The 54,715-nt window shown below is 67.9% G+C and carries 58 protein-coding genes and 1 pseudogene (2 of these 59 only partly in view); 16 read left to right on the top strand and 43 right to left on the bottom strand.

Features of this window, described 5'->3' with window-relative positions; all coding sequences use genetic code 11:
- Both AB4Y94_RS01415 and AB4Y94_RS01410 read right to left on the bottom strand, forming a co-directional pair.
- On the bottom strand, positions 1-29 hold the 5' end (the start) of the coding sequence (locus tag AB4Y94_RS01415; protein ID WP_441724014.1) for an ABC transporter substrate-binding protein. The gene continues 1,588 nt to the left of window position 1, outside the view; only the first 29 of its 1,617 coding nucleotides appear in the window; it begins with the start codon at positions 27-29; its stop codon lies beyond the left edge, outside the window.
- Entirely contained in the window at positions 26-1,237 is a 1,212-nt protein-coding gene (locus AB4Y94_RS01410) for a dipeptidase (protein WP_441724012.1), read from the bottom strand. Before AB4Y94_RS01410 ends, AB4Y94_RS01415 begins: the two co-directional genes overlap by 4 nt.
- Before the next feature lie 185 nt (positions 1,238-1,422).
- Between AB4Y94_RS01410 and AB4Y94_RS01405 the strand changes: the two genes are divergently transcribed.
- Positions 1,423-2,433, top strand: coding sequence for an ABC transporter ATP-binding protein (locus AB4Y94_RS01405; RefSeq protein WP_441724010.1), 1,011 nt, complete (start codon positions 1,423-1,425; stop codon positions 2,431-2,433).
- On the top strand, positions 2,417-3,487 hold the full coding sequence (locus AB4Y94_RS01400) for an ABC transporter ATP-binding protein (RefSeq protein WP_441724008.1): 1,071 nt from the start codon (positions 2,417-2,419) through the stop codon (positions 3,485-3,487). The genes AB4Y94_RS01405 and AB4Y94_RS01400 overlap by 17 nt, the downstream gene beginning before the upstream one ends.
- 192 nt (positions 3,488-3,679) lie before the next feature.
- On the opposite strand, the pseudogene rpsO (AB4Y94_RS01395) reads toward AB4Y94_RS01400, so the two are convergent.
- The 3 genes and pseudogenes from rpsO (AB4Y94_RS01395) to rpsO (AB4Y94_RS01385) form a co-directional block, all read right to left on the bottom strand.
- Positions 3,680-3,772 (bottom strand): annotated as a pseudogene (gene rpsO, locus AB4Y94_RS01395) (30S ribosomal protein S15); the annotation flags it as partial.
- Positions 3,773-3,940: 168 nt separating this feature from the next.
- Positions 3,941-4,354, bottom strand: a complete 414-nt coding sequence (locus AB4Y94_RS01390) for a VOC family protein (protein ID WP_441724006.1) — start codon at positions 4,352-4,354, stop codon at positions 3,941-3,943.
- Positions 4,355-4,489: 135 nt separating this feature from the next.
- Positions 4,490-4,759, bottom strand: coding sequence for a 30S ribosomal protein S15 (gene rpsO / locus AB4Y94_RS01385; protein ID WP_441724004.1), 270 nt, complete (start codon positions 4,757-4,759; stop codon positions 4,490-4,492).
- Positions 4,760-4,970: 211 nt separating this feature from the next.
- Between rpsO (AB4Y94_RS01385) and AB4Y94_RS01380 the strand changes: the two genes are divergently transcribed.
- Complete coding sequence (locus AB4Y94_RS01380; protein ID WP_441724002.1) at positions 4,971-5,936, top strand: plastocyanin/azurin family copper-binding protein; 966 nt, start codon at positions 4,971-4,973, stop codon at positions 5,934-5,936.
- A gap of 25 nt (positions 5,937-5,961) precedes the next feature.
- Here the strand turns inward: AB4Y94_RS01380 and AB4Y94_RS01375 are convergent, their stop codons facing one another.
- From AB4Y94_RS01375 to AB4Y94_RS01350, 6 genes are all read right to left on the bottom strand, one after another.
- Positions 5,962-6,633 carry a hypothetical protein gene (locus AB4Y94_RS01375; RefSeq protein WP_441724000.1) on the bottom strand — a complete coding sequence of 224 codons (672 nt, stop codon included), beginning with the start codon at positions 6,631-6,633 and terminating at the stop codon, positions 5,962-5,964.
- Between the two features lie 74 nt (positions 6,634-6,707).
- Positions 6,708-7,097, bottom strand: a complete 390-nt coding sequence (locus AB4Y94_RS01370) for a ChaB family protein (protein WP_441723998.1) — start codon at positions 7,095-7,097, stop codon at positions 6,708-6,710.
- 97 nt (positions 7,098-7,194) lie between these two features.
- On the bottom strand, positions 7,195-7,629 hold the full coding sequence (locus AB4Y94_RS01365; RefSeq protein WP_441723996.1) for an arsenate reductase ArsC: 435 nt from the start codon (positions 7,627-7,629) through the stop codon (positions 7,195-7,197).
- Positions 7,630-7,679: 50 nt separating this feature from the next.
- Positions 7,680-8,657, bottom strand: a complete 978-nt coding sequence (locus tag AB4Y94_RS01360; RefSeq protein ID WP_441723994.1) for a metalloregulator ArsR/SmtB family transcription factor — start codon at positions 8,655-8,657, stop codon at positions 7,680-7,682.
- A gap of 25 nt (positions 8,658-8,682) precedes the next feature.
- Complete coding sequence (locus tag AB4Y94_RS01355) at positions 8,683-10,269, bottom strand: FAD-dependent monooxygenase (protein WP_441723993.1); 1,587 nt, start codon at positions 10,267-10,269, stop codon at positions 8,683-8,685.
- A gap of 20 nt (positions 10,270-10,289) precedes the next feature.
- Positions 10,290-11,606, bottom strand: coding sequence for an FAD-dependent oxidoreductase (locus AB4Y94_RS01350; protein WP_441723991.1), 1,317 nt, complete (start codon positions 11,604-11,606; stop codon positions 10,290-10,292).
- Positions 11,607-11,696: 90 nt separating this feature from the next.
- Between AB4Y94_RS01350 and AB4Y94_RS01345 the strand changes: the two genes are divergently transcribed.
- Both AB4Y94_RS01345 and AB4Y94_RS01340 read left to right on the top strand, forming a co-directional pair.
- Complete coding sequence (locus AB4Y94_RS01345) at positions 11,697-12,047, top strand: metalloregulator ArsR/SmtB family transcription factor (RefSeq protein WP_441723989.1); 351 nt, start codon at positions 11,697-11,699, stop codon at positions 12,045-12,047.
- A 1-nt stretch (position 12,048) separates the two neighbouring features.
- A complete protein-coding gene (locus AB4Y94_RS01340; protein ID WP_441723987.1) occupies positions 12,049-12,780 on the top strand; it encodes a DUF998 domain-containing protein in 732 nt (243 codons plus the stop codon).
- Here AB4Y94_RS01340 and AB4Y94_RS01335 read toward each other — a convergent pair.
- The 8 genes from AB4Y94_RS01335 to AB4Y94_RS01300 form a co-directional block, all read right to left on the bottom strand.
- A complete protein-coding gene (locus AB4Y94_RS01335; protein WP_441723985.1) occupies positions 12,735-13,223 on the bottom strand; it encodes an SRPBCC family protein in 489 nt (162 codons plus the stop codon). The genes AB4Y94_RS01340 and AB4Y94_RS01335 overlap by 46 nt on opposite strands.
- A complete protein-coding gene (locus AB4Y94_RS01330) occupies positions 13,220-13,567 on the bottom strand; it encodes an ArsR/SmtB family transcription factor (RefSeq protein ID WP_441723983.1) in 348 nt (115 codons plus the stop codon). The genes AB4Y94_RS01335 and AB4Y94_RS01330 overlap by 4 nt, the downstream gene beginning before the upstream one ends.
- Positions 13,568-13,670: 103 nt before the next feature.
- Positions 13,671-14,666, bottom strand: a complete 996-nt coding sequence (dhaK, locus tag AB4Y94_RS01325) for a dihydroxyacetone kinase subunit DhaK (RefSeq protein WP_441723981.1) — start codon at positions 14,664-14,666, stop codon at positions 13,671-13,673.
- Positions 14,667-14,712: 46 nt separating this feature from the next.
- Positions 14,713-15,354: a dihydroxyacetone kinase subunit DhaL gene (gene dhaL / locus AB4Y94_RS01320; protein WP_441723979.1), complete on the bottom strand. Its 642-nt coding sequence runs from the start codon at positions 15,352-15,354 to the stop codon at positions 14,713-14,715.
- Entirely contained in the window at positions 15,351-16,175 is an 825-nt protein-coding gene (locus AB4Y94_RS01315; RefSeq protein ID WP_441723977.1) for an HAD-IA family hydrolase, read from the bottom strand. The genes dhaL and AB4Y94_RS01315 overlap by 4 nt, the downstream gene beginning before the upstream one ends.
- A gap of 3 nt (positions 16,176-16,178) precedes the next feature.
- A complete protein-coding gene (locus AB4Y94_RS01310; protein WP_441723975.1) occupies positions 16,179-17,036 on the bottom strand; it encodes a class II fructose-bisphosphate aldolase in 858 nt (285 codons plus the stop codon).
- Positions 17,037-17,096: 60 nt separating this feature from the next.
- Positions 17,097-17,549 carry a PaaI family thioesterase gene (locus tag AB4Y94_RS01305; RefSeq protein ID WP_441723973.1) on the bottom strand — a complete coding sequence of 151 codons (453 nt, stop codon included), beginning with the start codon at positions 17,547-17,549 and terminating at the stop codon, positions 17,097-17,099.
- Complete coding sequence (locus tag AB4Y94_RS01300) at positions 17,546-18,457, bottom strand: LLM class flavin-dependent oxidoreductase (RefSeq protein ID WP_441723971.1); 912 nt, start codon at positions 18,455-18,457, stop codon at positions 17,546-17,548. Before AB4Y94_RS01300 ends, AB4Y94_RS01305 begins: the two co-directional genes overlap by 4 nt.
- Before the next feature lie 300 nt (positions 18,458-18,757).
- Between AB4Y94_RS01300 and AB4Y94_RS01295 the strand changes: the two genes are divergently transcribed.
- Both AB4Y94_RS01295 and AB4Y94_RS01290 read left to right on the top strand, forming a co-directional pair.
- A complete protein-coding gene (locus AB4Y94_RS01295) occupies positions 18,758-19,888 on the top strand; it encodes a M4 family metallopeptidase (RefSeq protein WP_441723969.1) in 1,131 nt (376 codons plus the stop codon).
- 9 nt (positions 19,889-19,897) lie between these two features.
- The gene (locus tag AB4Y94_RS01290; RefSeq protein WP_441723967.1) at positions 19,898-20,167 is read left to right on the top strand and encodes a protealysin inhibitor emfourin; all 270 of its coding nucleotides are present in this window, start codon (positions 19,898-19,900) and stop codon (positions 20,165-20,167) included.
- 28 nt (positions 20,168-20,195) lie between these two features.
- Here the strand turns inward: AB4Y94_RS01290 and AB4Y94_RS01285 are convergent, their stop codons facing one another.
- The gene (locus tag AB4Y94_RS01285; RefSeq protein WP_441723965.1) at positions 20,196-21,245 is read right to left on the bottom strand and encodes an LLM class flavin-dependent oxidoreductase; all 1,050 of its coding nucleotides are present in this window, start codon (positions 21,243-21,245) and stop codon (positions 20,196-20,198) included.
- Between the two features lie 145 nt (positions 21,246-21,390).
- Here AB4Y94_RS01285 and AB4Y94_RS01280 point away from each other — a divergent pair, with 145 nt between their 5' ends.
- Positions 21,391-21,954, top strand: a complete 564-nt coding sequence (locus tag AB4Y94_RS01280) for an NADPH-dependent FMN reductase (protein ID WP_441723963.1) — start codon at positions 21,391-21,393, stop codon at positions 21,952-21,954.
- Between the two features lie 107 nt (positions 21,955-22,061).
- Positions 22,062-22,484 carry a pyridoxamine 5'-phosphate oxidase family protein gene (locus AB4Y94_RS01275; RefSeq protein ID WP_441723961.1) on the top strand — a complete coding sequence of 141 codons (423 nt, stop codon included), beginning with the start codon at positions 22,062-22,064 and terminating at the stop codon, positions 22,482-22,484.
- Here the strand turns inward: AB4Y94_RS01275 and AB4Y94_RS01270 are convergent.
- From AB4Y94_RS01270 to gdhA, 5 genes are all read right to left on the bottom strand, one after another.
- Positions 22,481-22,924, bottom strand: a complete 444-nt coding sequence (locus AB4Y94_RS01270) for a hypothetical protein (RefSeq protein ID WP_441724089.1) — start codon at positions 22,922-22,924, stop codon at positions 22,481-22,483. The genes AB4Y94_RS01275 and AB4Y94_RS01270 overlap by 4 nt on opposite strands.
- Before the next feature lie 143 nt (positions 22,925-23,067).
- On the bottom strand, positions 23,068-23,439 hold the full coding sequence (locus AB4Y94_RS01265) for an FKBP-type peptidyl-prolyl cis-trans isomerase (RefSeq protein WP_441723959.1): 372 nt from the start codon (positions 23,437-23,439) through the stop codon (positions 23,068-23,070).
- A 198-nt stretch (positions 23,440-23,637) separates the two neighbouring features.
- On the bottom strand, positions 23,638-24,828 hold the full coding sequence (locus AB4Y94_RS01260; protein WP_441723957.1) for a PrsW family intramembrane metalloprotease: 1,191 nt from the start codon (positions 24,826-24,828) through the stop codon (positions 23,638-23,640).
- Positions 24,829-24,970: 142 nt separating this feature from the next.
- Complete coding sequence (locus tag AB4Y94_RS01255) at positions 24,971-26,365, bottom strand: FAD-binding oxidoreductase (protein ID WP_441723955.1); 1,395 nt, start codon at positions 26,363-26,365, stop codon at positions 24,971-24,973.
- Between the two features lie 4 nt (positions 26,366-26,369).
- The gene (gene gdhA / locus AB4Y94_RS01250) at positions 26,370-27,731 is read right to left on the bottom strand and encodes an NADP-specific glutamate dehydrogenase (protein WP_441723953.1); all 1,362 of its coding nucleotides are present in this window, start codon (positions 27,729-27,731) and stop codon (positions 26,370-26,372) included.
- A 187-nt stretch (positions 27,732-27,918) separates the two neighbouring features.
- On the opposite strand from gdhA, the gene AB4Y94_RS01245 reads away from it, so the two are divergent.
- The 3 genes from AB4Y94_RS01245 to AB4Y94_RS01235 all read left to right on the top strand — a co-directional run bounded on the left by AB4Y94_RS01245 (position 27,919) and on the right by AB4Y94_RS01235 (position 31,258).
- On the top strand, positions 27,919-29,517 hold the full coding sequence (locus AB4Y94_RS01245) for an AlkA N-terminal domain-containing protein (RefSeq protein ID WP_441724087.1): 1,599 nt from the start codon (positions 27,919-27,921) through the stop codon (positions 29,515-29,517).
- 30 nt (positions 29,518-29,547) lie between these two features.
- Positions 29,548-30,423: a fumarylacetoacetate hydrolase family protein gene (locus tag AB4Y94_RS01240; protein ID WP_441723951.1), complete on the top strand. Its 876-nt coding sequence runs from the start codon at positions 29,548-29,550 to the stop codon at positions 30,421-30,423.
- Between the two features lie 61 nt (positions 30,424-30,484).
- A complete protein-coding gene (locus AB4Y94_RS01235) occupies positions 30,485-31,258 on the top strand; it encodes a glycosyltransferase family 2 protein (protein WP_441723949.1) in 774 nt (257 codons plus the stop codon).
- 43 nt (positions 31,259-31,301) lie between these two features.
- On the opposite strand, the gene AB4Y94_RS01230 is transcribed toward AB4Y94_RS01235, so the two are convergent.
- The 5 genes from AB4Y94_RS01230 to AB4Y94_RS01210 all read right to left on the bottom strand — a co-directional run bounded on the left by AB4Y94_RS01230 (position 31,302) and on the right by AB4Y94_RS01210 (position 37,567).
- Positions 31,302-32,213, bottom strand: coding sequence for an alpha/beta fold hydrolase (locus AB4Y94_RS01230; protein WP_441723947.1), 912 nt, complete (start codon positions 32,211-32,213; stop codon positions 31,302-31,304).
- A gap of 55 nt (positions 32,214-32,268) precedes the next feature.
- Positions 32,269-33,714 (bottom strand): aspartate ammonia-lyase, encoded by a 1,446-nt coding sequence (locus AB4Y94_RS01225; protein ID WP_441724085.1) that lies wholly within the window; start codon positions 33,712-33,714, stop codon positions 32,269-32,271.
- Between the two features lie 257 nt (positions 33,715-33,971).
- Positions 33,972-34,304, bottom strand: coding sequence for a hypothetical protein (locus tag AB4Y94_RS01220; protein ID WP_441723945.1), 333 nt, complete (start codon positions 34,302-34,304; stop codon positions 33,972-33,974).
- Positions 34,305-34,414: 110 nt separating this feature from the next.
- Positions 34,415-35,845 carry an NCS2 family permease gene (locus AB4Y94_RS01215; RefSeq protein ID WP_441723943.1) on the bottom strand — a complete coding sequence of 477 codons (1,431 nt, stop codon included), beginning with the start codon at positions 35,843-35,845 and terminating at the stop codon, positions 34,415-34,417.
- A gap of 138 nt (positions 35,846-35,983) precedes the next feature.
- The gene (locus tag AB4Y94_RS01210; protein ID WP_441723942.1) at positions 35,984-37,567 is read right to left on the bottom strand and encodes a carboxylesterase/lipase family protein; all 1,584 of its coding nucleotides are present in this window, start codon (positions 37,565-37,567) and stop codon (positions 35,984-35,986) included.
- A 106-nt stretch (positions 37,568-37,673) separates the two neighbouring features.
- Between AB4Y94_RS01210 and AB4Y94_RS01205 the strand changes: the two genes are divergently transcribed.
- A complete protein-coding gene (locus tag AB4Y94_RS01205; protein WP_441723941.1) occupies positions 37,674-38,951 on the top strand; it encodes a uracil-xanthine permease family protein in 1,278 nt (425 codons plus the stop codon).
- A 75-nt stretch (positions 38,952-39,026) separates the two neighbouring features.
- Here AB4Y94_RS01205 and AB4Y94_RS01200 read toward each other — a convergent pair whose 3' ends face one another.
- From AB4Y94_RS01200 to AB4Y94_RS01190, 3 genes are all read right to left on the bottom strand, one after another.
- Positions 39,027-39,362 (bottom strand): peptidase, encoded by a 336-nt coding sequence (locus AB4Y94_RS01200; protein WP_441723940.1) that lies wholly within the window; start codon positions 39,360-39,362, stop codon positions 39,027-39,029.
- A complete protein-coding gene (locus tag AB4Y94_RS01195; protein ID WP_441723939.1) occupies positions 39,359-40,552 on the bottom strand; it encodes an anion permease in 1,194 nt (397 codons plus the stop codon). The genes AB4Y94_RS01200 and AB4Y94_RS01195 overlap by 4 nt, the downstream gene beginning before the upstream one ends.
- 135 nt (positions 40,553-40,687) lie before the next feature.
- Positions 40,688-41,161 carry an 8-oxo-dGTP diphosphatase gene (locus AB4Y94_RS01190; RefSeq protein WP_441723938.1) on the bottom strand — a complete coding sequence of 158 codons (474 nt, stop codon included), beginning with the start codon at positions 41,159-41,161 and terminating at the stop codon, positions 40,688-40,690.
- A gap of 57 nt (positions 41,162-41,218) precedes the next feature.
- Here AB4Y94_RS01190 and AB4Y94_RS01185 point away from each other — a divergent pair, with 57 nt between their 5' ends.
- Positions 41,219-41,473, top strand: coding sequence for a mycoredoxin (locus AB4Y94_RS01185; RefSeq protein WP_441723937.1), 255 nt, complete (start codon positions 41,219-41,221; stop codon positions 41,471-41,473).
- Here the strand turns inward: AB4Y94_RS01185 and AB4Y94_RS01180 are convergent.
- The 5 genes from AB4Y94_RS01180 to AB4Y94_RS01160 form a co-directional block, all read right to left on the bottom strand.
- Positions 41,470-41,748 carry a hypothetical protein gene (locus tag AB4Y94_RS01180; protein ID WP_441723936.1) on the bottom strand — a complete coding sequence of 93 codons (279 nt, stop codon included), beginning with the start codon at positions 41,746-41,748 and terminating at the stop codon, positions 41,470-41,472. The genes AB4Y94_RS01185 and AB4Y94_RS01180 overlap by 4 nt on opposite strands.
- Before the next feature lie 99 nt (positions 41,749-41,847).
- Positions 41,848-42,876 (bottom strand): 6-phosphofructokinase, encoded by a 1,029-nt coding sequence (locus AB4Y94_RS01175; RefSeq protein ID WP_441723934.1) that lies wholly within the window; start codon positions 42,874-42,876, stop codon positions 41,848-41,850.
- 117 nt (positions 42,877-42,993) lie between these two features.
- Complete coding sequence (locus AB4Y94_RS01170) at positions 42,994-45,183, bottom strand: DEAD/DEAH box helicase (RefSeq protein WP_441723932.1); 2,190 nt, start codon at positions 45,181-45,183, stop codon at positions 42,994-42,996.
- A gap of 207 nt (positions 45,184-45,390) precedes the next feature.
- Positions 45,391-45,759: a DUF6804 family protein gene (locus AB4Y94_RS01165; RefSeq protein ID WP_441723931.1), complete on the bottom strand. Its 369-nt coding sequence runs from the start codon at positions 45,757-45,759 to the stop codon at positions 45,391-45,393.
- Complete coding sequence (locus AB4Y94_RS01160) at positions 45,759-47,681, bottom strand: DUF2207 family protein (RefSeq protein WP_441723929.1); 1,923 nt, start codon at positions 47,679-47,681, stop codon at positions 45,759-45,761. Before AB4Y94_RS01160 ends, AB4Y94_RS01165 begins: the two co-directional genes overlap by 1 nt.
- 189 nt (positions 47,682-47,870) lie before the next feature.
- On the opposite strand from AB4Y94_RS01160, the gene AB4Y94_RS01155 reads away from it, so the two are divergent.
- Together AB4Y94_RS01155 and AB4Y94_RS01150 are read left to right on the top strand one after the other, a co-directional pair.
- The gene (locus tag AB4Y94_RS01155) at positions 47,871-50,075 is read left to right on the top strand and encodes a heavy metal translocating P-type ATPase (protein WP_441723928.1); all 2,205 of its coding nucleotides are present in this window, start codon (positions 47,871-47,873) and stop codon (positions 50,073-50,075) included.
- Positions 50,068-50,373, top strand: coding sequence for a metal-sensitive transcriptional regulator (locus tag AB4Y94_RS01150; protein WP_441723926.1), 306 nt, complete (start codon positions 50,068-50,070; stop codon positions 50,371-50,373). Before AB4Y94_RS01155 ends, AB4Y94_RS01150 begins: the two co-directional genes overlap by 8 nt.
- A 15-nt stretch (positions 50,374-50,388) precedes the next feature.
- On the opposite strand, the gene AB4Y94_RS01145 is transcribed toward AB4Y94_RS01150, so the two are convergent.
- From AB4Y94_RS01145 to AB4Y94_RS01125, 5 genes are all read right to left on the bottom strand, one after another.
- Positions 50,389-50,949, bottom strand: coding sequence for a GDSL-type esterase/lipase family protein (locus tag AB4Y94_RS01145; protein ID WP_441723924.1), 561 nt, complete (start codon positions 50,947-50,949; stop codon positions 50,389-50,391).
- A 75-nt stretch (positions 50,950-51,024) separates the two neighbouring features.
- Complete coding sequence (locus AB4Y94_RS01140; RefSeq protein WP_441723922.1) at positions 51,025-51,924, bottom strand: glycerophosphodiester phosphodiesterase; 900 nt, start codon at positions 51,922-51,924, stop codon at positions 51,025-51,027.
- Positions 51,925-52,001: 77 nt separating this feature from the next.
- Positions 52,002-53,561: an SDR family oxidoreductase gene (locus AB4Y94_RS01135; RefSeq protein ID WP_441723920.1), complete on the bottom strand. Its 1,560-nt coding sequence runs from the start codon at positions 53,559-53,561 to the stop codon at positions 52,002-52,004.
- A gap of 169 nt (positions 53,562-53,730) precedes the next feature.
- Positions 53,731-54,594, bottom strand: a complete 864-nt coding sequence (locus AB4Y94_RS01130) for an aldehyde dehydrogenase family protein (RefSeq protein WP_441723918.1) — start codon at positions 54,592-54,594, stop codon at positions 53,731-53,733.
- Positions 54,591-54,715 carry the 3' portion of an aldehyde dehydrogenase family protein gene (locus tag AB4Y94_RS01125; protein WP_441723916.1) on the bottom strand. 1,444 nt of this gene lie beyond the right edge of the window, so 125 of the gene's 1,569 nt are visible here — the last part of the coding sequence; its start codon lies beyond the right edge, outside the window; the stop codon is at positions 54,591-54,593. The genes AB4Y94_RS01130 and AB4Y94_RS01125 overlap by 4 nt, the downstream gene beginning before the upstream one ends.

Here is a 54,715-nt window from a genome sequence, read left to right as displayed (position 1 = left end):
GCGGCGATGATCAGACTGCGTTTTCTCATGAAACCCAAACCTCCTCAAGGACCCGCAGGGTGTTGCCGCCGACGACGGCGCGGATGTCGTCGTCGGAGTAATTGTGCTTGACCAGCCAGCCGATGATGTTGAAGAACGCCTCACCGGGGTTTTCGACTCCGTCGACGTAGGGCACCTTCTGGAACTCGACCTGGCCGTGCGCCTGGCCGAGGGACAGGTTCGACGAGAACGCGTCGTGCAGACCGACGTGGTCGCCGAAGAGGGTGTCAGGGCCGAAGCTCACGTGCTCCAGGCCGACCAGGTCGACGCAGTACTGGAAGTGGTCCATGAAGGATTCAAGCGAGTGGAGCGGATGCTGCGGCGAAAGGGTGGTGTGCGGGGCTGCTTCGATGCCGATAACACCGCCGCGCTTGGCGCACTCGATGATCGTTTCATCTGTCTTCATGCGGTTGGTCGGCCAGAGCCCGCGTGCGCCCGCGTGGGTGATGAACACCGGCTTCGTCGATGCGGCTATCACGTCAAGGCAGGTCTGGTCACCGCTGTGTGAGATGTCGATTGCGATGCCGAGCTTGTTCATTCGAGCCACGGCGCGCTCGCCGAAGTAGGTCAGTCCGCCGTCGCCACGCTCCTTGAGCCCGCCGCCGAGGGTGTTGGCCTCCGAGTATGCGATGCCCATCTGGCGAACACCGAAGCCGTAGAGCACGTCGAGCCGGTCGACCTCGTTTTCGATCATCGTTGACGCCTCAAGTGCGAAGATGTGGGCGATGCGGCCCGTCTCCTTGGCGAGGTTGATGTCTGCGATCGACTCCGCCTTCATCACGAAGTCCTGGTGCGCAAGGTCGGCCATGCGCACGCCGAGGTCGAACAGCACGTCCTGGTACTTCCACCCGGCGTCGCTCGAGATGCAGCAGGTGCCGTCCATGCCGTTGTCGAAGACAGCGGTGAGGCCAGAACCGGCCAGGCCCTCGTAAGCCGTTGGTTCGCGTCCCTGACGGATGTGATCGCGTAGCTGCGTCATGTCCTCGGGGAAGACCTGCACGTGCTCGTGTAGCGAGATGACGGTCTCCTCCGTGAGGAGCTTCGTGGTGCGCGCCTCTTCATCGGCGCTGAGGTCGAGGCCCGCGTAGGCGGGCACGCGGCCTACCTGCTTGGCGTAGGTGAACTCCTTATAGTCCTTACCGGCCTCGAGATAGTCGTATGCGGTGTATCCGGTGTAGCGCTCTGCGGGTTCCAGCACGTGTTGCCTCCATAGTCGTCGTGCACGCTCTGTCGCGTGCCGGCCGTCCGCCTGTGACGCACCCCGGCACCTGAGCAGCCAATCTGGTATATATCCGGCATATATGTCAATATGAATGAAGAAATTCGGCAAAAAAGTAATCCACTTGAAACATATCGGTGAACTTTCGATGCGAGGATGGAACCGTGGAACCAAAACTCACGACTCCGGGCACGAGCGCCCTCCGCGTTCGGGACTTGAACGTCACCTTCACGGGCGGCGGGCGCGAGGTGCGCGCGGTGCAAAACATCGACCTGGACGTTGCGCGTGGGGAGTTCGTGGCCCTCCTCGGCGAGTCGGGGTCGGGCAAGTCCGTCACGGCGAGGGCGGTCATGGGCTTGACCGATGAGCACACCAGGGTGGAGGTGAGCGAACTCGTCGTCGCCGGTGTAGACCTCAAACACCTCGATGACGAGGCCCGTCGGCTGCTCCGCGGCGACCGGATGAGTCTCGTGCTCCAGGACGCGCTCTCGGCCCTCAATCCGGTGATGACCATCGGCAGGCAAATCGGCGAGCTCTTCCGCGTGCATCGTGGAGCCACCGCAAAGCAAGCCAGGGCGAGCGCGATCGAACTGCTCGCACTGGTCGGTATCCCCTCCCCCACGTCGCGGGTCGACGATTACCCGCACCAGTTCTCCGGCGGCATGCGGCAGCGGATCCTCATTGCCATGGCGATCGCCCTCGAGCCGGAGATGCTCATCGCAGACGAGCCGACCACGGCGCTCGACGTCACCGTGCAGGCGCAGATCCTCGATCTCCTCGGGAACCTGCGCGGCCAACTCGGGATGGGCATCCTGCTGATCACCCACGACCTCGGCGTGGTCATGGAGGTGGCCGACCGGCTGGCCGTCATGTACGCGGGCCGTCTCGTGGAGCGTGGTGACACCGATACCGTGCTTAACCGGCCAGCGCACCCGTACACCGAGGCGTTGCTGCGATCCATCCCCCAGGCGGCCGGCCGCGGCGAACGCCTGCTGACGATCCCGGGGTCGCCGCCCAGTCCGGCCCAGACACCGCCGGGATGCCCCTTCAACCCACGCTGCCGCCTGGCGATCGACCTCTGCCGCAGCGTGCGCCCGCCGCTGGTCGAAGTCACCCCCGACCGTGACGCCGCCTGCCACCGATCAGAGGAGTTGCTGAGTGAATCCGCTGCTTGACACCGCCGTCGACCACTCCCCTGTCTCGGATCGCCGCCTCGTTCTTGAGGCGACGGACCTCCGCCGCACCTTCACGAGCGGGTCGCGGTTGCACCCGGTACGCGTCTCGGCGGTCGACGGAGTGAGCCTCGGACTTCACGCCGGCGAGACCCTCGGGGTCGTCGGTGAGTCTGGCTGCGGCAAGTCGACGCTCGCCAGGATGCTCGTGGGACTCGAGCGACCTGATGGCGGGAGCCTCCGCTATCACGGCGTCGACGTCACCCGCGGACGTCGTCGCGACCGCCGAGAACTGCGCCGCGGCGTCCAGATGATCTTCCAGGACCCGTACACCTCGCTTGATCCACGCATGAGCGTCGGCGACATCATCGCGGAACCAATGGCCGCCACTCGCACCGGCAATTCGGCCAGCCGGCGCGAGCGAGTCGCCGAACTGCTCGGCCTCGTCGGGCTCGCCCCCGACATGATGAGCCGGTATCCGCACCAGTTCTCCGGTGGCCAGCGCCAGCGGATCGGGATCGCCCGTGCTCTGGCTCTTGACCCCGAGGTGCTCGTGTGCGATGAGGCCGTGTCAGCGCTCGACGTGTCGGTGCAGGCCCAGGTGGTGAACCTGCTCGGCGACCTCCAGAAAAGATTGGGCGTCGCCATCCTGTTCATCGCCCACGACCTCTCCGTGGTGCACCACATCGCCGACCGAGTGGCAGTCATGTATCTGGGGCGGGTCGCCGAGATCGGCGACACCGACACCATCTACAACGCTCCGTCGCATCCGTACACCCAGGCACTACTCTCGGCCACTCCGGCTCGCACCAGGGCGGACCGTGGGCGCCTGGCACGACGGAGGATCCTCGGCGGGGAACCGCCGTCACCGGTCAACCCGCCCAGTGGCTGCCGGTTCAATCCGCGCTGCTGGATGGCTACGGACGAGTGCCGAACGATTGTGCCCCCATTGCGTATGCTTCCGCGGGCGGATGAGGCCCACGGAAGCCGCCACGTGTCATGCCACCACGCCGAAGAGGCGCTGGTCCAGGCTGTTGTTGAGCGGTCGGGGGTCTAAGACACACCACGACCAGCCGGGCGCCATACGCCAGCTGAACGCGTCGAAAACGGACCGCGGATTGAACCCCGTGGAGCCCGCCCGGCGGTGATGACGGGTCTCGACAAGCTCGACCACCGGTTGTCGAGCCTGTCGAGACACAGAACGGGGCGCCACCTCGAAACGTGACGACCCGTTCGGAAGAAGTTCGCGTTATCGACGAAAACCGAGGCGCTCGATCAGCGAGCGGTAACGGTTGACGTCCACGTCCGACAGGTAGCCGAGCAGACGGTGACGCTGGCCCATCGGCACGAACATGCCGATGTTGGCGATGAACTCGACCCGGCCGTCAGTGACCCAGTCTGCGGCGTCATGCCGGGAGAAGAAAGCGAGCGCACGCAGCAGCCAGCCGTTGTTCGAGTTGTCGAGCGGCTGCCGCCCGAGCGTGAGGTCGACGGTCGCACACGTCGGGGATCAGCCGACGTCGGTGGCGGTGATTCCGTCGGGATGACTGGGGGGCCACTCGACCAATTCGATGCGGTAACCGTCAGGATCCTTCAGCCACGACGTCTGCGGTCCATCGGGGCCGCCGGGGCGTTCCGGGGGCGCCGGTGTGAGGCCGGATTGTGACAACTCCCGGATGATGGAGGCCAGGGAATCCACCTGGACGACGAGGTGGCTGAATCCGGAGCCGACGTCCACCACTCCATCGGCCGGCCGGTAGGCCAACTCAAGTGTGACGACAGCCTCCCCCGGGAACTTGAGCATGGTGAGGGTGGTGCCGCCTCCGATGTCCACGCGGCCGACCTCGACATACCCCAGCGCAGTGTAGAACTCGAGTGAGGTCACGAGATCGGAGACGCGGAACGCGACATGGAGGGTCTTCACGGGACCGACGCCAGACCGGTGATCGATGTCATAGCTTCCGTCCTACCACCCGGTGTGCGGTCACACTATAACGCCGGCACAAACAGAACGGGCCGCCACCTCGAAAGGTGACGACCCGTTTGTAAGAAGTTCGCGTTATCGACGAAGGCCGAGGCGCTCGATCAGCGAGCGGTAGCGGTTGATGTCCACGTCCGACAGGTAACCGAGCAGACGGCGACGCTGACCAACCAGCAGAAGCAGGCCACGACGTGAGTGGTGGTCGTGCTTGTGCTCTTTGAGGTGCTCGGTGAGGTCCTTGATGCGCTGCGTGAGCATCGCGATCTGGACCTCGGGGGATCCGGTGTCACCTGGGTGGGTAGCGTACTCTTCGATGATCGCCTTCTTAGCATTAGCTTCGAGTGCCATAGATGGAATCCCCTTATCTCTCATTGCGCGGTGCCCGGGGCAGGATGCCTGAGCTCTCTTAGTCCGCGGCCGTTGGACGGCAACCTGAAGAGTTTAGCAGACCCAAGGGACGGCACGGCGACCGGCTGATAGTTCTTCCCCTTGACACCTGAGCAATTCTCAGCTATCACGGTAGCGGGGCGGCCGCAGGTGATCGGAAAGGAACCTTCGCATGAGTCAGCAGATAGAACAGCGGCGTCGAGCCGCGGGAAGGTCGTCGATGGTGATTGTCGCGCTGGCGGCACTGGTCGTGCCGCTCTCGCTCGGCACCGGCGCCTTCGCGAGCACCCCCGCCGGCACGCAAACCTTTACCGTGCAGGTCGGGTCTGAATCGCGGGACCAGGCCATCCAAAGCATGGCGTTCCTCCCGTCTGAGGTATTCGTCAATGCCGGCGACACCGTGAGTTGGGCGGCGAATTCGGCCGAGATCCACACCGTGACACTCCTGGCCGCCGGGCAGACATTGGAGTCAACCCAGCCGTTCGACCCGACGAATCCCCTCGAGGCGTTGCCCCAGGGCGGGCCCGTCTATGACGGCAGCTCGTACTACAACTCGGGCGTCATGACGAACGTCACCGACAGCGGGTTCCCGGCTGTCACCCACTACAACCTGACCTTCCCCGCGGCCGGCGACTACACCTACTACTGCCTGGTCCATGGGATGGCAATGAAGGGCGTCGTGCATGTGCGTGCTGCGGGCACGCCGTACCCGTTCACCCAGGCTCAGTACGACCGGCAGTCCCAGGCAACCGAGCGCGCGCTTCTCGTGAAGGGGTACCTGCTGGCCGGGAAGACGATCACCCAGGCCAGCCGGCGCGTCGTGATCGCCGGGGCAGACAACGGCACTGTCATGGTGATGCGGTTCGTCAGTCCGATCACGGTGGTGCGGGTCGGTGAAACCGTGAGGTTCGTCAACAACGGAATGGGCGCGCCGCACACCGTCACGTTCGGGCAGGAAGGCAATCCGTTCGTTCCGATCGGCACGCCGGCCAACTACACCGGCGGGCAGCTCAATTCGGGCATCATGCCGCCGCAGTCGAGCTTCAGCGTCACGTTCAACCGAACCGGAACGTTCAAGTACATCTGCGCCCTGCACGACTACATGGGCATGGTGGGCAAGGTGATCGTCGTCGGATGACGGATGCCGCGCGCCTGTAACGCCGTCAACCGCGGTCGTGCTCGTGCTGGTGCTGGTGCTGGTGCTGGTACTGGTACTGGTGCACGAGTTTCGCAAGGTCCTTCTGCAGCTGGCGGGTTCGCTTGTGCTGCTTACGCGGCGAGTCGTCCTGGTCCCCCGCGTCCATACCGGATGCCCCCGTGTAGACCGGCCACTCCCGGTCGAGCCGGGCGGTGATGGCGCCGGCGATGTCGCCCCAGGCGTCGTCCCTGGCGCGTTCGATGAACCCGGCAAGGTAGTCCGGGTCATCCTCCATCGCACGCAGCCGCTCGGCGACGGTCGTGTGCACGCGGTGCCGTCGCAGCAGGTTGGCGGTATCGCTCTCCCGGTAGTCGTGCTGGTGCTGTCCGACGCCCTGCCGGCCCGTGGCCATCCGGCGTTCCTCCTCGGCCAGGCGCGCTGACTCGTCCGACTCGACCGCTTGTTCCTCGAGCACCGCGCGGGCCGCATCCGTGTAGCGCGCCGCGTCATAGGGCGCGGGATCGGTGAGCGTCCCGATCACGATCTGGTTCTTCAGTGCCATCCGCCCGGCGAACTGGGCGAGCATCATGCCCTCGGAAACCTGGTCCCGAAGGGCCGCCGGTTCCGGGTCGGGGAGCAGGGTGTAGTCGAATGGCTCAGGTGGCGCGGCGTTCCGCTTCTTCCACGTGAACTTCATCTACTGCCCGCCTTCTGCTCCACCTCACACACTACCGAACGCGGGAAAGGACCTCGGGCTCGCAACGGGAGCGGTCAGCCCTCGCGCGCCTTCCGAGTCTCGCGATCGTTGGCTTTCTGGATTGCCTCCACCAGCTCGTCCTTGGACATCGACGAACGCCCCGGAACCTCGAGTCGCCGGGCGATGGAATAAAGGTGCTGCTTGGAGGCATTGGCGTCAACTCCCCCGGCGGTGCCAGCCCCGCGACGCGTGGCGCCGGCATCCGATGGACCCCATTGATCCTTCGCCTCCCAGTGGTCCCCCACCTTCTCGTACTCGTGCTTCAAGGCCGCGAAGGCGGTGCGATGGGCGCGTTCGCCCTCCCCGTAGCTTGTGACCGCAGAATCGTGCGCCTTCGACCACAACGCCTGCGCGTGCTCGGGCGAGCGTTTGATGGTGTCGGGCATTTCCTCTGAGGCGGGCATTGCTCTCCCTGTCGTCTGCAGGATTCACGTGGGTGTCGGTGTGTCGATGGCAACGTTACGCCCGCCGAATCCCGAACGACAGGTGCGATAGTCCTGCCTAGGCGGCCGACGGAAGGATTTCGGCGAGCAGCTTCTGGATCCGCGCCTTGATCTCGTCGCGAATCGGGCGCACGGCCTCGATGCCCTGGCCGGCCGGGTCGTCGAGCTCCCAGTCCTCGTACCGCTTGCCGGGGAAGATCGGGCACACGTCGCCGCATCCCATGGTGATCACCACATCGGACTCCTTCACGGCATCCGTGGTGAGGATCTTGGGAACATTTCCCGCGATGTCGATGCCGTCCTCGGCCATGGCCTGGATCGCAACCGGATTGATCTGGCTCTTCGGCTCGGAGCCGGCGGAGAGTACGTCAACGCCGCCGTCGGACAGAGCGGTAAGGTAGCCCGCGGCCATTTGGGAACGCCCGGCGTTGTGCACGCAGACGAAGAGGACGGTGGGCTTGACGGTCGACGCATTCCCTCTGGTACCGGACATACCCAAAGCATAGACGATGGTCTATCGAAGGGAACCGGGAACGGTGCGGCTCACCGAGCGGTCGGGCTGGAACCCCGGATTTCATCGAGCAGCCCTCGCACCCGGTCGGCGATGTCGTCGCGGACCGCGCGGATACCCTCCACCGGCAGGCCCACCGGATCAGCCAGATCCCAGTCGAGGTAGCGGCGGCCGGGGTAGACCGGGCACGCGTCGCCGCAGCCCATGGTGATCACATAGTCGGCGGCTCGGACCACCTCGTCAGTGAGCGGTTTGGGGTATTCGCCCGCGAGGGGGATGCCGACCTCATCGAGTGCACTGATCACGAGGGGATTCACCAGCGCCGCCGGCTCCGACCCTGCGGTCCGCACTCGTACACTGTCCCCGGCAAGAGAACGGAGGATGGCGGAGGCCATCTGCGATCGGCCCGCGTTCTGCACGCAGACGAAGAGCACTTCGGGGGTGTGCCCGATGATCAGGTTCTCGACGCTGGCGGTGGCACGGAGCCTGTCACCGGCGAACCGGCTGGTGAGAGATGGAAGAAACCGGGGCACCCCCGCGCGCCTGGACAACAAGGCGTAACTCTCGCGCACATAACGCGCGATGGTTTCGGATGAGAACACGCCGCGGAAGCGCACGGCGAGGTCATCGGTGATCCGATCCAGGACCGCGGGCGTCAGCGACTCGGCATCCGTTGGGCCGCCCCCGCGCAGGACTTCGGCGACCTCGGCCTGGCGCGCCGGCGCGACGGAGTACCAGGCCACGCGGCCGTCTGGCCGGCGTTCGAGGAGCCCCTGCTCGACAAGCACGCGCATATGGTGGCTCACCGTCGGCTGACGCAGCCCGACCGCGTCCGCCAGCTGCCCGACCAGTGCACGCCCGCCCGGGCTGCCGACCACCAGACCCAGCAATTGCAGCCGAGTGGGATCCGCCATCGCTTTCAGCGCCCTGGCCATGCCCTCGGCAGCATCACGGTCGACGGACTCCGGCGCGGCGAACGACCCGCCTGCGTCACCACTCGTCGAGGCCATGAGCGTGAGTCGAATCGGAGGCCGATTACAACGATTCGAGGTACGCCCGCACGCCACTGAGGTCGGCGCCCCGGGCACGGTAGCCGATGTACCCGTCGGGTCGCACCAGGAATTGGGCGGTGTCTGCCGGGCGGAGCCCCATCCTCCGGAGCGCCTGCTGCGTGGGGTCGACCCAGACGCCAGGCCCTCCGGCGGAACTGAGCCGGATGACCTGGACCAGGGCCGGCCGGGGGCCGCCAAGCTCCACGTGTTCGGGCCACTCCCCGGCGGGCCCGCAGCACAGCAGACAGAATCCGCTCGGCAGCGATCGGTGGAGTGTGGTGGCGTGACCGTTGACGGTTATCGCGGAGTCGGGAAGACGATCACCGGCGCGCGCCCGACGTCCCAGTCGAGGCCGCCCCTCAACGGACAGCGGACTCTTCCGGTATCCGATGCCCAGCTGGGAGACGACGAGGAAACCGATCCGCCGAAGCAGGCGGATCCGCAGGGCCATCGGAACCACCACCGCCGCCGCCCGCGGTCTGAACCATCGGAACAGCGGGTTTCGAGACGTCGCCACGCGGAAGGCCCGGTCTGTCATCCGAAGGACCGAGCGGGCCACCGGCAGGCGTTCAGACTGGTAGCTGTCGAGGACCGTCTCACCAGCGAGGCCCTGGCACACCAGTGCGAGTTTCCACCCGAGGTTGACGGCATCCTGAATGCCGGTATTCATCCCCTGCGCGCCGGCCGGACTGTGGATATGCGCGGCATCCCCGGCGAGGAAGACGGGTCCGGCACGGAAGCTCTCGGCCCGCCGGCTGTGCACGGTGAAGTTGGTGAGCCACACCGGATCCCGCAGCACGACGGGATCGGTGGTGTACCGGCCGACGATGGCCTGCACCGCTTCGAGGGTCGGCGCTTCCGTCGCCGCGGTCGGTGAGGCCATGACCAGCATCCGCCAGGTAGCCGGCGAACCGAGCGGAAAGAAGAACATCATTCCGTCGGCGGCCAGGTACACATGCACCCGCCCGGTTTCCAGGGCGTCGGCCTCGAGGTCCGCGATGACGAAGCTTTGGGGAAATGCGGTGCCCGGGAAGCGGATGCCGCTGCTGTGACGGACCGCGCTGTGCGCCCCGTCGCAGCCGACCACGTACCGCGACCGGATCACAACTTCGCCCGCGGCCGTGTCCAGTGTCGATGTCACGGCGCCGGCGTCGTGGGCAAGAGTGCGGAACTCGACGCCCCGTTCGACCGGCGTGCCGGCCTGGGCAAGCCGATCGGCCAGGATCCGCTCCGTTTTGGCCTGCGACAGGAACAGGAGGTAGGGGAAGGAGGTTTCGTCGAACCCCTCGTCGAAGAGTGGGATCTCGGCCGTGCTGTTCGCAAAGTGCATCAGGAGAACGGTCGCCGCGTCACCCTGGGCGGCAAGCTCAGCTCCCAGGCCGAGAGGGGTCAGGACCTCGAGGGTGCGTGCCTGGATGGCCAGCGCCCGTGACTCGTGCACCGCGTCCGTCGCCCGGTCGACAATGCGAAAGCCAACACCGAGAGCACGCAATTGGGCCGCCAGGGCGAGACCGGTCGGCCCGGCACCGACGATCAGAACGTCCACGGTCGACTCGTCGAGACCCGCCATGCACCCACCCTAGACCGGCCTCATCGGCAGCAGCCCGACGCGCCGTCTCCGCCGGTCGAGCAGACCCCGGTGGCGGGGAGAACGAGCTGCACCCGACGCGCCGCCGCGGCGTTCCCGGCAAGTTCGTCGGCGATGGATCGCACCTGTTCGTACCCGGTTGCCAGCAGAAACGTGGGAGCGCGACCGTAGCTCTTCATGCCGGCGCTGAAGAAGTTCCGTTCCGGGTGGGCGAGTTCGGCGACTCCGTGGGGCGGGACGGTACCGCAGCTATGGAGGTTCGGGTCGATCAAAGGGGCGAGGGTGGCGGGTGCCTCGACGATGTCGTCGAGCCCGAGTCGGATCTCGCGCAGCATGTCGAGGTCGGGGCGGAATCCGGTGGCGTTCACAACGACGTCCGCCCGCACATGCGCGAGGCCGCCCCGTCGGTTTCCGATGATGTCGACGCCGTCACGATCGCGTTCCAGGGCGACGATCTCGAATTCGTCGACCCGGGTGATGGCACCGGCGTCGACGAGTTCCCGCACCGTCAGACCGATCGACGCCCGCGCCTGCAGCTCGTCGTCTGTGGAACCCAGGACGCGGACGGCCGCCGGGTTGCGGATGATCCACGTGACGCTCGTGCCCGGTTCCTCCCGCGCCAGACGCGCGAGGTTGATGAGGGTGTTGGCGGCGGAGTGACCGGCGCCGACGACCGCCGTGTGCTTTCCGGCGAATCGTTCGCGGTCGACTCCGAGCACGTCGGGCAGTGCGTGACTGATATGGTCCGCGACTGTCTCGAAACCGATCGGGTCGAGGCCGTTTGAGGCCAGGCCGTTCGGGTTCAGGTAGGTGCCAGACGCATCGATGACGGCGGCCGCGGGCAGGTCTGTCACGCTCCCGTCGGCGGCGCGCAGCCGGAGGACGAAGGGCCGGGAACCGCGGCCGGCCGTGCGGGTTCGGTCCATTCCCTGCCGACTGACCGCGATCACGGTGGTCCCGGCGTGGGTCCGGGTCGCGATGGCCTCAAGGGCCGCCAGCGGCGCGAGATACCGTTCGATCAACTCGCTGCCCGTCGGGAGGGTCGTGTCGTCGGGCGACGCCCAACCCGTCGCGGCCAGGAGCCGCTGGGCTGCGGGGTCCACGAGGTGCTTCCACGGCGAAAACAACCGGGTATGTCCCCAGGCCGCCACGCTGCTGGCGATGGTGACTCCCGCCTCGAGGAGGACGAAGTCGATTCCGCGCTCATGGAGCTGGGACGCGGCGGCGAGACCGATCGGCCCCGCCCCGATGATCGCCACCGGCAATGGGCCGGAAAAAGGGCTGCGGATCGCGGGTGCGGTGAGGTCGATGAGCGTCAATGCCGTGTTCTCCTTAAATATCGATGAGTGTCGATGAACAGAGTATGGTGATTACATCGACAACTGTCAATATTCAATTAGGCTGGGAGCATGTCCGCTCCCACGCTCCTTCCGCTGACCGATGTGACGGGCTGCTGCGCTCCGCTGACCCGGCATCCGCTCGATGCAGCGCAGGCCGTGGACCTCTCTCACAGGTTGAAGGCCATCGCGGATCCCGCCCGGCTCCGGCTGCTCTCGATCGTGGCCGCCTCCGAGGGCCAGGAAGCCTGTGTGTGCGACCTGACGGAGCCGATCGGGCTCAGCCAGCCGACCGTGTCACACCATTTGAAAGTGCTCACCGACGCGGGCTTCCTCAGCCGGTCGAAGCGAGGCACCTGGGCGTACTACGCGCTGGTGCCCGGGGCACTGGACTCCCTCGCCTCCGTGCTGGTCACGGCGTGACGTGCACCCCCCATCACGCCGCGCGCTGATCGGCGCCTGGGCACAGGTCGGTGTGCTGCAGTTCTTTCTCGCGGAGACGATCGCCATCGCCGCCTGGGCCGGTTCGGCGCCGTACAGCCGTCGGCTGAACTACATCAGCGACCTCGGCGCCCTGCACTGCGGCGTCTACAACGGACGAGACGTGTGCTCGCCCCTGCACCTGGTCATGAACCTGTCGTTCGTTCTCCACGGCGTCGGGATGCTCGTGGGAGCGATCCTGGTGGGCACTGTCGTCTTACGGGTTGCGGCGAAACCGGTGTCGAGTGCCGCCGGTGCGCATCCGTTGTGGGTCATTCTCAGTCGCGTTCTCATCGCGCTCTCGGGGATCGGCATCATGGCCGTCGGGCTGGTGCCGGAGGACCTGCGTTCGCCGGTGCACTTCATCGGCGCCCTGCTGTTCTTCGTCGCCGGCGGCCTCTCACTGCTGGCTATCGCGTGGAGCTGGCGCACGGTGAGTCGAGTCAGCTGGGCCGCCTTCGCCTGCGGCGCAGTGTCCCTGACGGCGACGGTGATATTCCAGTTCGGCTCCGGCTTTGAGCCCGGCACGGTGGAGCGGTTCATGGCATATCCGATCACGATCGGCCTGGCGATCGTCGGCCTCGCCGTGGCCCGCGGGGTGCGGCGCGCTCGCACCCCGCGGACGTCGGTTCAGCGCGCCGGTATCGAGGCAAGCAACTCGTCGAGGCGCTCGTAGCCCTCCGTCAGCCCGTCCCCCATGCCCATGGCGACGATGCCGTCCCGGTCTTCAACCGACTGGTAGACCGAGCGACTGGAGACGCGGGTGCGCCCGCCCAGGTCCTCGAAGTTGGCGGCGTCCAGGCTGATGTGACCGGGGTACCCGTCGAACTCGAAGGTCTGAACGATGCTCCGCTCCGGGTCCACGGTGTGGAAGACGCCGCGGAAGCCGAAGCCATTTCCCTCGGCGTCGCGGTGGGTGTATGAGTACGCCCCGCCGGTACGGGCGTCATATTCGTGCAGCTCCATCTTCAGGTCGCGCGGGCCGAGCCACTGGGAAACCAGGTCCGGATCGGTGTAGGCACGGAAGACGTCCGCGACGGGAGCGTCGAACTCTCGCACGATATCGACGAACGGCACGCCAGGCTGAGCGGTGAGCGTGACGGGGTTATGGGTGGTCATTTCTCTCCTGCTTTCATGGTTTCGAGCACGGCGTCGAGGCGGCGGAATTGTCGTTCGGCGACGAGCCGGTAGGTGTCGATCCATGCGGTGAGGGCTTCGAGCGCGGCCGGGTCGAGATGGCAGGGCCGTCGCTGGCCGTCGCGGGTCCGGGTGATGAGCCCGGCCGCCTCCAGCACCTGGATGTGCTTGGAGACGCCCTGCTTGGTCATGGCGAACGGCTCGGCGAGTTCGTTCACGGTGGCCGGACCGCGCGACAGCCGCGCCACCAGCTGCCGACGGACAGGGTCCGCCAGGGCCAGAAACGCGCGGTCGAGCCGTGCGTCCTGGTCTGGCGTCTCGCGCATAATCAACCTTTTTGTTTATCAACCTTTTGGTTGGTTACATCAGGATACGAACCCTTCGGCTCGGCGTCAAGGGGCGGCAGCGATCCCGACGACAGAAACGTCGTCAGAAGATGCGCACGGCCACCTCGGCCGGCGCGGCCAGCAGCCGCTCGATTTCGTCGTCGAGCTTGACGAGGGTGAGCGAGGCGCCCGCCATGTCGAGCGACGTGCAGTATTCGCCCACGTAGCTGCGACCGACGGTGATGCCGCGCTCGGCCAGCTGCTGGTGGGCGCGCCCGTAGAGAATATACAGCTCACTGATCGGAGTGCCGCCGAGTCCGTTGATCATCAGGGCCACCCGGTCCCCCGACTGGTAGGGCAGGTCGCTCACCACGGATTCAAGCAGTTCGTCGACGATCTCATCGGCGCTGGCGAGCTTGGCACGGCGCCGCCCCGGTTCGCCGTGGATGCCGACGCCCATCTCCATCTCGTCGTCGCCGAGCTCGAACAACGGCGACCCTTTCGCCGGCGGGGTGCAGGACGTCAGCGCCATGCCCATGGTGCGGGTGACGCCGTTGACCTTCTCGCCGATGCGGATGACCTCGTCGAGGTCGGCCCCCTCTTCCGCGGCCGCGCCGACTGCTTTCATGACGAAGAAGTTGCCGGCGACGCCTCGGCGGCCGACCGTGTAGGTGGAGTCCTTCACCGCAACATCGTCGTCGATGAAGAGTGTCTTGACCTTGACCCCGTCAGCTTCGCTGAGCTCCTGGGCCATTTCGAAGGCCATCTTGTCCCCGGTGTAGTTGTTCACCAGGAGCAGCACCCCCTTGGGCGACGCGACCAGTTTGGTGGTCTCGTAGACGTAGTCCATGGGCGGAGCAGCGAACACGTCCCCCGGACAGGCGGCGTCCAGCATGCCCCTTCCGACGACCATCACGTGGGCCGGTTCATGACCGGACCCGGAGCCCTGCACGATGGAGACCTTGTCGGGGTTCGGGGCGTCGGAGCGCATGATCAAGTTGTATGCGGGCACGTATTTCAGGCTGTCGGGATTCGCGAGGGCGATTCCGGTGAGCATCTCGGGAACGTACTGCTTCGGGTCGTTGACGAACTTTTTCATTTTCTTCAGCTCCATTGCCTTCGGTTCGGGTTGCGAGGAGTCTCTTTCAGGTGCGTGCCGACCATGCGGCGCTGAGGCGTTCAAGGATGACGGCCACGGCGACCGCCCCCGGGTCTGGTGAGCCGATGCTGCGCTCACCGGTGTAGCTGGCGCGACCGCGCTTGGCGATCATGCTCGTTGTGGCGTCTGCCCTGTCCCGGGCGACCACGGCCATCCGCTTGACGGCGGTGGCGGCGTCCGCGCCGTTGCCGACCTCTTCGGCGAGGGCGTCGATCGCCGGCACGATCGCGTCGAGCAGCGTCTTGTCGCCGAGGTCGGCGTTTCCCCTCTTCATGATCCCCTCCGCGGCGGCCCGTAGCATGGCAACGGCGTCCTCGCCGGTGACCCGCTCCTTGTCCCGGATCGCCGTGGATGCCCGCAGGAACGCGGTGCCCCAGATCGGCCCGGAGGTTCCTCCGATCCGGCCGGAGATGACCATTGCCACCTTCTGCAGGAACGTGGACGGGCTGCTGCGGTCGAAATCGTCCCAGTCCTGCAGCACGATCTCGAAACCGCGGGCGAGGGAATAACCGAAGTCGCCGTCGCCGACGACCGCGTCCAGGTCGCCGAACTCCTTCTCGTTGTCCACCGCGGTCTGCGCGATGCTGTGCACGACGAATTCGAGGTCGGCCAGGCTGGACTCGGTCATCGGTTCTCCTCCGTATCGGCTCGCGTGGCGCTGGCCGGGCGGCCGGGCAACGGCCGGGCGAGGATCGCGTTCAAGTCGTCGAGGCGCACGAAGCCAGGCACCGGCAGCGACAGTGGGTTCGAGAGCACCGTGACCGGCGACTCCCCCGGGTCGCCCAGGGATGACACCACCAGCGAAGCGCCGCCGAAGTCCTCCTCGGCGGTGTAACTGCTCACGGTCACCAGCGTGCGGAGGCCCGCGGCGAGCGCCGCCCGCAGCCCGTTCTCGCTGTCCTCGATCACGATCGCGTCGCCGGCGTCGCGGCCCAGCTCCCGCAGGGCGTGCAGGTAGATATCGGGCGCCGGCTTCTTCTTCGGCACGATGTCCCCCGCGAACACACTGAACTGCTGCGCGAGTTCGTCGCCCACGGCATGCTCGAGAACGGCGCGAACGGATGCCTCCGCCGACGTCGACGCGACGGCCAGCGTCCAGCCCGCCGCCGCAGCATCCGTTGCAATCCGCAGGATTCCGGGCCGCGCGGGCATCACCCCGGCCGCCACTTCCTCGGTATAGATCTGGGTCTTGCGCCGGTGCCACTCTGCGACGCTCTCAGACCACGCGTCCGGGTCGTCCGGAAGCCCGATTTCTGCCGCCAGTTCGGCGGTGAGTATGCTCGCCATCCTCTCCTTGCCGCCGCCGATCTTCACTTTCTCGGCATAGTCGGCGTCGCTCCAGTGCACCGGAACGGCGAACTCGCGGAAGGTCTGGTTGAACGCGGGCAGGTGCCCGTCGCGTTCGGTGTCAGCCAGCACCCCGTCACAGTCGAAGATGAGCGCCGGCATCGGTCAGGCCTTTCCCGCGCTGCCGAACTGCTCGGCCAGGGCGCGCGTCATGGCGACGATGTCGCTCCGCACCTGCGTGAACAGCGATGGCGGATCCCACTTGTCCCTAACCTCCGCGTCTTTCAGGAAGGCAAGGTTCGACTTCATGTAGGTGATCTTGAGTGCGGTGGAGATGTTCACCTTGGCGCAGCCCCTGGCGATCAGGTCGGCGAACTGGGCATCGGTCAGGCCGCTGCCGCCGTGCAGCGCGATCGGGATCGGATGCGCGTCGACGATGTCGGTCACCCGCTGGAAGTCCAGCACCGGCTCGCGCTTGTACACGCCGTGGGCGTTGCCGATCGCCGGTGCGAACACGTCGACGCCGGTGGCCTCGATGAACCGCAGCGACACCTCGAGGGTCTGCCTTGCCGCCTCCTCGTGCGAGCCGAGGCCGTCTTCGACCCCGGTGATCGCTTCGATCTCGCCCTCGACATGCGCCCCGAACTGCCTCGCCTGGGCGACCACCTCGATGGTCTGCCGCTGGTTCTCCTCCACCGGAAGAACGGATGCGTCGAACAGGACCGAATTCCAACCGCGTTCCAGGCACTCGGTGATCACGTCGCGGTCAGGGCAGTGGTCGAGGTGCAGCGCGACCGGTACGTCGATTCCCGCGGTCATCGACTCCCACATCGCGAACAACACCTTCGACCCGATCGACTTCACGGTCTTCACCGAGGTCTGCACGATCACCGGCGAGCGCGCCTCGACGGCGCCGGCCAGTACGGCCTCGAGTGTCAGGTCGTTGACGATGTTGATCGCCGGCACACCGTAGCGTTCCGCGAAGGCACGGTCGACGATGTCTTTGAGAGTGGAAACAGCCACGGTGCTCACCTCCCCATTCAGGGGTCATCCTAGGGGCAAGGCGTCACCGTCGACAATGGGTCAGCGTTCGAAGATGAGCAGGGTGGACGTGGCCGTGGCGTACACCCGACCCGCTGCATCCGTCAGAGTCGCCTGGGCGAATGCGGCGCGGCGACCGAACGAGACCAGCGTCGCTTCGGCCCGCATCAGCCCGGTCCCCGACGTGATCGCCCGGTGGTACGACACCTTGAGCTCGAGTGTGGTGTAGCCCTGGGTGGCGCCGAGCCGGGAATGCGCCGCGCACCCGCAGGCGCTGTCGAGCAGGGTGGCCGCGTACCCGCCGTGCACCGAACCGATCGGGTTGTAGGCGTGCGGACCGGGCGTGCCCTCGAAGACCGCACGCCCGGCATCCGCTTCGACGAGGGTGAAGTCGAGGGACTCGGCAATGCCCGGGCGCCGCCCCGACGCGATGAGGGCGCGGAGCTGCTCCAGACCGGCCAGACCAGGGCCGACCTCGTCGATGAGCGAGGTCATCGTTCAGCCCCGGGCAGTCGGGCGCCCACCTGCTCGAGCACTGACTCTCGGCCGGCGTACACGCCGTCTGCGCGCGGCCAGTGGCTGATCACATCGGTGAAGCCCAGTTCGGCCGCACGCCCGACCGCGTCATCGAATGCGTCGATGCTCTGCAACGAGTACGAGCCGCCGCTGTCGAGTGAGAGATAGCGATCGATCGAGGCCGGCTCGCGCCCCGAAGCGGATGCCGCGTCGTCCAGCCGGCCGGCCAGCGAACGGACCGCGCTCCACCATTCTTCGCCGACTGCGCCGTCCTTCCCCGTGGTCACCCAGCCTGCCCCGAACTCGGTGACGAGGCGGAGGCCCTTCGGACCGTTCGCCGCGATGACGAAGGGCACCCGCGGCTGTTGCACCGGCTTCCCCACCATCCGGGCGCCGGCCGCGCTGAACCAGGAGCCGGTGAAGCTGATGCCGTTGCTGAGGGCGGGTTCGCCGGCTTCGCCCGGCGGTTCATGGCGGAGGAGCACGTCGAGTCCGGCCACGAACTCGGCGAAGCGCTCGTGGCGCTGCGCCGGAGAGTACTCAGCGTGGCCCAGCACGAACGCGTCGAAGCCGGTACCGCCGGACCCGATGCCCAACAGGAAGCGGCCGTTCGCGATGTCGTCGACGGTCGCGACCTCCTTGGCGAACGGCACCGGATGCCGGAAGTTCGGTGTGGAGACGAAGGTTCCGAGCCCGATCCGCGAGGTGACCATCGCCGCGGCGGTCAGCGTGGGCACCGTCGCGTGCCAGGGCTGGTCGGCGAGGGTTCGCCAGGACAAGTGGTCATAGGTCCAGGCATGATCGAAGCCGAGTTCCTCGGCCGATCGCCATCGGCGGCTGGCTTCAGGCCACGAGTCCTGCGGAAGAATGGTGATCCCGTATCTCATGGGCTGATGTTACGCCCGGGCCGATCGGGACCGCCGTCGCAGGCCGGCGACGAGGGGGTGCTTCGTCCCTGGGCGCAACCCGAATGCGCGTCAGGGACGAAGCCGGGTTTCGGTGTCTCCTTCGTCTCCCTAGAAGGCAGAGGAGGCATCGCGCCCGCGGCTGAAACGCTCTGTGAGCGCCGCCGTATACAAATCATACGCGAAAATGTCACCCGCAGGTCTACCCCTGGACGGGGGACACGCCCTGTTCAACCCGCCAATGTCTACTCCGATGTCAGTGCCCGGTGGCAGACTCTGGATATGGCAGGCACAACGAACACCGACGTCCGCTCCTCCGCCGACGCATTCCCATGCTGCGGGATCGTTCCGCCCTACATCCTGGTGCGTCTCGCGCGCCTGGATGATCCCCGGTTCGCCGCCGCGGCGGAGGCCGCCCGGCACTCGCTGCTCCGCGACACGCCCATCCGTGGCCTGCGCGAGTCAGCGCATCCGTCGCCGGACCGCCCCTCGGCCAGGGCGAAGAAGGCCGCCGCACCCGGAACTCCCGAGCGGAGCATCTCCGATGCCGGTGGCACCGAAACCGTGCCCGGTCGCCTGGTCCGCGCCGAGGGCAAACCTCCGGTCGCCGACCCTGCCGTCAACGAGGCGTACGACGGCCTCGGCGACACTTATGACCTGTTCTGGGCTGAATTCGAACGTGATTCGATCGACGGGCGGGGCATGCCGATGGACGCCACCGTGCACTACGGGAAGACCTACGACAACGCGTTCTGGGACAGCGCACGGATGGTCTTCGGTGACGGCGACGGGCAGATCTTCAACCGGTTCACGATCTCGCTCACCGTGATCGGACACGAGCTGACCCACGGCGTCACCCAGTTCACCGCGAACCTCACCTACCAGGGCCAGTCCGGCGCGCTCAACGAGTCCGTCTCCGATGTCTTCGGCTCGCTCGTGGAACAACGGGCGAAGGGCCAGAGCACGGCCGAGGCGAGCTGGCTGATCGGCGAAGGGCTGTTCACCGACCAGGTGCAGGGCGCCGCGCTCCGCTCGCTGAAGGCGCCGGGAACGGCGTACAACGACGACGTTCTCGGGAAGGACCCGCAACCGGACAGCATGTCCGGATATGTGGAGACCGAGGATGACAATGGCGGCGTGCACCTGAACTCCGGCATCCCGAACCGCGCCTTCTACCTGGTGGCCGACGCGCTCGGGGGCAATGCGTGGGACGCACCGGGCCGTATCTGGTACCAGACCCTCACCGGTGGGTCCCTGGCCGCAGACGTGGACTTCGCCGGGTTCGCCGATGCCACGGCGGCTTCCGCGGCGAGCCTGTTCGGCACGGGTTCCGCCGAACACACGGCAGTCACGAAGGCATGGGCCACGGTCGGCGTCACGGGCGGTGTCGCCAGCGAGGCTGCCACGGGGTAGCATCACGACATGAAGGTCATCGTCTCGCGGAGCGGTGGCATCGCCGGAATCCGCATCACCTGGGAAGTCCAGGTCGATGAGCAGCCCGACGCGTTCCAGTGGATGCAGTTCCTCCAGCAGCTGCCGTGGGATGACGTCGGCGACACCGAGCCGAAGCCGGATCGCTTCGTCTACCGCATCCGCTGCGCGCCGCACGAGGTGGTACTCGGCGAACCAGAGGTGTCCGGACCCTGGCGCGAACTGGTCGACCGGGTGAAAGCGGTCAATGAGGGCCGCTAGCGCTGCCGCGCCGCAGGCCTGACCCGGATCAGCCGAGGAGCTGCTCCGCCAGGAGTTCGATCGCGCGGACCCGGCCGGGCGCACTGGGTGGTGCGTCGGTCGTGTGCGCGGAGGCGCCGGGAACCACCATCACCTCGTCGACGTCGACGGCGTCGGCGAGGGCGCGAATGCGGGACGCCGCATCCGCTGGGGTGCCGATGACCCAGCGCTCGATCATGCCGCGAACCAGCTGGTCCTGCGCGGGAGTGAGCTCGGTCGCCGCCGCTTCCTCGACCGTTGCCAGCGGCAGCATGGGTTGCCCGGTGCGGAGCCTGGCCATGCTGTGGAGTTGCGGAAGCGCCAGGGCGTGCGCCTCCTCGGCGGTCTCCGCGACCGATACGTTGAGCGTGAGGAACGTGCGCGGGGCGGGGCCGGCGTCGGACGGTTTGAAATTCGTGCGGTACCGCTCGAGCGCGTGGTTGGTGCTGTCGCCGGAGAAATGGTGGGCGAAGACATAGGGCAGGCCGAGTTTCGCGGCCAAATTCGCCGAGTAGTCGCTCGAACCCAGCAGCCACAGTTCAGCCGTGCTGGCAGCGCGCGGGGTGGCGTGCAGCCCGTACTCCTGGCCGGAGGTGAGTCGCAGTGCGGCACCGTCGGGGTGCAGCAGCGCTGCAATGTCCTGCACGTTGTTCGGGAAGGCGTCGACCTCGCTGACGGCCCCGCTGGACCGCAGGAAAGAGGTGATCACCGGGTCGCTGCCCGGTGCCCGGCCGATCCCGAGGTCGATGCGGCCGGGGAACGCGGCTTCAAGGATCGCGAACTGCTCGGCGACCACGAGCGGCGAGTGGTTGGGGAGCATCACGCCGCCTGACCCGACACGGATCCGGCCGGTGCTCGCCGCGAGGATTCCGATCAGCACCGGCGGGTTCGTCGACGCCACCGACGCCATGTTGTGGTGCTCGGCCACCCAGTAGCGCCGGTAGCCGAGCTCGTCCGCCCGCTTCGCCAGGGCAACGGATGCCGCGACCGCGTCTGCCGACGTCTGGTTGCTGCGGACGGGAATGAGGTCGAGCACGGAAAGGGCGAGTGGCGTAGTCATCCCTGGGGGCAACGGCGATCCGCGCGGGGGTATTCCGTCCAACCGGGAATAGGCGGACGTATCCATGCGTTTGCATCTATATCGTGGCGTGATTGTCACGATCGCGTTTCACCGCGTTACCGCAGGCATCAAGAAGAGGAACTCTATGACGTACAAGGTCGGGTATTTCGTTGGCAGCCAGGCAGCCAACTCCATCAACCGCAAGCTGGCCAAGGCGCTCGTGCGCGTCGCCCCGGGCAACCTCGAGCTCATCGAGATCGGGTACTCGGAGCTGCCGGCATACGACTACGAGCTCGATGGGGCATACCCCGCTGTCGCCCAGGCGCTCAAGAACGACATCGCCGCCATCGACGCCGTACTCTTCGTCACCCCCGAGTACAACCGCTCGATCCCGGGTGCGTTGAAGAACGCAATCGACTGGGCGAGTCGCCCCTGGGGAACCAACTCCTTCAACGAAAAGCCTGCCGCGACGATCGGAACCTCCCCCGGCGGCCTGTCCTCGGCCGTGGGACAGCAACACCTGAAGAACATCCTCGACTTCCTCAACGCGCCGTCGATGGGGCAGCCGGAGGGCTACATCCAGTTCTCCGAGGGCCTGATCACCGACGATGGCGAAGTGACGAACGAAGGAACCGCCGAGTTCCTCACCAGCTTCATGGCGGCCTTCGCCGCACACATCGAGCGCAACCTGGGCGCGGCAGCCGCGTAGGCATACCCGGCGCAGCCTTCATCCGGACACCCCGGCAGCAGTGTGCTGCCGGGGTGTTCCGTGTTCCGAAGGCTGGCCCTCACGGCGGCGAAGTGGGACCATGATGGATGGACTACGACGCGAACGCGATTGAAATCCTCAATGAGGAGCAATGCTGGGAGCTGCTGCTCTCCGCCAGTCTGGGCCGGATCGCGGTGAGCGTCGGCGGGAGACCGGACATCTTCCCGGTGAACTTCGTCGCCGTCGATCGCCGGCTGGTCTTCCGCACCGCTGAGGGTACGAAGCTGCTTGAGCTCACGGTCAACAGCAACGTGGCCGTGGAGACCGACGGCGTGGGGCGCGACGAGGCGTGGAGCGTCGTGGCGAAAGGAACCGCACGCATCCTCGAGAAACGGTCGGAGATCGACGCCGCCGACGAGCTTCCGCTGCGCCCTTTGATCCCGACACTCAAGTACATCTACGTCGAGGTCACCCCCCAGGAGGTCAGCGGCCGGCGCTTCCCCCTCGGGCCGGAACCAAGCCGGTACTAGTCTTCGTCAGTGCTCAGTTGCGGTGCGGGTGCGGGCGCCGCCGAGTGTTCGATGAGTGCCAGGAGCGCCATGGCGTACGCGTCAGCAGGGTCATTCGCGCAGAAGTAGTCGTCGAGCCCGGCGATCTCCGCATCGACCCGGTAGCCGGCCCCTTCCCGCCAGAGCCCGCGGAACGTGCCGCGCAGCAGCTCGCGGAGCTGGTCCTCCCGGGGCAACCAGAGCGCATCCTCCAGGGCGAGGGAGTCGAGCGCCCATTCCGTGGTGCCATTGAAGCCGAGGATGGTGCCGGTGTCGAATTCGTGCGGCTCAATGGTCATGTCGCTGACCGTGAACAGGTCGCCCTCCAGGTCAGGGCGGTCGATTCGGAAGAAGTCACCCGAGACCGGCTTCCAGCGGAGGCCGGCGGTCTGCAGCGCACGAGCCAGTTCGGTGGAGATCATCACTCATTATCCCCACCTGCGGCCGTGATGGAACAGGGGCCGCGGGATTCGCGAGGTGACGCCACCGCGCACGACGGCGTGGCCAGGAACACGGGGAGCCGGTCCCGGGCCACGCCGCGGGTGGTGCGGGTGCGAGTCGCGCGTTAGCTCACGCCGAGCAGGTCGATCACGAAGATGAGCGTCTTGCCGGAAAGGCGGTGGCCGGACCCGGCCGGGCCGTACGCCTGGTGCGGCGGCACGACGAGCTTGCGGCGACCGCCGACCTTCATTCCGGGAATGCCGACCTGCCAGCCGGCGATCAGGGAGCCGAGCGGGAAGTTGATCGACTGGCCGCGGTTCCATGAGGAGTCGAATTCCTCGCCGGTGTCGTACTCGACCCCGAGGTAGTGCACGTCAACCGTCGCGCCCTTGGTTGCCTCAGCGCCGTCGCCCACGACGATGTCGGTGATTTCCAGGTCCTCGGGCGCGGGGCCCTCGGGAAAATCGAGTTCTGGCTTTGCATTCAGATCAGTCATCCCCCTATCCAACCGGAATAAGTGCTCGAGTGCACATTCAGGAATCCTCTTGCACTATCAGCGTCCGCGGTGCAGTCTTAATGACAGATGAACTCGTTGACCCGCGGAGAGTTGTAGACAGTGTCACACCACCGGGCAACGAGTTCTCCTTGTGTCCGGCGCCGGCATCCAGCGGATGTGCCGGTCAGCCGTGCCCGTTCAGCCCAGTACGGCGGCGCGGTCCGCGAGAACGCGTCCGAGCAGCGCCGATTCATCGGCGCGGCTGACCTGGCGCGCTGACCCGTTGACCAGGCGGTTCCGCGCGAAGGCGAGGCGGGTGGCATCCGTGATGAACCGGCGCATCGCCGCCCGTGTGGCTGGCGGCTGCTTGGCCGCCCACGCCCGCGCCTGACGCCGACCTGCCGGGGTGGCGAGCATGGCGACTTCGGCCGGTGTGAACCAGCCCGCTGCGGCATAGTCGCCGAGGCGCTGGCCGGTGACCCGCACTTCCTGGCGGCGGAGCAGGACCACCACCACGATCGCGGCGATGAACAGTGGCACCTGCACCAGCAGGTAGTAGGCGATCAGCGACGTGTCGGCGGCGAACAGCGTGAACGCCCCGTTCCACAGCGCGTGCAGCAGGACCGCGGGCACCAGGCCGGCCAGGTAGTAGCCGATCGCCCCGATCGGGCCGGTGCGCCCGGCGGCGAGTCCCAGGGCGAGGCCGGTGCAGGCCGTGAACATCACGTGGGCGAACGGCGAGAACAGGCCGCGGACCACGAATGTCAGTCCCAGCGAGCCGAAACCGCCCTCGGCCAGCGCCACCCCGAAGTACTGGATGTTCTCCGTGAACGCGAAGCCGGCCGCGATGGTGGCGGCGAACACGACTCCGTCGACCGGGCCGTCGAAATGCTTGCGCATGCCCCAGAACAACAGCAGGATGCCGAAGCCCTTCGCGCTCTCCTCGACGATCGGCGCCTGCACGACGGCGGCGAGGAAGTCATTCCTGCCTGCGCCATCCTGGCCGGGTGCGCCCCCGGTGGCGGCGAGAATAGCCAGTTGCACGCCCAGGTCGAAGAGCAGGGCGGTCACGATGGCGACGCCGGCACCCCAAAGGAACGCGAACCAGAGTGCGGGGCGCGGCTCCGGGTCCCACCGGTCGATCCAGCGCACCGCCCACAGCACGGCGGCCAACGGGATCAGGGCGAACGCGAGGCTCAACAGCAGGCCGCCGGTTCCGAGGAACGACGCCAGGTACACGAACACCACCAGCAGGGCGATACCCCCGATGAGGATCCCGGCGATCGCGAGCACGATCGGGCCGGCGCGGGACTGTCGCACCTCCCCGGTCCAGACCGGTTGTACCGGATGGGGCGCGGGGTGCAGATAGTGCCCGCCGTTGTCACTCATGCTCACAGGTTACCCACCCTCCCTCCCCCCTCCGCGAAAACGCACTTGTTGGGGTTATCCGAGCCTCATAAACCCAACAAGTGCGTTTTCGCGGAACGGGGGCAGGGGGAGGGGGGAGGGGGCAGGGGGCCGGGGCGCAGGGTCAGGAGGCGAACATGACGCCGGGGTTCAGGATGCCGTGGGGGTCGAAGACCGCCTTCAGCTGCCGTTGCAGGTCGAAGCTGGTCTCGCCGAGCTCCTCGGCCAGCCAGCGGCGCTTGAGCACGCCCACCCCGTGCTCGCCGGTGAGCGTGCCGCCGAGCGCGAGCGCGGCCCGGAACAGTTCGTCGGCGGCCACCCACACCGCCTCCGGCACGATCGGCGCGTCGACCGCGCGATCCGCGTCGACCGGGATCACGAAGTTGGGGTGCAGGTTGCCGTCGCCGGCGTGCGCGACGGTCGGGATCGGGATCCCGGTACGCACGCTGATCGCGGTGATCGCGTCGAACATCTCCGCCATCCGCGAGCGTGGCACCGAGACGTCCTCGATCAGCACCTCGCCGCGCGCCGCGAGCGCCGGGTGGAACGCCCGCCGGATCGCGAGCAGCCGCTCCCCCGACGCGGCATCCGCGGACACCTGCACGTCGCCGCCGGCGGCACGCAGCACAGCGACGGATGCCTCGGCCTCGGCGGCCGCGGCCGGCCCGTCGGTCTGCAGCAACAGGAATGACCCTCCCCGGAGAGGCAGGCCCGCTGTGCCCTCCGGGCCGAGGTAGTCGGCGATGATGGCCAGCGACGGTTCGTCGATCAGCTCCATCACCGCAGGACGGAGCTTCGCCGCGGTGATCGCGGCGGACGCGGCGGCAGCGGATGCGACATCCGCGAACACCGCGCCGATCGTGACCACGTCGCCCGGCGTGACGGCCCGGGCGCGCACGGTGGCCTCGACGATCACGCCGAGGGTTCCCTCCGACCCGGTGAGGAGCGCGGTGAGGTCGTAGCCGGTGACCCCTTTCACGGTCCGGTGGCCGGTCTCGAGCAGGCGGCCGTCGGCGAGCACGACTTTGAGCCCGAGCACCGCTTCACGGGTCACCCCATACTTCGCGCACAACAGCCCGCCGGCGTTGGTGGCGATGTTCCCGCCGACGGATGAGATGGCCTTGCTGGCCGGGTCTGGCGCGAACCACAGTCCATACGCGGCGAGCGCGTCGTTCAGATCCTGGTTGATGAGGCCGGGTTCGACGACGGCGAGTTCGTCCTCTGGCCGAATCTCGAGGATGCGGTTCATGCCGGCCAGGCTGAGCACGATCGTCCCCTCGCTTCCGCAGGCTCCCCCGGCGAGGCCGGTGCCGGCTCCCCGCGTGACCACCGGGGTGCGGGTGTCGCTCGCGATGCGAAGCGTCGCCTGCACCTGCTCGACCGTGGTGGCGTGCACGATCGCCAGCGGCATCCCGTCGGCGACCCAGCCCGACTTGTCGATTCGGCTTGCCGACAGCTCGGCCCGGTCGGTGCTGACCGCATCGCCGAGCTCATCCGTGAGGCGAGAGAGTGTGCTCATGGCGCTAGATGACACCCTGCGCCAGCATCGCGTCGGCAACGCGGGTGAATCCGGAGATGTTCGCACCCAGCACATAGTTCCCCGGCTCGCCGTACTCGTCCGCCGTCGTGGCGCAGGACTCGTGGATACCGACCATGATCTCGGCCAGCCGGGCCTCCGTGTGTTCGAAGCTCCACGAGTCGCGCGACGCGTTCTGCTGCATCTCCAGCGCCGACGTGGCGACGCCGCCGGCGTTGGCCGCCTTGCCCGGTGCGAACAGAACGGATGCCTCGGTGAAGACGCGAACCGCGTCCGGGGTGCACGGCATGTTCGCACCCTCGGCGACGGCGCGGACGCCGTTGGCGGCGAGGATGACGGCATCCGCTTCGTTCAACTCATTCTGCGTCGCGCACGGCAGCGCAACGTCGATGCGGGTTTCAGCGGCCAGCGACCAGATGTTGCCGCCGGCGCGGTACTCGGCGGAGCCGCCGCGCAATTCGGCGTACTCGGAGAGGCGTCCCCGGCGCACCTCCTTCACGTCCTGGAGCAGGGCGAGGTCGATTCCGTCCGGGTCGTAGACGACCCCGGACGAGTCGGAGCAGGCGACGACGGTTCCGCCGAGCTGGTGCACCTTCTCGATCGCGTAGATTGCGACGTTGCCGGAACCGGAGACCAACACCCGGGCCCCGTCGAAGCTTGCGTCGCGGGTGGCGAGCATCTGCTCGGTGAAGAACACGGCGCCGTAGCCGGTCGCCTCGGTGCGGGCGCGCGACCCGCCCCAGCCGACGCCCTTGCCGGTGAGCACGCCGGATTCGAACCGGTTGGTGATGCGCTTGTACTGGCCGAAGAGGTAGCCGATCTCGCGGCCGCCGACGCCCATATCGCCGGCAGGCACGTCGCGGTACTCGCCGATGTGGCGGTACAGCTCGGTCATGAACGACTGGCAGAAGCGCATCACCTCGCCCTCCGACTTGCCCTTGGGGTCGAAATCGCTGCCGCCCTTGCCGCCGCCGATCGGCATGCCCGTGAGCGCGTTCTTGAACGTCTGCTCGAAGCCGAGGAATTTCACGGTGCCGAGCGTCACCGACGGGTGGAAGCGCAGGCCGCCCTTGTACGGGCCGAGGGCGGAGTTGAACTCGACCCGGAAACCGCGGTTGATCTGCACCCGGTTGGCGTCGTCCATCCACGGCACCCGGAAGATGATCTGCCGCTCCGGTTCGCACAAACGGCGCAACACCGAACCCTCCGCGTACTGCGGGTGCCGGTCCACGACGCGGCCCAGCGATTCGAACACCTCACGGGCAGCCTGGTGGAATTCCGTCTCCCCCGCGTTCCGCTGCAGGATCTCATCGAAAATGGGCTGGATGGAGGCGTCAAGATCGGTCATGTATCGGCTCTTCCTCAAAAGTCATGAAGTTCCACCTTACAACTCCGGTGATGTCCGATTTCCGCTACCGGACTGCATCGGCTCGTGACAGGCTGAGGGGGTGACCTCCACACCCGCCCACACCGTGACCGCGCCGCCGCGCCGCGCGGATCTCTCCGACCCTGCCTTCGCCCAGCGCTACCTGGCGATGTCGTCCAGGGATGCCCGCTTCGACGGCCAGTTCATCACTGGTGTGCACTCCACCGGCATCTACTGCCGGCCGAGTTGCCCGGCGGCCACACCGAAGCCGGCGAACGTGTCGTTCTACCTCACCGCTGCCGCGGCGCATGAGGCCGGCCTGCGGGCCTGCAAGCGGTGCCTGCCCGACGCCGTTCCCGGGTCGCCGGAGTGGAACATCCGAGATGATCTCGCAGCCCGGGCGATGCGGCTGATCGGCGACGGGACGGTGGAGCGGGAGGGCGTCCCAGGGCTCGCGCGTCGCCTCGGTTACACGCCGCGCCATCTCACCCGCGTGCTGGTCTCCGAACTCGGCGCGGGCCCGCTCGCCCTGGCCAGGGCCCATCGGGCCCAGACGGCACGGATGCTGCTGGTCAACACGGAGCTGCCGGTTGCGGATGTGGCGTTCGCGGCGGGATTCGGCAGCGTGCGCCAGTTCAACGACACGATCGCCGCCGTGTACGAGCGCACTCCGTCCGAGCTGCGGCACACCGTCCGGCGCGCTCCCTCCCCTTCGCCCTCGCCCACCTCGCCCGCCCCCGCTTCCGATTCGTTGCACGAGTGCGGGCACATTGCCGGGTCGGCGAGCCGTGGGCGGCACTTTGCCCGCACGGGCGAACCGGAGGAACCGGGGTTGACCAGCATCAGCCTCCGGCTCCCGGCGCGCGCGCCGTTCGACGGCCGGGGCGTGCTCGGTTTCCTCGGCACCCGCGCACTCGCCGGGGTCGAGACCCGGGCGCCGGATTCCTACGCCAGAACCATCCGACTGCCGAACGGGTTCGCCACCGTCGATCTGCACCTGTCGGGAACGGATGCCGCCCCCACGATCACCTGCGACGCCCGCCTCAGCACTCTCGCCGACCTGGCGCCGCTGGTGAGCCGGGTGCGGCGGCTGCTCGACCTCGACGCCGACGCCCAGGCGATCGACTCGGCCCTCGCGTCGGACGCCGGCCTCGCGGCATCCGTCACGGCGACACCCGGGATCCGAGTGCCGGGGAGCATCGACCCGGAGGAGACGCTGTTCCGTGCACTGATCGGGCAGCAGGTCTCGGTGGCGGCGGCCCGCACGGCGCTCACCCGCCTCGCCGCCGCGTTCGGCGACGAATTACCCGGGGCGGCCGAATCGGACCCGCTTCGGCGGCTGTTCCCCACCGCGGAACGGATCGCCGCCCACGGACGGGACGTCTTGCGCGGACCGATGGCGCGGATCAACGCGATCATCGGGGTGGCCGAGGCGCTCGCCTCCGGCGAGCTGGTTCTCGATGTGGGCGAGACTCGCCATGAACTCGAGTCCCGGCTCACCGCCATGCCGGGCATTGGGCCCTGGACCGCCGGATACGTGGCGATGCGCGTGCTGGGAAGCCCGGACATCCTGCTCACCAGCGACCTGGCGCTGCGGCAAGGCGCAGGGCGCCTCGGGTTGCCGGCCGAGGCCAGGGCGCTCGCCGCGCGCGGCGCGGGGTGGGCGCCGTGGCGGAGTTACGCCGGCATGCACCTCTGGCGCGCGGCGGGCACACCCGTCGCTTTCCTCCAATCAGATGCCGCGCCCGTTGTCGTAGCCGCACAATAGAAAGGCCGGCGAGGCCGATAACCTAGACAGGTGAAGTTCGCGCACCTCAGAGTTGAAGGCCAATCCGTTCCCCGTCTCGCCATCACTCTCGGTGACGGCGCGTTGTTCCTCGACGAGGTGATGGACGATGCGCCGCGTGACCTGCAGGACCTGCTCGAAAAGGGCGAGGCCGAGTTCGACCGGGTGCGGGCCCTCAGCCAGAACGCGGTGTCCGGCGGGGCAAGCCTCACGCCGATCGACCAGCTCCGGCACTCGTCGGCCGTGCTCCGGCCGCCGCAGGTCATCGCGATCGGCGCCAACTACGCCGCTCACTCCTCTGAGCTGAAGCTTCGCTCCGAAACGGCCGCGACGATCTTCTCTCTCTGGCCGAATTCGCTCACCGGCCACGGCTCGACCGTGACCTGGCCGAGCGACCTCAGCCAGGAGGTCGACTACGAGGCCGAACTCGGCGTCATCATCGGTCGCCCGGCCCGGAACGTGTCGGTGCACGACGCCCTGGACTACGTCTTCGGCTACACCGTGGTGAACGACATCACCGCCCGCAACCTGCAGTTCTCCGAGGCGCAGTGGTCGCGGTGCAAATCGTTCGACGGTTTCACCCCCACCGGCCCGGTGGTCGTCACCGCCGACGAGATCGGCGACCCGCAGGACGTCTGGCTGACCACCCACGTCGACGGCCGGCTGTTGCAGGACGCGTCCAGCGGCGACATGGTGCGCACGGTTGCGGAGATCATTTCCTACCTGTCGAAGACGTCGACGCTGTTCCCCGGCACCCTGATTTCAACCGGCAGCCCGGGTGGTGCCGGCTACAGCCGCAAACCGCCGGTGTTCCTGCGCGACGGTGCGACGGTGACCGTCTCGATCGACAAGATCGGCATGCTCACCAACCACTGCCGGGAGATCTGAGCCGCAGCCCTCACGCGGGCGTAGTATCACCCCGACAGAGCGGCGAGGAGGTAGCGCCCCGGTGACCTCGATATCGGTGGTGATTCCCTCCTACAACGACGCGGTGATGCTCGAGGCCGCGCTCACCGCACTCGCCGGGCAGCTGCGCCCCGCCGACGAGATCATCGTCGTCGACAACGCGTCGACGGATGCCACGGCATCCGTCGCCCACGCCGCCGGCGCCCGTGTGGTCTCGGAGCCGGTCCGCGGCATCTGGCCGGCCGCTGCCGCGGGATACGACGCGGCGTCCTGCGACATCATCGCCCGGCTCGACGCGGACTCCGTGCCCCCGACAGACTGGGTGGCGCACCTCGACGCCGCGTTCACCGTCTCGCCCGGCCTCGACGCGATCACCGGCCCGGGGGCCTTCTACGATGCCGGCCCGCTCACCTCGGTGCTCGGTGAGACGCTCTACATCCGCGGCTACTTCTGGGCGATCGGGCTGTGGCTGGCGCACCCGCCGCTGTTCGGTTCGAACTTCGCGATGCGCCGCACGCTGTGGCAGGAGGTGGCCGGGCGGGTGCACCGGACACGTGACGACGTGCACGACGACCTCGACCTCAGCTTCCACCTTCCACCCTGCGCCGTCGTCGCCTACGAGCCCACACTGCGGGTGGGGATCTCGGCGCGACCGTTCGACAGCTGGGCGGGGTTCGCCCGCCGGCTGCGCTGGGCGTGGCGCACCCTGGCGCTGCATCTGCCGGAGTTCAGCCCCTGGCGGATGCGTGCCGAGGCGCGGGCGAGCCGAGCGGATGCCGCGGTGGGCGCGGACAGTCCCCCCGGTTCGGCCGCCTGAGCAAAACCGAGTCCGCGGTGGTACGCCGCAGGCACGGCCGCGGTCACGGCGCGCGGTCGTACAACGCCAGGAGGTCCCTGGCGAGCTGGTGCGGGGTGGTTTCGCACGGGCTGTGCCCGGTGCGGTAGATGCACAATCGGGCACCGATACTCGCCGCGAACTCATGGTGCAGGCCGGAGGGCCAGAGGTCCCGGTGGCCGACGGCGACGAGCAGGGGGATGCAGCCGGCTGCGAGCACACCACGCAGGTCCGGCGTGTGCCGCATCAATCGCACGATGTCGTCGATGCTCTGCCGGCTGGTGTGCTCGAAGCGCATCCGCACGAGGTCGAGCCGCCCGGGCGGCACATGGTTCTGGTTCGTGACGATGCCCCAGATCAGCAGGTTCCCGATCGTGTGCTCCGGGATGACGTAGCTAAGCGGTCCGATCCAGCGCACACCGCGGAACGTCTGCCCGGGCTGCGGCGGCACCCCGAGGAACGCGAGCGTGGCGAAGAGGTCGGGGCACCGGGCATACGCGATCTGTGCGACGATGCCGGCGAAGGAGTAGCCCAGCACGTGCGCCGGCCGGCTGCCGGCTTCGAGGAACGCGATGAGGTCGCCGACGAACAGATCGTAGCTGTACCGCTCCCCCTCCGGCGGTCCGGCGGCGGCCGATCGGTACTGGCCGGCCAGGTCGTAGCTCTCCACGTAGTATCCCGCGGCCACGAGGAGCGGCGCGAGGAGCAGGAAGTCTTCCGCGGACCCGGTCGCGCCCGGAACCAGCACCACCCGCGGCCTGGCCGGGTCGCCGAGCGACGTCACCGCCAGGGAGCCGCTGGGCGCCGGGAAGCGCCACAGACGGGCGCCGTCGGGCACCACCGTCCAGTCACGGTCGGCTATCGCTGCGTCGAGCAGCGCGAGTTCCTCGTCGACGACGACTTCCCCGCGACGGGATCGGCGCACCCAGATGGACACAGGGTCAGGCTATCGCTCACCCGCCTCCGACGCTCGCTCCCTGCAGCGCGGGGCGCTACTCGATGATCGGGGTGGCCGCGGTGGCCGTGGCGGAATTGGGCTCCATGCCCGACAGCCGTCCGGGCTCCAGTTCGCGCATGACATCCTCGCGGGTCATCAGTTTCGACTCCACGACCAGGTCGGCGACGTTCCGGCCCGTCAACAGGGCGGTCTTGGCCAGCGCAGCGGCCGCGGAGTAGCCGATGTGCGGGATCAGCGCCGTGATCACTCCGACACTGGAGCCGACCATCGCACCGAGACGGTCCTCGTTGGCGGTAATGCCGTCGATGCAGTTGACCCGGAGGGTCCACATCGCCTGGGTCATCCAGGCCAGGCTCTGCAGGAGCGAATGGGCGATCACCGGTTCGAACGCGTTCAACTGCAGCTGCCCGCCCTCGGCGGCCATGGTCACGGTGACGTCGGACCCGGCGACCGCGAAGGCAACCTGGTTCACGACCTCGGGGATCACCGGGTTGACCTTCCCCGGCATGATGCTCGAACCGGCCTGCTTCGGTGGCAGGTTGATCTCGCCCAATCCGGCCTGCGGCCCTGAGGAGAGCAGTCGCAGGTCGTTGCAGATCTTCGACAGCTTGATCGCGCTGCGCTTGAGGTTCGCGCTGAACGACATGAACCCGCCCGCGTCGCTGGTGGACTCGATCAGGTCCGGCGCGGTCTCCAGCTTGAGGCCGGTGATCACATTGAGGTGACGGATGGCGGCGGCCGCGTAACCGGGGTCCGCGGTGATGCCGGTTCCGATCGCGGTGGCGCCGAGGTTGATTTCGGCGAGCAGCCAGACGGTCTCGGTGAGGCGGTCGTAGTCCTCGCCCAGGGTGGTCGCGAAGCCGTGGAACTCCTGGCCGAGCGTCATCGGAACCGCATCCTGCATCTGGGTGCGGCCGACCTTCAGCACCTGCCGGAACTCGACCCCCTTGGCGGAGAACGAGCCCTGCAGCGCCTTGAGCTCGCGCAGCAGGTGTTTGAGCGAGAACGTGAGGGCGATCTTGATCGCCGTCGGGTAGGTGTCGTTCGTCGACTGGCTCCGGTTGACGTGGTCGATCGGGCTCAGGATGTCGTAACGGCCCTTGGCGTAACCGGCGCGCTCGAGGGCGAGGTTGCAGATGACCTCGTTGGCGTTCATGTTGGTCGATGTGCCGGCGCCGCCCTGGATGACGCCGACGACGAACTGGTCGTGGTACTTGCCGTCGATGATCTCCTGGCAGGCGTCGTCGATCCAGCCGGCCTTCTCCGGAGACAGGGCGCCGATTTCCTTGTTCGCGCGCGCGCAGGCCTGTTTCACGGAGGCGAGGGCGACGATGAAGTCGGGGTAGACCGAGATCGGACGCTTGGCGATCGGGAAGTTGTCCATCGCACGCCGGGTGTGCACGCCCCAGTAGGCGTCTTCGGGGACCTCGAGCGGGCCGAGGGAGTCGCTTTCAATGCGGAATCCGGGAGTGGCCGTGATGGGTTCCTCCTGGTTCAGCGAGTCGGTGGACTCGATGGGGGCAGACGGGGTTTCGGACACGCTTGTGGACACGCTGGCTCCATTGCCTGGGGGATGAGCTTGTGGCTCCTAACCGTTCCACTCTATCCCGAGGCGCACGCACGAAAGCGGGGCCCGGCGCGCGGAATGTCCCTCTGACCAGCCTGAGACGCAAGAAACCACAGCAGAAACAGCGAAAACGCCCCTCCCGGTGCGGGAGGGGCGTTTCGCGTGCTGCGCTAGAAGGCCATGGCGGGGAGGAAGGGCAGCGCAGCCAGGCCGGCGATCAACGCGATCGCCACGACGATGAGCGACCCGGCAAGCATCACCGCGTTGATCACGACGCCCCAGATCGCCATGGTGCGGCTCTGCGGTTCACGGCTGAGCGCCATGATTCCGGTGACGAGTCCCGCGATCGGGGCGAGGAACGTCCAGCCGGCGAAGATCGACGCGAGGCCCAGCACGAGGCTGGTGATGCTGAGCGGGCTGCTCGGCGCGGCGACGACGGCAGTCGGTGCCGCCGCCGGGGCGAAAGCGGGAGCGGGCGCCTGGAACGGGGCGGTGGTTGACATGATGCTGGTCTCCTGTGGTAGTTGCTGTCGGCCACGTCTGCGGCCATCAACAACGTTACGGAAGCGCCCCGGCGCCGCCCATGGGGTTATCCCCCGAACCTGACCGGGTACTACCCCGCGAGCAGTTGCTCGATCGGGCCGCGCACGAAGTAGACCAGGAAGCCGGCCGCGACGATCCACAGCAGCGGGCTGATGCCCTTCGCCTTGCCCGAGAGCGACCGGATGAGCACCCAGCTGACGAACCCGGCGCCAATGCCGTTGGCGATGGAGTAGGTCAGCGGCATGATGATGATGGTCAGGAACACCGGCAGCACCATCGAGAATTCGGCGAAGTCGATGTGCCGGATCTGCGACACCATCAGCGCACCGACGATGACCAGGGCTGCGCCTGCGACCTCGAGCGGCACGATCTGGGTGATCGGCGTGAAGAACATCGCCGCGAGGAACAGCACGCCGGTGATCACGTTGGCAAACCCGGTGCGCGCGCCCTCAGCGATGCCGGCTCCGGACTCGACGAACACCGTGTTGGATGAAGCGGATGCCGCGCCGCCGGCGACAGCGCCCACACCTTCCACGATCAGTGCCGATTTCAGTCGCGGGAAGTTGCCCTTCGCGTCAGAGAGGCCGGCCTCGTTGGCCAGGCCGGTCATCGTGCCCATGGCGTCGAAGAAATTTGTGAACACCAGCGTGAACACGAGCATGATCGCCGCGAGGGCGCCGATCCGGTCGAAGGCGCCGAAGCTCACCTGGCCGATGAGGCCGAAGTCGGGGGCTGCGACGATGGTCGAGGGCAGGACCGGGGCGTTCAGGTTCCAGCCCGCCGGGTTGGTGCCGAGCGACGGGCCGACCTTGAAGATCGCCTCGAGGATGACGGCGATGATCGTGGTGGCAACGATGCCGATGAGGATCGCCGCCTTCACCTTGCGCGCCATCAGGATTCCGATGAGGATCAGCCCGATCACGAAGACCGTGGTCGGAAGGGTGACCACCGAGCCGTGGTCGCCGAGCTGCACGGGCGGGGAAGCCGTGCCGCTGGAGCGGACGAAGCCTGAATCCACCAGTCCGATAAAGGCGATGAACATGCCGATGCCGACGGTGATGGCGATCTTCAGCTGCTGTGGAACGGCGTCGAAGATCATTGCCCGAAGGCCGGTCGACGACAGCAGCACGATGATGAGGCCGTTGATCAGCACCAGGCCCATCGCCTCCGCCCAGGTGACCTGGCCGACAACGCTGGCAGCGAGGAACGAGTTGATTCCGAGGCCGGCCGCGAAGCCGAACGGGAGGCGGGCGACGACGCCGAACAGGATCGTCATCACACCGGCGGTCAACGCGGTGACAGCGGCAACCTGGGCGTTGGGGAGCCAACCGCCCGCAACGTCGACGGCGGCCTGGTCGGCGCTGAACCCGCCGAGGATCAACGGGTTGAGAATGACGATGTAGGCCATGGTGACGAACGTCACCACGCCGCCGCGGGTCTCACGAGCCCAGGTGGATCCCCGGCTGGTGATTTCGAAGAACCGGTCGAGCCGGCCTTTCATTCCCGGCTGCGGTGACGGTGTGGACGTGTGCGTCTCAGTGGTGGAAATGATGTTCTCCCGGTGGATGACTCGGCTGATTCTCAGGCAATAAGTCTATGCGCCGCGGGCCATGCTCCCTTCCGGGCCAGGCTCGACAGCTCAGAGGTGCGGAACGAAGTCAGTCCAGGCCCGGCGGCGGTCGCCGCGCGGGTCGAGTTGGATGCGGTCGGTCTCATCGATGATGAGCGTCGCCCGCTCGGTCTCGTCGTAACGCGGCCACGCGGCATCCGGGATTCCGGTGGTGGCGAAGTTCAGCCACCACAGCTGCATCCTGGCGCCGACGGACCTGAACATGCGCCGGCCACCGAGCACCGTCATGCCTCGCCCCAGCACGCCGTTCAACCTGCCGAAAAGCGGGTACATCTCCAGCCCGTGGGTGGCGTCGAGGCCCATCCATCGCACCAGCCGGGGCGCAGCGTCGAACCTGTAGAACCACACCGGCGCGTAGCGCGAGTGCCGTTCCCCGACCTTCACACTGGGGTACCAGAAGGAGTAGTCACCGCCGAGGTCGAGTGCGGCCGGGCGCAGCGGGAATCCAGGGTATTGCGCCTTGATCGCCCTGCGCGCCTTCTTCTTCGTCTTCCGGAAGATGGCCTTCGCCCGGAACGGGGTCGAAGCGAGGATGTCGATCCGCCCGTTGAAAAGCGACCCTTCCCGCGCGTTGGTCCCGATGATCAGGGGCACCGGGTGGGCGCGCCCGTCTCGGAATGCGTCCAGTGGCCGTTCCGGCAGGAAATCGCCGTCGATGACCGGGCAGAGCGGGATGGTGCCGGGGACGTGGTCGGGGGCCTGACGGGTGAGCACGGCGGTCGCCAGCGCGAGCAGGTCGGGAGTTGTGGTGGTGAGCAGCTCCACTGTCTCGGCGACCCCAGGATCGGCCGCGCCCGTGCCCGCGAGGGGGCCTTCGCCGGAGAGCCCCCGGAGGATGTCGACGAACTCCCCGGCCCACTCCGCCGTGAGAAGCGGCGGGTACACCGCATTCGCCGGAGCGCTCTGGGCGATCGCCCGCTGGAACAGGCCCGCAGCCGCGGGCACGGTCATCACAGTGGTGACAGCGTTGCCGCCGGCGGACTCACCGAACACGGTGACGGCATCCGGATCGCCGCCGAAGGCGCGGATGTTCTCGTGCACCCAGCGCAGGGCGGCAACCTGGTCGCGGAGGCCCAGGTTGCTGTCGAACCGGCGTTCCGGCGTGGAGTACCGGGTGAAATCGAGGTATCCGAGCGCGCCCAGCCGGTAATTGAGGCTGACGTAGATGACGCCGCCGGCCCTGACCAGGACCTCGCCCTGCCGGGGCACTTCACGGGAGGACCCCACGCTGTAGGCACCGCCGTGGATGAACACCATCACCGGGCGAAGGACGCCCGGTGTGCTCGGCGCGTCCGGCGCGATGACGTTCAGGTTGAGGCAGTCTTCGCCCTGCGGAATCCGCGGGTGCGCTCCGATGAACTGGCCCTTGTGCAATTGCGTGGCCACCAGCCCGAACTCGTGGGCGGGACGCACGCCCTTCCACGGCTCAGGTGGCTGCGGGGCGAGGAACCGCAGCGGGCCGACCGGGGCAGCCGCGTACGGGATCCCCCGCCAGGCACGCACGCCGCGCTCCGCGATCCCGCGCACGAGTCCATCGCCGACCCGAATATCGAGCGGGTCCGGGCGCCCGGTGCGTGTTGTGAGACGACTCACGTCGAGATCCTAATTCTTCACTACGATCGGCAGGGGCCACATTCGTGAACTGAACGTTCCGCGCTGCCCTATTCAACACCCAAACCAACGACTGGAACGAGGAACTATGGCGCTGCCCTGGACATTGCACGGCGACGGGAAGTCGGTCGGGGCGCTCGAAGTGGTCGGTCCGGCGGAACGCCTGACCTGGCCGCGCACCATCGGGATCGGTGCCCAGCACGTGGTCGCAATGTTCGGCGCCACCTTCCTGGTGCCGCTGCTCACCGACTTCCCGCCGTCCACCACGCTGCTGTTCTCCGGCATCGGAACGCTCCTCTTCCTGCTCGTCACGAAGAACCGGCTGCCCAGCTACCTCGGTTCCTCGTTCGCGTTCATCGCGCCGATCACCGCGGCGACGGCGACAGCCGGCATGGGGAGCGCCCTGTTCGGCATCCTCGCCGTGGGCTTCCTCCTGGCCATCGTGGGTGTGATCGTGCAGCTCACCGGTACCGCGTGGATCAATGTCCTGATGCCGCCGGTGGTCTCCGGAGCGATCGTCGCCCTGATCGGGTTCAACCTGGCTCCGGTCGCCAAGAGCAACTTCATGCTCGCGCCGCTGACCGCGACAATCACCCTGGCCGCCGTCATCCTCTGTACCGTCCTGTTCCGCGGCATCCTCGGCCGGTTGTCGATCTTCCTCGGCGTGGTCGTCGGATACGTCGCCGCGGTGTTGGGGGGCGAGGTGGACTTCAGCAAGGTCGCCGACGCCGCCTGGGTGGGCCTGCCTGACTTCACCGCCCCGGCGAACCCGTTCCAGGACGCCGCGGTATGGGGCGTATTGCCGGCATTCCTTCCGGTGGTGCTGGTGCTCATCGCCGAGAACGTCGGCCACATCAAAGGCGTGGCGCAGATGGTCGAGGACCCCGCCATCAACCGCCTGACCGGTCGGGCACTCCTCGCCGACGGCCTTGCCACCATGCTCGCCGGTGTCGGCGGCGGTTCGGGAACAACCACCTACGGGGAGAACATCGGCGTGATGGCGGCGACCCGCATCTACTCGACCGCCGCCTACTGGGTGGCCGGCTGCGTCGCCGTGCTGCTCGGCCTCTCCCCCAAGATCGGCGCGGTCATCAACACCATTCCGGCCGGCGTGCTCGGCGGCGTCACGACGGCGCTGTACGGCCTGATCGGCATCATCGGCGTGAAGATCTGGCTCGACAACAAGGTGGACTTCAGCAAGCCGGTGAATCAGTTCACTGCTGCGACCGCGCTGATCATCGGCATCGCCGACTTCACCTGGAATGCCGGAACACTGAGCTTCAACGGCATCGCCCTCGGCACCATCGCCGCGATCGTGATCTACCACGTGATGGCGTGGGTGGGCCGGGTGCGCGGCACCGCGTAGCGGTACGGCATGCTGCCGGCGCATCCGTCGCGATCGCCGGCAGCGGCCCCCGCGGATCCTTTGCCGGCCGCTGCTCTAGCCGCGGTGCAGCGCTGGAACGATCAGGTACACGCCGTACAACACCGCAACGCCGCAGAGCACGAAACAGGCGTATGCGGCGACCAGCGACATCCGCTTCTGGGCGGGGCTGAGCGGGTTCGCCTTCGCGGCCTTGCGCGCTCGCTTGGCCTCTTTCGCGGCACGCGCCGGGGTGACGACCGTGATGGCGCCGGTGAATTCCAGCGGTTCCCCGACCGGCGGTTTGCCGGCCGTGGTCAGGAGTCTCAGGCCCAGCGAGTAGAGGCTGACGATGACGGACGCCGCGAGCACCGAGACGCCCGCAACCACCAGGAATGCTGCCCAATCGATCACAGTGCCACCTTCTTCCGGTCCTGCCGCGGCGGTTTCCTGGGGGTCTTGCGGATCTTCACCACGCGGCCGGCGTCGTCGATCTCGTTGATGCCGGCGGTGTGCACGACGGTTTCGCGCCGCGACCAGAGGTAGATCCCGCCGATGACGATGGCGCCGATGACGGCGTCGAGTACGATCCCGATGGTGCCGAGCTGCGCCAGGCCGGCGGCGAACGCCCCCATGATGCCCGCTGCCGGCAACGTGAGCACCCAGCCGAGTGCGATCCGCCCGGCTGTTCCCCAGCGCACCGTCGCGCCCCGACGGCCGAGCCCGGAGCCGATGACCGAGCCTGACGCGACCTGGGTGGTGGAGAGGGCGAAGCCGAGGTGGCTCGAGGCGAGGATCGCGGCGGCGGTGCTGGTCTCCGCGGCGAAGCCCTGGGCCGGCTTGACCTCGGTGAGGCCGCGGCCCATGGTCTGGATGATGCGCCAGCCGCCCGTGTATGTGCCGACCGCGATGGCGAGCGCGCAGGCCGCGATCACCCAGAACTCCGGTCCGGTGCCGACGGCCTGGGCGCCGCTGGCGATGAGGGTGAGGGTGATAACACCCATGGTCTTCTGGGCGTCGTTGGTGCCGTGGGCGAGGGCCACCAGCGACGAGGAGAAGATCTGGGCGTAGCGGAATCCGCCGCGGCCGTCCGGTTTGCCGATGTCACGCCGGGTGATCGCGTAGGCGAGCTTGGTCGCGATGAAGGCGACGACTCCTGCGATCAGGGGGGCCATCAGCGCCGGCAGGATTACCTTGGACACCACGACGCCGAAGTCCACCGATTGGAACCCGACGCCGATGATGGCCGCCCCGATCAGCCCGCCGAAGAGGGCGTGGCTGGAGCTGGAGGGGAGCCCGCGCAGCCAGGTGATCAGGTTCCAGACGATCGCGCCGATCAGGCCGGCGAAGATCAGCTCCGGGGTGATCTGGATGCCGCCCTCGCCCTCCCTGATGATGCCGCCGGACACGGTTCTGGCCACCTCGGTGGACAGGAAGGCGCCAACCAGGTTGAGCACGGCGGCCACAGCCACAGCCACCTTCGGACGCATCGCGCCGGTCGCGATGGGGGTGGCCATCGCATTCGCCGTGTCGTGGAATCCGTTGGTGAAGTCGAAGATGAGTGCCAGTGCGATGACCAGCACGACGATGAGGGTGAAATCCACCGGCGTCTTTCTCTGCGTTATGAACACGGCGAGCCGGGTGTTCAGGCGATTCTGGTGAGCCGTAAATCGGACCCGATTGATAGTGACACTCTGAGCGGGTCAGGTCAACTCAGCCCACCGGGGACAGGGGCAGGTTCAGCCGCGCGCGACGACCGTGGCCAGGTCCTCCCCGAACGTGAAAGTGGCCCGAACGGGCACGCCGGTCAGGACGCCGGGCAGCCAGTGCCTGGCATCGTCCCACATCTCGTCCACCGGCAGCGTGTCCACGTCGAACCACTCCGGGTTCAGCTCATCCGACTCCCGGGGCGTGCCGGTCCACTCGGTGCAGACGAACACGCTGGACTCCTGGCTCCACGCCTCCCGGTGCGGAAACAGGTAGGTGAGGAGACCCAGTGAGGTGAGGGCGGATGCCTGGACGACGAGGCCCGACTCTTCCTCGATCTCCCGCACCGCGGCATCCGCTGCGCTCTCCCCCGGTTCCAGCTTGCCGCCGAGGCCGACGATGTTCCCCGCGCCGAGGCCCTTCTTCTTCCGGCCGAGCAGCACCTGTCTGCGGCCGTGCGGGCCACGCCGGACGAGGTAGCAGACGCACACCTGTGGCAGGTTCATGCAGCCCATCGTAACCATCCTGCGGGCGCGCACAGGTGGCTCGGTTAGGCTGCGGAGATGGACTTTCTGCCCGATTCCGGAACCATCACCATGTTCACCACCAGCTGGTGCGGCTACTGCTCGCGCCTGAAGACGCAGCTCGACAAGAGCGGCGTCGGCTATCGCGAGGTGAACATCGAGGAGGTCGACGGCACCGCGCAGCTGGTGATGAGCCTGAACAACGGCAACCAGACCGTGCCCACCGTGCTGTTCCCGGACGGCTCGGCGGCGACCAACCCGTCGCTCGCCCAGGTGCAGGCCAAACTGGCCTAAGCGGGCAGGTCGCCGTCACCCTCACGGGCGTCGCGGTTCTCCGCCGTCCGCTGCGAGTCGATCGACGGCAGGTTGCGCACGAGATCGTCGATCTCAGCGGCATCCGCTGGCAGTCCGGCTTCGCCCAGGCGCTGCGTGAGCATCGCGACCACGTCGGTGTGCGACTGCCCGATGGTGTCGGCCGCGACCTGGATGAGGATCCCCTGCTTCTTCTGGTCGAACGACCCGTCGAAGCTGCCGTGCTCGATCGGTGCGTCCTGCGTTCCGTTTCCCATGCGCCCATGCTGCCACCAGTTCCGCGAACCCGCACTTGTTGGGGTTATGAGGCCCTGATAAACCCAACTACTGCGGTTTCGCGGAGGTGAAGACGGGGGTTAGCCGAAGAGGACGGCGGCCTCGTCGTAACGGGCCTGGGGAACCGTCTTCAGGCCGCCGGTCGCGTCCGCGATGCTCACGATGTTGATGTCGGTGCCAGAGAGCGACACCATCGAGCCCCACTGCCCGGCGTAGATGGCGTCGATCGCCGCCATGCCGAGGCGGGTGGCCAGCACCCGGTCGTACGCCGACGGCGCCCCGCCGCGCTGGGTGTGGCCGAGCACCGTGGCGCGCGACTCGATGCCGGTGCGTGACTCGATCTCCGGCGCGATGAGCTCGGCGATGCCACCGAGACGCGGCCGGTTGAACGCGTCGAGTCCCTTGTGCGAGTGCGCTTCCTCCATGCCGGCGAGCAGGAACCCCTCCGACACGACGACGAGCGGGGCACGGCCGCGATCGCGCACGTGCTCCACCCAGGCACAGATCTGCTCGATGGACTTGGGCTGCTCGGGGATAAGGATGGCATGCGCGCCTCCGGCCATGCCGGAGTGCAGCGCGATCCAGCCGACGTGGCGGCCCATCACCTCGACCACCATGCAGCGGCCGTGCGACTCGGCCGTGGTGCGCAGGCGGTCGATGGCCTCGGTGGCGATCTCGACGGCGGTGTCGAAGCCGAACGAATAGTCTGTGGCGGCCAGGTCGTTGTCGATGGTCTTGGGCACGCCCACGATCTTCAGCCCGGCATCCGTCAAGCGCCGGGCCGCGGTCAAGGTGCCCTCGCCGCCGATCGCGATGACCGCGTCGATGCCCTCCGCGTCGAGGGTGCGCTGGATGTTCTCCGGCCCGCCGTTCTCGCCCTCGAACGGGTTGGTGCGGGAGCTGCCGAGGATTGTGCCGCCCTGCTTGGAGAGGCCGCGCACGCTGTGCCGGTCGAGCTTGAGGAAGTCGCCCTCGACCAGCCCCTTCCAGCCGTTGTGGACCCCCACGAATTCGGCGTCGTGTGCGAGCACGCCCTTGAGCACGGCGCCGCGGATGACCGCGTTGAGGCCGGGGCAGTCGCCACCGCTGGTGAGGATACCGATTTTCATCTCGTGAAGCTCCTTCATGCGAACAGAATCATGTCGGCTCCATCACCGTCTACACATCATGGTGCGCCGGGTGGCCAGACTCAAATTCGTTCAGCGGATGCCGCGTGGCGGCTTCGCCTACAACTTCCCGTCCAGCGCCTGGGTGAGCAGGAAGATGAGGGCGCTCGCCTGCACCGAATCGGCGGAGCCGACTTCTTCTTCCGACCCGTCCAGCGCCCGGGCGGCCAGCCCCTGCTTGCTGCCGATCAGTTCGGCGATGCGGGCGTCGATGGTGTGGGCGGCGATGATCCGCCAGGCGGTCACCGGTTCATCCTGCCCGATCCGGTGTACCCGGTCGATGGCCTGCGTCTGCTCGGCGGCGGTCCAGCTCAGCTCGGCGAGCACCACGTTCGAGGATGCCTGCAGGTTGACGCCGACGCCCGCCGCGGTGAGCGAGCAGACCGCAACGGCAACCTCCGGGTCGTTGTTGAACGCGTCGATGGCGGCCTGGCGTTCGAGCGCCGACTGGTCGCCGCGGAGCGACACGGTGCGGAGGTCGCGCTTGGCGAACGTCTCCTCTGCGATGTCCATGACGTCGATGTGCTTGGCGAAGAAGACGACCTTGCCCACCGACCTGGCCAACTGGGCGGCGTAGTCGGCGGCGAGGCCGGCCTTGGCCTGGCCGATCTTCCGCACCATGGTGAACACGTTCTCCCCCGTGGTGACGCCCTTGGACTCTTCGAGTTCGGCGTGGGCGACGGCGCGGACGAAGGCGGAGCGCTGGTCTTCGTCCGGCACCATCCGCTTCGACCCGGTGGACCGGGCGGTGACCAGCGCCTGGTAGCGGGTGACCAGCCGGGCCGCGAGTTCGCGCTCGGCCTGGCGGATGGACCGGCCCAGGTCGTCGTCGAGTTCAACCGGCAGGTCGGCGATGCGCTTGGCGGGAAGGTCGGCGGCCACGTCGACCTTCCGTCGGCGCACGATCCCCATATCGATGACGGATGCGCGCGCCTCGGCATAGAAGCCGTGTTCGGCCGGGGTCAGCCCGGTCTCCTCCAGCTTCGCCATCAGCTTGGCGGTCGGCTTGTCGCCGTCGATCCAGCCGAGGAACTGCCAGATCGCCCGGAAGTCGTCCACGTCGTTGATCAACGGCGTTCCGGTCAGGGCCATCAGCAGCGGATTGCCGCCCGGGGTGCGCTTCCGGATCTGCTCGGCCAGGGCCAGCACGTGCTTGGAACGCTGGGACTGCTGGTTCTTGATGAAGTGCGCCTCATCGACGACCATGCCCTTGAACCCGAGGGTGCCGAGCCAGGCCAGGTGCCGGTCGAGCACGTCGTAGTTCACGATCACCACATCGGCGAAGGCGTCCAGGCTGTCACCGTCGCCGTGGATGACGGTGGCCCTGCGGTGCGGGGTCCACAATTCGACCTCGCGTGCCCAGTTCATCTTCACCACGTTGGGCACCACGGCCAGCAGCGGGTAGGCGCCGGCGACGGATGCCGCGAGCAGGCTCTGCGCGGTCTTGCCCAGTCCCGGTTCGTCGGCGAGCAGGTAGCTGCGGTGGCCGAGCCTCGCGCTCTCGATGAAGCGGGCCTGGTGGCGCATCAGTTCCATGCCCCGCGGGGCGAGGCGGTCGATCGGTGGCGCTTCGGGCAGGTCCATGCTGGCGGCCTGTCCTCCCGACCCGTACTCGAAGGATTTGAACAGCGGCCCGAGGAGCTCCCAGTTGGCGAGGCGGCGCACGGGGACGACCGGTTGCGGCTGCAGTGCGCTGAAGTCGGGGGCCAGGAACGGGTTCGCCAGCTGCCTGGCCTTCACCGACTGCGGGATCACCTGGTTCTCGGGGAGAAGCGGCTTGGCTTCTGGCTCACGGGTGATGATGAGTTCGTCCGGGCTGAGTTCGGCGCCGGACTCGAGCAGCCAGTCCCGGCGGAAGCGCTGCGCGACGGTGGAGACTGACGCATCAGGCTCGAGCAGGGTGATCAGGCTGGTGTCGCGCGCCGCAGTCTTCGCAAGGATCTGGGCGATGCCATCGAGACGCTTCAGCAGTTCCGGACGGTCGGCGTCCGCCACCTCGGGGCTGGTCTTGACCCTGGCGCGTTCTTCGCGCATCAGCAGTGCGATGACCTGGAACTTGGTGCGGTTGGTGGGACCGAGCTTCCCCTTGCCCTGGGCCTTCGCCTCCACCTCGCGCACCTTGCGGGCAAGGATCGGGATGATGGGCGCGTCGTCATCGTGCGAGCGGGTTCGGGTACGGTTTCGGCCGCCACTGCTGGTGCCGGTGCTCGCACGTCCGCTGAAACCTGACTGCTGGCGGGAGTAAGCCATTGTTCTCACTTCACGAAAGGAGCAGCATCCGTAGACGACTGCTCGTCGATACGCCGAAACCCTGAATCGAGCAGCATGTCGACTGCGTCACGCGATCGGGAGCGTTGCGGCTCACGAGCGTTGTCACGCAGCCACACGGTCGAGACGGTGACCGGGTTCTCCGGGCGTGTACGCAAGTCTACGCCCGGCGAACACCGCTCTCACGCGTCATTCGGCCTTCACGGGCACTTTGGTTCGGATTCCCACCACGATGAAGGCGAGCGCCGCGATGAATTGCGCAGAGACCCAGCCCTGGCCGTGCAGGTCGATCACGAACACCGGGTTCCAGATCACCGCGATCGGCACCAGCACGACCAGCCACCACCACGCCTTCGCCTGGACGACGAAGATGCAGATGATGATGGCGAGGATGCTGACCACATAGCGGATGATGATGAAGCTGTCGACGTCGAGGAGCGCGAGCCCGGCGAGGAGCGCGATCGCGCCCAGCAACCCGGGGGCAAGGGCCGAGCGGGTGAAGGTGGGTTCTGCCGGTGTGCCCTGCCTGCGTTGCACCGGTTTCTTCGGAGCCATCATCAGACGCCCCCTCCCCCGCCGCCGCCGCCTCCGCCGCCGACCGACCCGCCGCCGCTGAAGCCGGAACTCGACGAGCTGGTGGCAGTACCGGACCAGGTTGATGTGGTGCTGCTCGCGAAGGCGCTCACGCCGGCCGCGAAGTACACCGCATTGAATGCCCCTGACCCGTAGTACCAGTCAGGCTGGGACCCGCTTCTGGCGTAGTAGTCGCCTAACACCCTGGACCACTGCTTCTCCTGGTTGAACAGCACCGCGTATGGGAGCACGCGTTCGTAGAGCTTCAGGACCTGCAACGGCCAGTTGGATTCATCCCCGGCGGCCAGGGGGATCTGGGCCGGCGGGTCAGGCCGGTATGGGGACCGGAGGGCGCCCTGCGGGCTTTGCAGCACGCGGAGCCGATCGGTTTCGGCAAGCTTGATATACAGGCTGAGGCCCTTCAGGTAGTCGCGCAGTTCCGCGCCGGCCGAAGTGAGCGGGCGGACGGTGTAGCCGGTGACCAGCGTTCCGGCTGTGACGATGATCGACAGGAACAACGTGAGCAGCGGCCAGCCGCCGCCCACCTCGGTGGCCAGGGCGATGACGCTTCCCACCACGCCGATCACCCCTGCGACGATCGCCGCCGCGGTCAGCCAGCGCCGCGCCGAACCGCCGCGGTGCTCCCGGAGCCCCTCGGCGAAGACCCGCTTCCCGGCAGAGCGAAGCGCGGATTGCAGGCCCTTCGACAGCGCCGCGTCTTTGTCCGTGAGGTCACGAATGGTGCCGGGCTGGAGTCCGGGGAACAGGTGAGACAGCACGGAATGCTCGGTCGCGTCAGCCCCGTCGGCGTGGGCGAATTCGAGCAGGAAGTGCTTCGTGCCCTCTCCCTCGAGGACACGCACGTTGCCGCGGACGGCGAGGCTGATGAACTGGGCCGCCATCGATCGGCTTTTCGCGGCGGAGCCGGCGATGTCGCCGGCGGTCAGCAGGTTCACGCCACGGGGCGGGAGGTACTCAGCGATGATGGTGGGCCGACCGGGTGCGCTGCTCCAGCGGGTGAGCCGGATCACGGCCGCCGTGGCCAGGGCCAGCAGACCGGCCAGGGCGCCGGCCAGGCCGAGGCTGGGGAACGGGTTCGCGGTGAAGGAATCGTCGCGCGGGACGAAGGTGCCGGATTTGAAGCCGACGTCGATGGTGAGGCCCTCGTGTGCCGCGAGATCCGCCGCCGTCGCCTCGACGCGCCATCCGTCGCGGTCTGCTTCGCCGCTGATGTTGTCGCAGGCCGCGGTCGACCCGGTGCCCCCGGTGAAGCAGGCGGTATCGCCGGTGAGGTGCGGCACCAGCGTCGGGTCTATGTGCAGGGTCGCGGTGACCGCGCCGAAGGGCTGGGCCCAGCCGGTGCCGTTCACCTGCCAGTAGAACTCCTCATCGTCAGCGTCGTCCGGGTACAGGATCACGTGCCGCTGCGAGTAGGTGATGACGTAAGTCTGCGGCCCGTGGACGAAATCGTCCGCGGCAATCGTGACAACGAGGTAGTCGCCGCTGTCGTCGCTGTCATCGTCGGTCTCGAAGCTGCGCGGGGTGCCGTCCGCGTCGGTCACGGCCGTGACCGTGAGGTCGGTCGGGTGTCCTCGGTAGTGGGTGGGAATGGCGCGACGGATGCCGTGGTTCTGGTTGATCTCCGGGAACCGGGCGACGATCGTCTCCGTCGTGAGCAGGGTGGAGTGCCCCTCGGAGTCGCGGCCGAGGCGGTAGTCCGAGTGCCAGGAGTCGAAGCTGAAGTCGTCGGTGCCGGTGTGCGCCGCGGCGGGGACGGCGGGGGCGGCGGCGGACGCGGCAGTGGTGGCGGCGGGGACGGATGTCAGCGCGGCGGCCGGTGCGGCGACGGTGAAGAGTGCGGCGATGCCGAGAATCGACGTCACGGCCAGGCGAGCAAATCGACGCATCCCCCCACACTAGCGAAGCGGATGCCGCGCTTCTGACACCCCGCACATGCCGCCCTGCGCGGCTGATCGCCCGCCCGCGAACGCCGATTCGCCCGAATCTGCTGTGTTCCGGCAGCGACGACAGCAGAAGTGGGCAAATCGGCGGGGCAGTCTTGGTTTGTATACCCATGGGGGGTATATTCTGGGTGCATGAGCGACCGCGAGCACATCCCTACTCCCCAGCACCAGGCGCACGATGAACCCGTCGACGTCTGCCATGACGACACGCACGCCGGGCACGACATGCGCACCGGGCACGCGGGGCACGACACGCACGCCGGGCACGACATGCACACCGGGCACGCGGGGCACGACGCCCACGCGGGGCACGACATGCACACCGGGCACGCCGGGCACGCGGGGCACGGCGATCACGCGGGCCAGTTCCGGCGCCTGTTCTGGATCATGCTCCTGGTCGCGGTCCCGACAGTCTTCTTCAGCGGCATGTTCGCCGACATCCTCGGCTACCCACTGCCGGACTCGGTACTCGTCACCTGGATCTCCCCCGTCCTCGGCACTGTCATGTTCGCCTGGGGCGGCACGCCGTTCCTGACCGGCGCCGTCTCCGAGCTGCAGGCGAAAAAGCCGGGCATGATGCTCCTGATCGCCCTCGCGATCACCGTCGCCTTCTGCGCCTCCTGGGGGTCGCGCCTGGGCCTTCTCGACCGCGAACTCGACTTCTGGTGGGAACTCGCGCTTCTCATCGTGATCATGCTGCTCGGCCACTGGATCGAGATGCGCTCGCTGGCGCACACGTCGACCGCTCTCGAATCCCTCGCCGCCCTGCTTCCCGACGAGGCCGAACGCGTCGACGCCAGCGGTGACACCGTGAGCGTGGTCCCCCCCACTGACCTCCGAGTCGGGGACATCGTCATTGTGCGCCCCGGCGGCCGGATTCCCGCGGACGGCGACATCACCGAAGGCACGGCGGACGTCGACGAGTCCATGATCACCGGCGAGTCGCGCCCGGTCAGCCGCGGCCCCGGCGCCCGCGTCGTCGCGGGCACTGTGGCCACCGATACGGCGGTGCGCGTGCGGGTCACCGCGATCGGCGACGATACCGCGCTGGCCGGCATCCGTCGGCTGGTAGCGGATGCGCAGAACTCGTCGTCGCGCGCGCAGCGCATCGCCGACACGGCCGCCGGCTGGCTGTTCTGGTTCGCCCTCGGCGCCGGCGTGCTCACGGCGATCGCGTGGACCATGCTCGGCCACCCGGACGACGCCGTCATCCGCACCATCACGGTGCTCGTGATCGCCTGCCCGCACGCCCTCGGGCTCGCGATCCCGCTCGTCGTGTCGATCGCCACCGAGCGTGCGGCCGCCGGTGGTGTGCTGGTCAAGGACCGCCTCGCCCTGGAGAGCATGCGCACCGTGGACACCGTGCTGTTCGACAAGACCGGCACCCTCACCCGCGGCGAGCCCGTGGTCACCCACCTTGCCGTCCCGGCCGGCCAGTCGGAGCCTGAGATGCTCGCACTGGCCGCATCCGTCGAGGCCGACAGCGAGCATCCGTTGGCGAAGGCGATCGTCGCGGCGGCACAGGCGCGCAGCTTGAGCGTTCCCGCCGCGACCGGCTTCCAGGCGTCGGCCGCGCTCGGCGTGACGGCGACCGTGGCCGGCCGAAGGATCAGCGTCGGCGGACCGGCCATGCTGGCCGGCGACGGCGCCGAAGCCCTGGGCATGACCGAGTCCTGGGCCGCAGAGGGCGCGATCATCCTGCACGTGCTCGCGGACGGCGACGTGGTCGGAGCCATCGGTCTCGCCGACGACGTGCGCCGGCAATCCCGCCAGGCGGTCGCCGCCCTGCAGGCGCGCGGCATCCGCGTGGTGATGATTACCGGTGACGCCGAGGCCGTCGCACACTCGGTGGCGGCGGGACTCGGAATCGACCGGGTGTTCGCAGGGGTCAAACCCGGTGACAAGGCGGCGATCGTGGCGGCATTGCAGCGGGAGGGACGCCGAGTCGCGATGGTAGGCGACGGCATCAACGATGCGCCAGCCCTGGCCCAGGGGGACGTCGGCATCGCCATCGGAGCGGGGACGGATGTCGCCATCGCGTCGGCCGGGGTGATCCTCGCCAGTGACGACCCGCGGTCGGTGCTCGCGGTGATCGAGCTCTCCCACGCCAGCTATCGAAAGATGAAACAGAACCTATGGTGGGCCGCCGGCTACAACCTGCTCTCCGTTCCACTCGCCGCCGGGGTGCTGGCACCGGTGGGGTTCGTCCTGCCGATGGCCGTCGGCGCCATCTTGATGTCAGTGTCGACGATCGTCGTCGCCCTCAACGCGCAACTGCTGCGGAGACTCGACCTGCGGCCGAACGCCATCACACCTGGAACGGACCTCGATGACTGACCACACGCACGACGGCGCCCACGGCTACATCAGCAACAAGGACGACTACCTCAAGCGGCTGCGGCGGATCGAGGGCCAGGCCCGCGGGCTGCAGGGCATGGTCACCGACGAGAAGTACTGCATCGACATCCTGACCCAGGTCTCGGCGATGACCAGCGCGCTGCAGTCGGTGGCGCTGGGGCTCTTGAACGACCATCTGAGCCATTGCGTCGTCGACGCGGCCATCGCCGGCGGCGCGGAGGCCGAGGCGAAGATCAAGGAAGCCTCCGACGCGATCGCGCGCCTGGTGCGGTCCTGACGCCGGACCGCGCCACTACACCTGTTGGACCGGGATTGCGCTGGTGACCGGTGGCCGCTCGAAAATGTCCTCGACGGCGGGCTTCAGGACCGCGATCCAGGCGTCGTAGCCCGCGTCCGTGAGATGAAGCCGATCCTCAGAGTACGCGGGGTCAAGCTCGCCGTCCGGCTGCGCGAGCGTCGGCCACAGGTCGAGGTAGACCACCTTCTGCGTCGGAGCGAACTGCCACAGGTGGCGATTGATCGAACGGATGGTGGGGGCGTATTCGCGTTCCCGCGGCACCACCGACTGGATGATCAGGCGGACCGAGGGCAGGCCCCTGCGGAGGAGAACCAGGATCGTCTCAATGTTGCGCACGATGTACTCGTCGGACCGTCGCCAGCCCACGTCGTTGGTTCCCACCTGGAGTACCACGGCGTCCGGGCGCAACTCGGCGATTTCCGGCAGGCGCGCCATGACGTCGTCGGTCGTGTTGCCGCTGACGCCCAGATTGTGCACGGTGTATCCGTGGAACCATTCCTCCCACCGCCCACCGGCGGTCAGGCCGTCTCCGACGAAAGCGATCGATCCCGACATCTTTGCCTCCACCCTCATCATGCACCGAACGCGCGATGCTGGCTAGGGTCGCCGGTGCGCGCTCCCGGCTCACCATCAGGTTCCGGTCGACGTCGCCGCCAACCAGGCATCGAGGTCACTGGGAATGTCGGTGATGATGCCGTCGACCCCGTGCGCGCGCACCTCGCTCCAGGTGTCCTCCGAGTTGAGGGTGTAGCAGATCACCCCGAGCCCGGCCCGGTGAAGCCGGGTGACGGCATCCGGTGCCAGCGCCACCGCCTTCGCGGTCGTCGCCAGTGCCAGGACGCCGAAGCGGCGCGCCATCGGCACCGGATCTGCCGGCAGCTCGCGCACCAGCATCACCCGTGGGAACTGCGGGGCGACCTGCTGGAGATTGACCAGGGTGTCGATGCTGAACGCCTGCAGGACCACCTGCGAGCGCACGCCGTGCCGGTTGATCAGCTCGACCACCCCGCGCAGCTGCTCGGCGCTCCAGCCGAACTTCAGCTCCACCAGCGCCTTCTTCTCCGACGTTGCGAGCAGGGCGAGGAACTGGTCGAGGGTCGGAATGCGGGTTCCGGCGTAGGCCGCGCCGTACCAGGTACCGGCGTCCAGCTTCGCCAGCTGTGCCGCGGTGTGCTCGGAGACCTGGCCGCGCCCGTTGGTGGTGCGCTCAAGGGTGACGTCGTGGAACAACACAGGCACGCCGTCCCTGGAGAGCTGTACGTCGGTCTCCACGAACGCCATCGGCCCGGCGAGGGCGAGTTCGAACGCGGGCATGGTGTTCTCCGGCGCCAGCGACCGGTCGCCCCGGTGCCCGGCGATGAACGCAACGTCACCCGGTGCCCGGAGGGTGCCGAATACATCCGCTGCGTAGACCTGGCCGGAGACGGAACCCAGGATCAGGACGGCGCTGAGGGCAGCGGTCGCCGTGACCGCGAGGACGACCGACTTCACCCGTGTGGGCCGGAATGCGCCCAGTCCCGCTTTCTTCAACCACGAGCCTTCCTGGCTGCTCGCGGCGACGGTGCGGCGGGCAGTCCCGCCACTCTATTGGGTCCGTTACCCGTTCGTTACATTCCCGCGCCCCCCAGCTCAGGGGGGGATGCCGCCGGTTTCGTCGAGGCCACCGGTTTCACCGCTGCGGCGGTGATCCGGTTGGCCATCCCGGCGAAGATGACCCCGTGGAAAGGCAGGATCGCCCACCAGTACAGGCGTCCGCCGAGACCGCGGGGGAAGAACACCGCGCGTTGGCGGTAGACCGAGCCGTCGTCATCCGCTGCCGGTTCGGCTTCCATTTCCAGCCAGGCACGACCGGGCACACGCATTTCAGCGCGCAACCTGAGCAGCCGGCCGCGGTCGATCCGCTCGACGCGCCAGAAGTCGAGCGCGTCGCCGGTGTGCAGGCGGTCGGGGTGGAGCCGGCCGCGGCGGAGTCCGACACCGCCGACGATCTTGTCCATCCATCCGCGGAGCGCCCAGGCGAGCGGGAACGAGTACCAGCCGTTCTCCCCGCCGATGCTTTCGATGACACGCCACAGGTCGGCCGGCGCCGCACTGGTGCGGCGCTCCCGCAGGTCGGTGTAGACCAGGTGGCCGGCCCAGTCCGGGTCGCTGGGAAGCGCATTGCTCGAGGCGCCGTCGGCCGACGACCTGCCCACCGTGGCGTTCTGCCAGCTCGTCTCGACCTCGCCGTCGCGCATCCGTCCGAGCGCGAGGCTGACCGCACGGCGGTAGCCGGTGAGTCCGCCCGGCGGCGGCGGAATGTAGCCGTCGATGTCGTTGTCGTGCATCACGCAGTCGTACTGCAGCGACTCGATGATCGGGATCGCGAGGCGCCTCGGGATCGGCGTGACCAGGTTCACCCACTGCGCGGCCAGCCAGGGCGTCAGCACCGGCAACGCTGCGATTGGACGCTGCCGGAGCCCGGCCTCGAGGGCGTATCCGTTCATCATCTGGCCGTAGCGCAGCACGTCGGGGCCGCCGATGTCGAAGCTGCGGTTGACCTCCGGCGGGAGCTCGGCGGCCTGGATCAGGTAGTACAGCACGTCACGCACCGCGATCGGCTGGATGAGGTTGCGCACCCATTTCGGCGCCGGCATGTACGGCAGCACGTCGGTGAGGTGCCGGATCATCTCGAACGACGTCGACCCGGAACCGATCACCACACCGGCCTGCAGGGCGACGGTGGGCACGCCGGACTCCAGCAGAATCCGGCCCACCGCCTGGCGCGATCTGAGGTGCGGCGACAGTTTTCCCTCCGCCGGGTGCAGTCCGCCGAGATAGACGATCCGGGAGACGCCGGCCGCGGCCGCACCGTCGGCGACGGCGTGGGCGGATGCCCGTTCCGTCGCCTCGAAGTCGCCGCCCGCGCCCATCGAGTGCACCAGGTAGTACAGCACGTCGACTCCGTCGCAGGCCGTGCGCACAGCGGCAGGGTCGGTCAGGTCGCCCTGCAGGATCTCCACGTCGCCCGCCCACGGCACGTCCCGCAGCCGTTCGGGGGTCCGCACCATCACCCTGACCCGGTAGCCGGCTTCCAGCAGGCGCGGAACCAGTCGGCCGCCGATATAGCCGGTCGCCCCGGTCACGAGCACCGTCGTCGGCACGCTGGTCGTCGGCACGGTGGTCATGGCCGGAGCCTACGCCCGCTTCGCCCGGGCACAGCACTTCAGCGCCGTCGCGAAACGCCTCGGCGTCGCGAAAACCGGATGCCGGCGCTTCGGAGTACGACTTCCTCCGATTCTGGGTTACCGGGGCGCGATTCGTCCGGTTTCCGCGACGCGACCGCCGTGCTGTGCGCTAGATCAGGCCCTTGGTGTGCCACACCGTCTTGGTCTCGGTGAAGGCGGTGATCCGGTCCAGCGACGGGGTCGCGGCTTCCGGACCGTTCTCGGGCGGCAACACCCGCTTGAGCGTGTCTGCGGCCGCGATCTGCAGGTCGATCCAGTCGAGGGCGCCGGCGCCGACGAGGTCGAGTGCGTTCACGTCGGCGTGGCTGGCCAGCCACGGCGCGATCTCGGCGGGCGAGCCGGTGAGCACGTTGACCACCCCGCCTGGCACGTCGCTGGTGGCCAGCACCTCGGAGAGGCTGATCGCCGACAGCGGCATGCTCTCGTTGGCGATCACGACAACGGTGTTGCCGGCGACCAGCGGCGGCGCGACCGTGCTGACGAAGCCGACCAGGGAGCCGGCGCCCTGCGGCGCCACAATCGCGACGACTCCGGTGGGCTCTGGCACCGAGATGTTGAAGTAGGGCCCTGAGACCGGGTTCGCGTTGCCGGCGACCTGCACGTACTTGTCTGCCCAGCCGGCGTACCAGACCCAGCGGTCGATGGCGTCGTCGACCTGCGCCGAGGCCGCCGCCGTGCTCACGCCCTCTGCGTGCACGATCTCGTCGACGAACTGGGCACGACGGCCTTCCAACAGTTCGGCGATCCGGTACAGCACCTGCCCGCGGTTGTAGGCCGTGCTGCCGGCCCAGCCGCCGAGCGCGGCCCGCGCGGCAACGACCGCGTCGCGGGCGTCCTTGCGGGAGGCCTTCGCCGCGTTGGCGAGGAAGTCGCCGTTCTTGGCTGCGACCGCGTAGACCCGCCCGGACTCGCTGCGCGGGAACGTGCCGCCGATGTAGAGCTTGTAGGTCTTGGGAACAGCGAGACGGGTCACTTGGCGGCCTTCTTTCGTGCGGCGGGCTTCTGCGTGGGGGAAGCAACGGCGGATGCGTCGGTCTCGACCGCGGTGATCGAGCGCGTGGTCTCGCCGGTGGCGGTGACAGCGCGCCGTCCGG

It is taken from the genome of Glaciibacter sp. 2TAF33, assembly GCF_052114945.1.
GTDB lineage: Bacteria > Actinomycetota > Actinomycetes > Actinomycetales > Microbacteriaceae > Cryobacterium.
This window is presented reverse-complemented; position numbering and strand designations above follow the sequence as displayed.

Bases quoted from the DNA above. Each gene is read 5' to 3' on its own strand.
- rpsO (WP_441724004.1), bottom strand. From the start codon at position 4,759: ATGGCACTCGAAGCTAATGCTAAGAAGGCGATCATCGAAGAGTACGCT.
- AB4Y94_RS01380 (WP_441724002.1), top strand. From the start codon at position 4,971: ATGAGTCAGCAGATAGAACAGCGGCGTCGAGCCGCGGGAAGGTCGTCG.
- AB4Y94_RS01375 (WP_441724000.1), bottom strand. From the start codon at position 6,633: ATGAAGTTCACGTGGAAGAAGCGGAACGCCGCGCCACCTGAGCCATTC.
- AB4Y94_RS01370 (WP_441723998.1), bottom strand. From the start codon at position 7,097: ATGCCCGCCTCAGAGGAAATGCCCGACACCATCAAACGCTCGCCCGAG.
- AB4Y94_RS01365 (WP_441723996.1), bottom strand. From the start codon at position 7,629: ATGTCCGGTACCAGAGGGAATGCGTCGACCGTCAAGCCCACCGTCCTC.
- AB4Y94_RS01360 (WP_441723994.1), bottom strand. From the start codon at position 8,657: ATGGCCTCGACGAGTGGTGACGCAGGCGGGTCGTTCGCCGCGCCGGAG.
- AB4Y94_RS01355 (WP_441723993.1), bottom strand. From the start codon at position 10,269: ATGGCGGGTCTCGACGAGTCGACCGTGGACGTTCTGATCGTCGGTGCC.
- AB4Y94_RS01345 (WP_441723989.1), top strand. From the start codon at position 11,697: ATGTCCGCTCCCACGCTCCTTCCGCTGACCGATGTGACGGGCTGCTGC.
- AB4Y94_RS01335 (WP_441723985.1), bottom strand. From the start codon at position 13,223: ATGACCACCCATAACCCCGTCACGCTCACCGCTCAGCCTGGCGTGCCG.
- AB4Y94_RS01330 (WP_441723983.1), bottom strand. From the start codon at position 13,567: ATGCGCGAGACGCCAGACCAGGACGCACGGCTCGACCGCGCGTTTCTG.
- dhaK (WP_441723981.1), bottom strand. From the start codon at position 14,666: ATGAAAAAGTTCGTCAACGACCCGAAGCAGTACGTTCCCGAGATGCTC.
- dhaL (WP_441723979.1), bottom strand. From the start codon at position 15,354: ATGACCGAGTCCAGCCTGGCCGACCTCGAATTCGTCGTGCACAGCATC.
- AB4Y94_RS01315 (WP_441723977.1), bottom strand. From the start codon at position 16,175: ATGCCGGCGCTCATCTTCGACTGTGACGGGGTGCTGGCTGACACCGAA.
- AB4Y94_RS01305 (WP_441723973.1), bottom strand. From the start codon at position 17,549: ATGACCTCGCTCATCGACGAGGTCGGCCCTGGTCTGGCCGGTCTGGAG.
- AB4Y94_RS01300 (WP_441723971.1), bottom strand. From the start codon at position 18,457: ATGAGATACGGGATCACCATTCTTCCGCAGGACTCGTGGCCTGAAGCC.
- AB4Y94_RS01295 (WP_441723969.1), top strand. From the start codon at position 18,758: ATGGCAGGCACAACGAACACCGACGTCCGCTCCTCCGCCGACGCATTC.
- AB4Y94_RS01290 (WP_441723967.1), top strand. From the start codon at position 19,898: ATGAAGGTCATCGTCTCGCGGAGCGGTGGCATCGCCGGAATCCGCATC.
- AB4Y94_RS01285 (WP_441723965.1), bottom strand. From the start codon at position 21,245: ATGACTACGCCACTCGCCCTTTCCGTGCTCGACCTCATTCCCGTCCGC.
- AB4Y94_RS01280 (WP_441723963.1), top strand. From the start codon at position 21,391: ATGACGTACAAGGTCGGGTATTTCGTTGGCAGCCAGGCAGCCAACTCC.
- AB4Y94_RS01275 (WP_441723961.1), top strand. From the start codon at position 22,062: ATGGACTACGACGCGAACGCGATTGAAATCCTCAATGAGGAGCAATGC.
- AB4Y94_RS01270 (WP_441724089.1), bottom strand. From the start codon at position 22,924: ATGATCTCCACCGAACTGGCTCGTGCGCTGCAGACCGCCGGCCTCCGC.
- AB4Y94_RS01265 (WP_441723959.1), bottom strand. From the start codon at position 23,439: ATGACTGATCTGAATGCAAAGCCAGAACTCGATTTTCCCGAGGGCCCC.
- AB4Y94_RS01260 (WP_441723957.1), bottom strand. From the start codon at position 24,828: ATGAGTGACAACGGCGGGCACTATCTGCACCCCGCGCCCCATCCGGTA.
- AB4Y94_RS01255 (WP_441723955.1), bottom strand. From the start codon at position 26,365: ATGAGCACACTCTCTCGCCTCACGGATGAGCTCGGCGATGCGGTCAGC.
- gdhA (WP_441723953.1), bottom strand. From the start codon at position 27,731: ATGACCGATCTTGACGCCTCCATCCAGCCCATTTTCGATGAGATCCTG.
- AB4Y94_RS01245 (WP_441724087.1), top strand. From the start codon at position 27,919: ATGTCGTCCAGGGATGCCCGCTTCGACGGCCAGTTCATCACTGGTGTG.
- AB4Y94_RS01220 (WP_441723945.1), bottom strand. From the start codon at position 34,304: ATGTCAACCACCGCCCCGTTCCAGGCGCCCGCTCCCGCTTTCGCCCCG.
- AB4Y94_RS01215 (WP_441723943.1), bottom strand. From the start codon at position 35,845: ATGAAAGGCCGGCTCGACCGGTTCTTCGAAATCACCAGCCGGGGATCC.
- AB4Y94_RS01205 (WP_441723941.1), top strand. From the start codon at position 37,674: ATGGCGCTGCCCTGGACATTGCACGGCGACGGGAAGTCGGTCGGGGCG.
- AB4Y94_RS01190 (WP_441723938.1), bottom strand. From the start codon at position 41,161: ATGAACCTGCCACAGGTGTGCGTCTGCTACCTCGTCCGGCGTGGCCCG.
- AB4Y94_RS01185 (WP_441723937.1), top strand. From the start codon at position 41,219: ATGGACTTTCTGCCCGATTCCGGAACCATCACCATGTTCACCACCAGC.
- AB4Y94_RS01180 (WP_441723936.1), bottom strand. From the start codon at position 41,748: ATGGGAAACGGAACGCAGGACGCACCGATCGAGCACGGCAGCTTCGAC.
- AB4Y94_RS01175 (WP_441723934.1), bottom strand. From the start codon at position 42,876: ATGAAAATCGGTATCCTCACCAGCGGTGGCGACTGCCCCGGCCTCAAC.
- AB4Y94_RS01170 (WP_441723932.1), bottom strand. From the start codon at position 45,183: ATGGCTTACTCCCGCCAGCAGTCAGGTTTCAGCGGACGTGCGAGCACC.
- AB4Y94_RS01165 (WP_441723931.1), bottom strand. From the start codon at position 45,759: ATGATGGCTCCGAAGAAACCGGTGCAACGCAGGCAGGGCACACCGGCA.
- AB4Y94_RS01160 (WP_441723929.1), bottom strand. From the start codon at position 47,681: ATGCGTCGATTTGCTCGCCTGGCCGTGACGTCGATTCTCGGCATCGCC.
- AB4Y94_RS01155 (WP_441723928.1), top strand. From the start codon at position 47,871: ATGAGCGACCGCGAGCACATCCCTACTCCCCAGCACCAGGCGCACGAT.
- AB4Y94_RS01150 (WP_441723926.1), top strand. From the start codon at position 50,068: ATGACTGACCACACGCACGACGGCGCCCACGGCTACATCAGCAACAAG.
- AB4Y94_RS01145 (WP_441723924.1), bottom strand. From the start codon at position 50,949: ATGTCGGGATCGATCGCTTTCGTCGGAGACGGCCTGACCGCCGGTGGG.
- AB4Y94_RS01135 (WP_441723920.1), bottom strand. From the start codon at position 53,561: ATGACCACCGTGCCGACGACCAGCGTGCCGACGACGGTGCTCGTGACC.